Consider the following 49902-nt stretch of genomic DNA (forward strand, 5'->3'; position numbering starts at 1 on the left):
CGTCTAGGTTCAACAGCAATTTAGAATATTAACGAAAACTTAAACATAAACAAAACCCGGCAGTGAACCGGGTTTTGTTTATAGATCACATTAAGCAGCTTGAGTTACTTCAAGCTCGGTACGGCTAAAGGCGGTCAACATTGCTTGCAAGGTCGCGGCCGAGGTATCACCCGCCACGGCCACGGCATAATAGTCCGTGCCGTTAATCTGTACCTCAATCGAAGCCTGCGCCTTCGCATCAGTGCCGCCGCTGATAGCGTGCTGGTCAAAGTTAATGACCTCAATGTCGCAGTTGAAGCCTTGCTTCAGGGCGCAACACAGTGCTTCAAGTGCACCGGCACCTTGCCCATCAAAATGCACTTCGCCGATACGGAAGTGGGCACTCACATGGTGACCTTCGGTGTGCAGATCATAATCATCTAACTGCCACTGACTCGGCACCGCAATAAACTGCTCATCAAACAAACGCTTAATATTACTCGGCGATACTTCCACGCCACTTTGCTCTGCCGCCCCTTGAACCACGCGGCTCAGAGGAGAGTGCATCCATTTTGGCAGACTAATCGCATAGTCCCGCTCTAACACCAGTGCCACGCCGCCTTTACCACTCTGCGAGTTGATGCGTACAATCTCCTCATATTCGCGGCCAATATCACGGGGATCGATCGGCAGATAAGCCACATCCCAATGCTGCTTTTCATGCTCGGTGTGATAGTTAACCGACTTGCGAATCGCGTCCTGATGGCTACCGGAGAAAGCGGTATAGACCAGTTCCCCTGCCCATGGGTGACGCCCGCCGACTGGAATACCGGTGCAGCTTTCCACCACCACATTAATCTCCATAATATTAGAGAAATCCAGCTTTGGATCTATCCCCTGAGAATACAGGTTCATTCCCATGGTGATAACATCCATATTACCGGTACGCTCACCATTACCCATCAATGTGCCTTCGATACGGTCAGCCCCCGCCAGCAAGCCAAGCTCTGCTGCAGCCACCGCACAACCACGATCATTATGGGTATGCAGGCTAATACGCACGTACTGGCGATTGACTAAGTTGCGGCAGAAATATTCAACCTGATCGGCAAAGCGGTTCGGCGTGGACATTTCCACGGTTGCCGGCAAATTAATAATAATGTCGCGGCCGCTCTGTGGCTGCCACTGCTCAATGACGGCATCACAGACCTCAATGGCATAATCCATCTCAGTACCACTAAAGCTTTCCGGCGAGTACTGGAACGACCATTCAGTATTGGGGTGCTGCTGTGCATACTGCTGCACCCATTTGGCGCCCTGTACGGCAATGGCCTTGATCCCGTCTCGAGACTGACCAAACACCTGTTCTCGCTGCACCGTTGAGGTGGAGTTATACACATGGATAACCGCTTTTTTCACCCCGGCCATCGCTTCATAAGTACGTTCAATCAGCTCTTCCCGTGCCTGTGTCAGCACCTGAATGGTGACATCATCGGGAATCCGCTGTTCGTCCACCAATTTACGCACAAAATCAAAGTCGGGCTTCGAGGCCGATGGAAATCCCACCTCAATCTCTTTAAAACCCAGTTTCACCAGCAGGTCGAACAGGCGCGTTTTCTGCTCAACACTCATCGGATTTACGAGCGCCTGATTACCGTCCCGTAGATCAACACTACACCAATCAGGTGCCTGCGTGAGCGTATTGTCCGGCCAAGTACGGTCAGTCAAACGGATCGGTTCAAATGCTTTGTATTTACGATGATCGAACATAGTCTCGTCCTGCTAAATCTCTGCCTGCGGCAGAATAGGGTTTCTAAATGATTGTCGCCGGTTAAGCGCGGCTCTCTCTATTGAAATCCCGCGCAACAGGGCGCGGGATCAAATCACTCTCTGGCATACTTTTGGTACACATTGATCAGTCCGGTAGACTGGTGCTTAAACCTGATTAAACACTTTTGGTGTTGTCATCCACATCCGCTGATAACGGCTGCTTTGGAGGTTCTCGGCAAATATGATTCGCTGCAGCAATCAATAGAGCAAAGTTTAAAGGGATTGCTGCGCAATAACTGCGCTAAATACAAAAAATTTAACAATATTGCGCAATTAAAATAAATCAAATACACTCAACCATTAAATATTATTGCGCAAGGCAATCAAACTATGAAATCAAACCATGCTATCGACCGTTTTGACTTAAAGATATTGCGCGAATTACAACGGGATGGCGGGCTATCCAATCAAGATCTAGCGGAGAAAGTAGGCCTCACCGCAGCACCCTGCTCCCGCCGAGTCAAAGCGCTGGAAGACACGGGCGTTATTCGTGAACGAGTTGTACGGTTAGATGAACGAGCGGTGGATCTTAACTTAATGGCGATCCTGCATATTAGTATGGATAAACATATTCCCGAACGGTTTGAAGCGTTTGAAAACACGATCACCGGTTTCCCAGAAGTAATGGAGTGCTATCTAATTACCGGACACGATGCCGATTATCAACTCAAAGTTGCCGTGCCTGACATGGATCGCTACCACGACATCCTGCTGGGAAAAATCACCCGAATTCAAGGTGTAACCGGTGTAAAGTCATCATTTATTATGCGCAAAATCGTCGATACCACGGCAGTACCGTTGAACTATATCGAATAATTGCGGCAAACAATGATTGAAGCATTAGTAATCCCCGTTATAATCAGTTAATCAATAAAAAATTTTACCTTATCGATTTCAAGAAGGGACACACCATGAAATATCCGTTCATATTCTGCCTCGCTCTGCTGACGGGCTGCAGCAGCGTCGCTAACCAGCCGGAATATAAACTGCCGTATGATCTCTCAGATAAGGTGATTCAATCACTTTCCTGTAATCAATTCGACGTCTGCAGTGCGCTATACCTAAAAAACACCCGTCCAAGAACACTGAAAGTCGCCGTGAGCGGAGAATACCACTCCATCAAGAGCGCTACCGTGTGGATTGATAATCAGGCTTACGCTTTAACACCGACCATCAGCTACACCAGTAATGGTGTGACACATTCCGGTAACCGCGTGTCTATGCGCCCTTTCACGTCTGAACAGCCGCTGAAAGAAAAACTAAAAATGGCAAATAAAGTCTTTTTAGAAGTGCAGCAACAGAGCACCTCATTTAAAACGCTGATGAAAGATGAAGATTTTTCTCACCCCCTATGGCGCGCACTCTTAGCAGGGCTTGACTGAGTAAATCGCCTAAGCGCTGACAACTGCGCCTCATAAAAAAAGCAGCCCATTCTCGAATGCGCTGCTTTTTTTATGCCCGTTAAATATCTATATATCAGTGCTGATTCAAACTGACCCGCTTCCCATTTTTGAATCATCAACGCTCATCGAGATCCATTGGATGCCGTCCGCTAGCCCTGTCATACACCTTTTGCCATATCCTTTGGAGATACAAACATCAACGCTGATATCACCTCTTATAGCGTCTCTTATACCGCCTCTTATAAAACAGACGATACCATCACAAAAACAGCTGTATGGCTTAATTAAAGCCGGATTCGGTCGCCTCATGCTGCTTTTCCAACAGTAAGCTCATCTCATGCGCGGGTAGTGGCCGACTAAAATAGTAACCCTGTGCATAATCACACCCCATCTGTTTCAGCATCGCGGCCTGTTCCGGCTCCTCTATACCCTCGGCAATCACACTCAATCCAAGGTTAGTCGCCAAGGCGATAATCGATTTGGTAATCGCCTGATCATTCTGATCATTCACCAGCTCTTTAACAAAGGCACGGTCTATTTTTAAAGTGTCCGCAGGCAGATGCTTCAAATAACTCAAACTGGAATAACCGGTACCAAAGTCATCGATACTGATCGAAACGCCTAAGGTTCTCAGTTTGGCTAATACACTGATCGCCGCCTCAACATCCCCCATGATCATACTTTCAGTTATTTCAAAATCGATTTTCGAGCTATCGATTTTCTTATCAAACATAAAGAGTTCTATCTGTTGGCAAAAATCTTTCTGCTGGAACTGACGAACAGAGAGGTTGATGGCCATATTTTTTAACCAGGGGTAATATTCAGTCCAGGCTTTCATCTGTAGACAGGCTTCCTCGATAACCCACTCACCGATATCGATAATCAGCCCGGTCTCTTCCGCTAAGGGGATAAACTCCAGCGGTGAAACAATCCCCATCTCCGGATGCTGCCAGCGAATCAGCGCCTCCATGCCATAAACCTGCTGCGTATTCAGATTCACTTTTGGCTGGTAATAGAGGACAAATTGATTATCGTCGAGGGCTTTACGCAGCGCATCTTCTAGCTGTAATTTACGCAGCACCCGCTCTCGAATATCCTTGGTATGGAACTGGAAAGCATTCCGCCCAAGATCTTTCGATTGATACATTGCGGTATCAGCATTTTGGATTAAGATCTCGGCAACATCTGAATCTTCAGGACAAACACTAATCCCGATACTGCTGGTAATACTCAGATCATAACCATCGATGATATAGGGCTGTTTAATAATGAAGAGCAGCTTCTCGGCAATGTTTGACAGATCCAGCATATGCTCAAACTCGGAGACCACAACCACAAACTCGTCACCACCAAAGCGGGACACAACATCCTCCTCTCGCAGCTGAAAAGAGATGCGCTCACCGACCATTTTAAGCAGTTTATCGCCGACCGAGTGGCCCAAGGAATCATTAATAGTTTTAAACTGATCTAAATCGAGAAACAGCACCGCCGCTTTGCTGTTATTACGTTTAGCATCGGCAATAATCTGTTCTAAACGATCATTCAGTAAGCTACGATTGGGCAAGCCGGTTAAGTCATCGTGGGTGGCCATAAAGGCTAGACGATTGGTTTCCCGATCAAGGTCATCATTCATCATATCCAATGCTAGGGCTAATTCTGTTATTTCTGTACTGCCCCAATTTGAAACAGGTTCGGGCTTAAGCCCTATAGCAAACAACCGGGTGCGTAGCACCAACTGTTCAATCGGTTTAGAGATCACTTTACGCACAGCACCGTTAATCAGCACACTGATAGCAAGGGCCGTGAACACAAAGAAGAGCGCAGCGATATAAACCATTTTAACGAGGCTATCTAAAATAGTGCCGGTGGGGATTAAGTGGACATAGCTCCAGTTCATCGGCTGTAGAGAGACGCCGATGGCTTGATAGGATTTGCCCTGCACCATCACCTCACCCATCAACACCGCCTTATTTGGCAACGGTTTAGCTAAGATGGACAACAGTTCGGTTTCTTGAGAATCGATGGAAAACGTCTCAACACCATCCTCTAACTGTTTTTGCCAAGGTCCTGCCAAAATAAAACCGCCCTGGCTATCTCTTAAAATGTACTGCTCATCGTCATACATCTCACTCATGCCTTGAATAAGCTTGAATAAACGATTTAATTGTACATCTTGCCCGAGGGTGCCGACCCATTCCCCCTCGATATCTAAAGGATAAACGGCACTCACCATCCACGTACCTGGAACAGGGTCGAAGAGCGGAGGCGTCCAGCGAATTTCTCGCTCGGGGTTACGCTCCGGCGAGGCTAAGGTCATCCATTCGGTAGAGGTATAATCGGTGTCCGGGGACATCAGATAAACAAAGTCAGGAAATGCTTGATCATAAATTAGTTCACCACGTTCATGATCTAGAAACCAAATATTACTGAAGGCTTTATCACTACTGGTGGCAACCCCAAAGGTTTCAAAAATATCAAACATTCTGCCGTAAAACAGCTTGGTCTCTGCAGTAACATGGTAATCAGGCGGTAAAAACAAACCCGCTTCGATGTCGCCATCATAGCTATCTTTCTTATTACGCCAAGCACCATCTTCAGATATAGCCATACGGGTATCGAATCGATCCGTATCTTTTGCACCGGTGTCGTCCAGTTGCCGATTGACCAACTGATTTAACTTTTTCAGGCTGGTAGTATAGATAGCTAAATCAGATTGAAAGTTATCGGCCGTCATCTGCATATATTCTTGATGTTGCGATAGCTCTTTATCGAGCAGCTCTGCTCTTGCCGTATAGTAAAACACTAACAATGCGGGCAGTAACACTGCCAATGAGCTCAAAATCACAATCCAGCTCATCTTTCTAGAAACATTCATCATTAGCGGGTCTCGAATTCGGCTTAAACTACCATTCTAGTCTAGTTTCGATACATTTTTAGCCTAGTAATCACCAATCTGGTACCACAAAACCTACTACCACTGTTGCATCATGAGAAAACACCCGTTTGAATTGATTCAGCACAGCTGACGGCACCTCGCTAACATTTCATTTATTGCAACACTGTGATTTACATATATCAATATACGCAAGATTACTTTTTCTATAGAGTAGCCCTATTAAATTTCAGTCGGGCTGTCTGTATAATGTTTGCCTGCCTGATTTTGAGCCTTGCCGGAGATGTTGTACCTGCTAGGTAAATGAACAGAATTTTCAGTCATTGCCCCTAGGCTATGACTTAATTAACCGGAACTATCAGATATGTCTAATAACTACTTCAACACGCTGCCACTGCGTGAGCAACTGGAACAACTGGGCAAATGCCGCTTCATGTCTATGGACGAGTTCAGCGATGGCGTTGACGCTCTAAAAGGCAAAAAAATGGTTGTTATCGGTTGTGGTGCTCAAGGCCTGAACCAGGGTCTTAACCTGCGCGACAGTGGCCTCGATGTTTCTTACGCTCTGCGTGAAGCAGCCATCGCTGAAAAGCGTCAGTCTTGGAAAAATGCGACTGAGAATGGTTTTGTTGTAGGTACTTATGAAGAACTGATCCCTACCGCTGATGTTGTGCTTAACCTGACACCTGATAAGCAGCACACGCCGGTTGTTAACGCTATCATGCCACTGATGAAAGAAGGCGCTTGCCTGTCTTACTCTCACGGTTTCAACATCGTTGAAGAAGGTATGAAAGTCCGTGAAGACCTGACCGTTATCATGGTTGCACCTAAGTGCCCTGGTTCTGAAGTACGTGCTGAATATGTACGTGGCTTCGGTGTTCCAACACTGATCGCTGTTCACGAAGATAACGACCCTAAAGGCGAAGGCTTGGCACTGGCTAAGGCTTATGCCGTTGGTACGGGTGGTCATAAAGCGGGCGTATTGATGTCCTCTTTCATCGCTGAAGTTAAGTCTGACCTGATGGGTGAACAGACTATCCTGTGCGGTATGCTGCAAACCGGTTCTCTACTGTGCTTCGACAAAATGGTTGAAGAAGGTATTGATGCCGGTTATGCCTCTAAGCTGATTCAGTACGGTTGGGAAACCATCACTGAAGCGCTGAAATACGGCGGCGTGACTAACATGCTAGACCGTCTTTCTAACCCAGCTAAAATCAAAGCATTCGATCTAGCTGAAGAGATGAAGCAGATCATGCGTCCGCTGTACAACAAGCATCAGGATGACATCATCGATGGCACCTTCTCTCGCACTATGATGGAAGACTGGGCTAATGATGATAAGAACCTGCTGGGCTGGCGTGCAGAAACCGCTGAAACAGCGTTCGAAAAAACCCCTGCTGGCGATGTCGAGATATCCGAACAGGAATATTTCGATAACGGTATTCTGATGGTTGCTATGGTTAAAGCGGGTGTTGAACTGGCTTTTGAAACGATGACGGCTGCAGGCATCATCCCTGATTCTGCTTACTACGAATCACTGCACGAAACACCGTTGATCGCTAACACTATTGCCCGTAAGAAACTGTACGAGATGAACGCAACTATCTCTGATACAGCAGAATACGGCTGCTACCTGTACAACCACGCATGCTTGCCACTGCTGGCTGACTTCATGAAAGACATTAAAACCGATGTTATCGGTAAAGGTCTGGAACTGGACGACACTGGCGTCGACAACGCTCGCTTGATCGAAGTTAACGCTGCCCTGCGTTCACATCCTGTTGAAGCGATCGGTTCTGTTCTGCGTGGCCACATGGCTGACATGAAGAAGATCGTTTAATAACGACCTCACCTGTGATGAATAACAGGTAGATGAAGGCCAGGACTCACCTCCTGGCCTTTTTTTTAGCATTCAAAACAACCTAACACAGACTTCGGATCGCTATGAATATTCGCCTCGAAAACCTCACCGTCAACTTCGATGATCGCTTTCAGCTAGATGAGATCAACTGGCAACTGGATGATACCCAACACTGGGTGATTACCGGCACGAACGGCGCAGGTAAATCAGCATTAGCTGCTATTTTGGCGGGAGCTGGCGACATCGTTAGCGGTTCAATGAGCGGTGTTCCAGCGAAGGTAGGCTTAGTATCCTTTGAAGCACAGGCGGAACTGATTGAGCGGGAACGGAAAAAAGACGACGCTGATATTATGGATGTTATCGCCGAAGGTACTCCTGTGCATGAGATACTCCATGAGGGCGAGCGCAATTCAGCGCTGATTCAACAACTGGTCGCAATGTTCAAACTCGAATCCCTACTCGACCGTGCATTCCGTAAGTTATCCACCGGTGAATCCCGCAAAGTGATGCTGATTCGGGCGTTGGCCAGTGAGCCTGAGCTGTTGGTACTCGATGAGCCCTTCGACGGCCTCGACGCCCATACTCTAGAGATGCTGCAACAGTATCTGCTCGGTTTAGTCGAAACCGTACCGATGATCTTGGTGCTTAACCGCTTCGATGAGTTTCCCGATTTCATTACCCATATCGCCTATGTCGATCAGGGCCGCTTACAACACCAGATCAACCGCCATGATTCACAAGCCTATAACGAGCTATATCATCTGTTGCACCTGAAAACCACCGAACTTCAAGTGCCGCCCACTGACAGTGATACCGCCCTACCACCGCTTGACCCAACCCAGCCCCTAGTGCGACTGAATAAGATTAATGTAACTTACGATGGTCACCGTATTATCGATTCACTCGACTGGACCATCGAGCCCAATCAACATTGGCAACTCAGCGGCCCTAACGGCAGTGGTAAAACCTGCCTGCTGTCACTCATTACCGGGGATCATCCGCAGTGTTATGTAAATGATATTTTTGTCTTCGGTTTTCAGCGTGGTAACGGCGAAAGCATTTGGCAGATAAAACAATTTATCGGCTATGTTTCTACCGCTTTGCAATGGGAATATAAAGTCGGCACCGGCCTGCGAAATGTCATTATTTCGGGCTTCTATGACAGCATTGGCCTATACACTAAAGCCACTGATCGACAGAAGCAGATCGCCGATCAATGGCTGGCACTATTAGGCATGACCGACCGGGCCGACACCCCGTTCAACAAACTATCCTACGGTGATCAGCGCCTGTTACTCATCGCCCGTGCGATGGTCAAGCATCCCCCCCTCTTGATTCTCGACGAACCCTGCCTAGGCCTAGATGATATGAACCGCCAGCTGGTATTAGCACTGATCGAGAAGATCTGCGCCGGTAGCGAAACCGCCGTGCTCTATGTGAACCATCACGCTGAAGACAAAATCAAAGGCATCGATCACTATTTAGCATTGGAAAAACGCGAGCCTGAAAATAGCTAATAGCTTTGCACTATACTGATAAGTAGATAAAAAAAGCCCGGCATAACAGCCGGGCTTTTTTCTTTGTTGATGAACGGGACAGTAACGCGATCAAATGCCCGAAGGGGGAGGCAAATAATGCTCAGCCACAGTGACCGTAGTTTAGCTTCAAAAGGTGATACGCATTCCTACCAGATAACCCGGATCGGTATTATCGGCATCATTATCACCAACCTCACCGAAAAGACTGACGCCTTTCTGTTCAGGGAACTTATAAGTCGCATTGGCATACCAGCCAGTCACGTTATCTCCAGCATCTTCGTCACGGCTCTGAATACCTAACGCAACCGTCGTAGTCTTTGCAACCGGGAAGGCGGCGACCAAATTGTAAACCTCTGCGGTATCTTCCATAGACCCGTAGTCAGCACCAAACGTTGCAAAGCCGGCATCAAAAGTCACACCTACACCCCAGGTCGAAACTGAGTCAGAGCCGGTTTCTTGATAGTTCTGATACGCAGCCATCAACCCCAGATTACCCACCTCGGTAGAGACAAATAGATCAGCGGATTTAGTGCCATCACTATCCCCATTACCTTCTGCTTTAAGGTCAGTAGAAACTGACACAAAGACGCTATCAAACTGAGCATCAACACGGATAACATCATCACCGGCATCATCGTTCAGATCAAAAATGTCGTCTTCAACAACCGTTTCATACGCTTTTTCAACACTAAACTCATCCGAAGAGTAATTCTGCTTACCAACGCGCAGGGCAACATTGTCAAACTTAAGACCGAGATACGCCTCCTCCAGTTTACCGCCATCCTGAGAATCACTACTCTGATCATTAGCACGCTTATCGAAGCTGTAATCTAGTTGTGCAAACGCACTCATCCCTTCATTAAGGCTATAGGTCACCCGATTTTTCAGTTCCAGATCGTCAAACTCAAGATCTTGATCCTGGTTATCACCTATCTTCTGTCGCAGCTGAACCTGCAGGTCGCCTTTAAGAACATATGTCAGGCCATTGTCTTCATAGACTGTTGCCGCCTGAACGGAACCAACCAGAGTCGCCGCAGCGATAGCGGTAGCTAAAACAACTTTCTTCATCATCAATCTCCACTTTAGTGAATGTATTTCTTTTTATAGTTTTTCAGGGTTTCTCCTGCAGGACAGGATGGGCCCCTGTTATTCCCAGGTGCTCGATCTCAGGCACAGCAGTGCCCGCCCCTGACGAGAGGTCAGGGAATATCAATCCGGTAAAAATATGGTTTAGAGGTCTTGGCTGGTCAGCCTTTTCCTTCAGTTGCAGCGACGTCCGGCCCTTTGTCTTTCCGGCGGCCGAACAAGAATTCCAGTGCCGGAGGTAAACACAGTACGGTAATAGCCGTCAGAACGATGCCAAACGTCAATGGCCGTTCCCACAGAAAGGCAAAGCTTCCATCTGAGATAACGAGTGCACGGCTCAGGTTAGACTCCATCATTCCGCCGAGGATAAAACCAAGCAGCATTGGAGCCATAGGGAATTGCAGTAGTTTAAGAAAGATCGCAATGACCGTAATAATCACCATCATCTGAATATCAAAAGTATTGAAACTAACCAGATACACACCGGTTATTGAAAAGAACAAGATCATCGGAATCAGAATTGATCGCGGAATCAACAATAGCTTAGAGATATATGGAATCAGCGGTAGATTAAGAATCAGTAGTACCAAGTTGCCAAAATACATTGAGATAATTACCGACCAGAAAACATCCGGATTGTCGATAAACAAACGCGGCCCAGGCTGAATGCCTGCGGCAATCAAAGCACCCAGCATAATAGCGGTAGTACCAGAACCAGGTATACCCAGCGTTAGCAGTGGCACGAAAGAGCCAGTAGAAGCAGCATTATTGGCAGATTCCGGCGCAGCCAGACCACGCAGGGAGCCCTTGCCAAATTTCAGTTTCTCTTTAGCTGAGGCTATATTTCGCTCCAGACCATAGGCCAAAAAAGAAGCGATAGTCGCACCGGCCCCCGGTAGCACACCAATGAAAAAACCAAATATTGATGAACGAGCTATCGTAGGCGCAACTTCTTTCACCTCCTCCTTGCTCAGCTTCATGCTACCGAGCTTACTCATATCAACCTGTTTTTCGTCTTCCTTATGCTGGCCATTCAGAACCGTCATTATCACTTCAGTCAATGCAAAGGTGGCCATTGCCAGCAGCAGGAAACTGACACCGTCTATCAGATCAATATTGCCAAAGGTAAAGCGGGTCGCACCAGACGTTGTATCGGTACCAACAGTCGCAATCATCAGACCGAACACTGTCATCATCAGCGCTTTAATCACCTGCCCTTTACCCGAGAATGCAGCCACCGCTGTCAGACCCAGAATCATAAGAGCAAAATAATCGGTAGATTGAAAACTCAACGACACAGAAGCCAAAGCCGGAGCAGCAACGAGTAAAGCCAAAGCTCCGACAGTTCCCCCGGTAAACGAAGAATAAGCAGCCAATGCCAGTGCCTTACCGGCCTGATTTTTCTGCGCCAGTGGATAGCCATCAAAAGCGGTGACTACAGTGGCAGCACAGCCAGGAGCATTGATTAAAATGGATGAAGTGGAGGCACCAAAAACTGCGCCATAATAGACACCCGCCATCAGGATAATACTTGATGAAGGATCAAGACCATAGGTGATTGGTATCATCAGAGCTACGGCAGAAATTGGGCCAAGGCCCGGCAACATGCCGATAAAGGTTCCGGCAAAGCAGCCAACTACAACCATCATCAGGTTAAAGGGCATCACAGCAGTTGATAGGCCGATAATAATTCCGTCTAACATATGCTTATCCTCCGAACAGTTGAGTTAACAGCTTGCCGGGTGCCAGATAGATATCCAGCAACTGCGACAGGGCAAACCAGATACCCACAGCAAAAGGCACCGAAGCCAGAAGCAGCATCTTCGGTCGACGCTCTCCCAGTAACCAGAAACCCGACATCAGAAAGAATATGGTGGCCAGCATAAATCCAACCCACTCCAGCGCAAGGGCAAAGACCACCACCAGCAGCAGTAATTTGGCGACTAACAGAAAGTCATAACCTTGTAGACTGAGCTTATGCTCTACACCTTTGGCAGCGGTAAATAATAATCCAAGTGATAAAATTCCGCCGAGAGTCGCAAGCGCGTAAGGCAGTGTTTGCGCATGGAAGGGTTCAAACTCGTCGCCGGGTAACAACGCTATATCTCTGGCGTAATAACCGTAAACAACCGACAGGCAGAGAAACACCAACCCACCAATATGGTCTTTAGTAATAATCATAGGATGCTCCCGGACGGTGGAATATTCCGTCCTTTCAATCTAGAAAGCTCCGGGCCTGTAGCAAAGGCAAAGGACTGAGGCACAGGCCCGAAGAAAAGCTTTGAAACTTCAGTTAAATAACAGAGACTGACCGGATCACCATTTATAAATATCCGGGCAGAGATAAGATAAGTTATTTTAAAAAGCCTAATTCCCGCATCAAACCACCCACTTCCTGTTCCTGTTGTTCAAGGAAGGTGAGGAACTCTGTATCCGGCTTGAAAATTTCAACCCAGCCATTTCGCGCTCGAACATTTTCCCATTCGTCGGTCTGATACATTTCCCCCAATACTTTAACGAACTCAGCCTTCTGACTTTCGGAGGTACCTGGAGCCGCAAAGAATCCACGCCAGTTAACAAAAACTGAGTCATATCCCAGTTCTTTCAGAGTCGGCACTTCAGGCGCAGCAGCATTACGCTCATCACCAGTCATTACCAGGATCCTAACTTCACCGGCTTCGGCCAACGTCAGAGCTTCACTGAACCCCGTAGACAAAATAGAAGTTTCACCGGAAAGCAGACCTGCCATCGCTTCAGCACCACCATCATAGCCAACATAACGAACCTGGCGGACATCAGCCCCTGTCGCTTTAAAAGCCATTGCAGCAACCAAATGGTCCATGCTGCCCCGAACGGAGCCACCACCAACTTTTATACTTCGGGGGTTCTCTCTAAAGTTAGCAACCACCTCTTCGAAGTTTGTAAAAGGAGAATCTTTCTTTACGACAAAAGCACCGAAGTCACCGATAGTTGCTGCTATAGGTGTCAGATCACGGAAAGACTGTGGAAAGACTTTTGACAGGGAACGAATCACGATCGGCGTTGAGTTAACCATCAGCGTGTCCGTTTTCTGGCCTGCGGTTTCGATCAGATGAGCAATAGCTTTACCACCGCCACCACCGGACATATTCTGATATGAGACTGTATCAACCAGACCTGATTTACCCAAAGCTTCACCTGTCCCTCGGGCAGTGGAATCCCAGCCGCCACCAGCGCCACCGGGAATCAAAAAGTGTACCGACTCAAGAGCCGAAACATTAAAAGAGGCCCCCGCGGTGAGACAGGTTGTCAGTGCGGCAGATATCAGCGATTTTTTACTTATAGATTTACAGAACATCCGGTAATTCCTAGTTTTATTTTTGTGATGTCTGCAAGGTAGATGTTGAGCATTACGAAATGAAGCTTATGAATTTAAAGGCTTTTTAAAACATAAAATTCATTTAGTTCATATTGTTTACGGGCCTTATGCCGTTCTATTGCTTAATATCTAATCAGTAGCTAAATAAACTGCAACAGAGCATATGGGACTGTATATGAAGGAGCACCGAATGAAACTTAAACAACGGATGATCCTGATTCTGGGTGTCATGGCGCTGGTACAGACAGGTTTTATCGGTTTATTTGCCCTACAGTACCTGCAGCACTCCATGGATGAGCAGATTGGTCAGCGCGCTCTGCTTATAGCTAAAACGGTGGCGGCCATGCCGGAAATTGCCTCGGCAGTCGAACGTAGAGACAGCGTCTATCTACAACCAATGGGGAAATTTTTAGCCTTGAAAACGCAGGCTAATTTTGTCGTCTTTGGTGACTACAATGCGATACGATTGTCTCATCCCAATCCGAAGTGGATAGGCCTGTCACTCGCAGATGATGACAATGACGATAATTCCATTCCCCTGCGGGAGGGCCGCTCATATATTTCCAAAGCCCTGGGTCATACCGGCTGGTCTATGCGGGGCAAAGTACCTGTTTATTCACCCACTGATGAAAACAAAATTGTCGGGCTGGTTTCAGTCGGATATAGCCTGGATCGTGTCTCCTCCATCATTAATCGCTACCGCACAACGCTGATTGTGGTCATCATTCTTTCATTTGCGCTTAGCGCTACGATCGCTGTCTGGTTTGCTAACCATTTTAAGAAAGCGATCTTCGGTCTCGAGCCGGAACAGATCGCCCGACTGTTTGATGAGCAGCGCGCCACACTCGAATCTGTACGTGAAGGCATTATCGCCATCAACAGCAACTGCGAGATCACAACCATCAATCAGACAGCGATTGAAACCTTGGGCCTGCCAAAAGAGACCAATCTGATCGGCCGAAGAGTTGATGAAGTGCTATCTGACAGCTCAATGCTGGAAGTCCTGCAAAGCGGTGAACCACAGTATGACAGAGAGGTCTGGCGCGGTAGTTTATGTATTATTGCTAACCGCTTACCCCTGAAGCAAGGCGATAAAATTACCGGTGCGGTCTCCAGCTTTCGGCGCAAAGATGAACTGGATATGGTGAGCCAGAAGCTAACCCGAATCCAACAATATGCCGATACCCTGCGTAGCCAATCGCATGAATATTCCAATAAGCTACATACGATCTCTGGCCTGATACAGATCGGTGCGACTGATGAAGCACTCAATCTGATCGGTCAGGAATCTGCCAGTCATCAGGAGCTGATCCATCTGTTAATGCACGCAGCACCCGATCCTGTGCTGGCCGGTTGCCTGTTAGGAAAATATAACCGGGCTCGAGAATTGGGGCTGAAACTGGTGATTGATCCTGAAAGCCAAATGAAGCAGTTACCCGATCACCTGCCCCGGGAGCAGTTAGTTACGATATTGGGAAACCTGATCGATAACGCGCTGGAAGCTACGCTGCAGACATATGGTAGTGAGGGTAAAGTTCAGCTATCGATGACCGATCTGGGTAACGACCTGATCTTTGAAATAGAGGATCAGGGGCCCGGAATATCCGAGCAACAGCAGCAGTATATTTTTGAAAAAGGCTACAGCAGCAAGAACCGGGAAGGCCACGGTTACGGTCTGCACCTGGTACAGAGTCTGCTGCATAAGCTCGGTGGCACTATCACTATTGAAACGACAACTACCGGAAGCAGCCGCTTCATTGTTTACATTCCTAAAAATAAAAAAACACCAGGCTAGAGTCAGATGATTAAAGTTGTAATTGCAGAAGATGACCCACAAATAGCTGAGATCCAGCGCCGTTTTCTGAAACGAATCGACGGTTTTGAACTAATAGGTATCGCCCATGGTTTAGAGGAAGCTGAGGATCTTATTGAGATTTTGCAACCACAGTTACTACTACTGGACATCATGTTTCCCACTGGTACCGGACTCGAATTACTACGTAAAATACGTGCTGGTAACAGCAAAGTTGATGTCATAATGATCACTGCGGCCAAAGAGGTTGAAACCCTGCGCGAAGCCCTTTACGCTGGCGTTTTCGATTATATTCTCAAGCCACTGGTATTCGAACGACTGCAGGAAACCCTGACCAACTACCAACAACATCTGACTAAGTTTGAGACGCTCCAATCGCTTGATCAGAATGGAGTAGACGATGTTTTACCCCGAAGCAGCACATCAATTGAAACTATCTCGGAACCGGAAGCCCGTTTACCTAAAGGTATCGATGGCATTACCCTAGAAAAGATCAGAAACATATTCGCCCAGAGTGATAATTCACTGAACGCTGAAGAAACCGGTGAACTGATCGGTGCCAGCCGTACCACTGCCCGTCGCTATCTGGAATATATGGTCAGTTGTTCTGAACTCTCTACTGAAGTCAGCTACGGTTCTGTCGGCAGGCCTGAAAGACGGTATCAAAGAAAGTAGTTAGTGGTTAGAACGCCGCTGCGCGACTTGCTAGTAGCTTGAAAAAGAACGTAGGTTGAGGTGGGGTAAGAACCCCAACAAGACTTATCGTTGCCATGTAATCGCAATAATCAACGCCTAAAAAACCTCAGTCAGAAAAGCGCCCATAAAAGTTAATGTTAGTCGGGTATACTGAATCTCAAATCATTTTCAGGAAAAGTAGCGTTGATTGTACGGCTGTTTAGACGACTAGTTGGGCCCCTATTAGACAAACTCCTTTTCGGGGCCACACTACTGCTTGCGTTGCAAGTCCCGCAACTAGTGGATCACTACCAACAGTTTCTCGCCGGCCTCTATGAATCAACCCATTGGCAGATTGAAGGCTATAATCGTACCGCAAAAGATTTTGGTTATACTGATGCCAGCGCCATGATTCAGCATCACCGGCAAAACAGTGTCCCAAGTGTGCGTGCCGATGCAAAACAAAAACTCGCTACGCTAGCACAATTTGAACAGCTGCAGCAGGGTGTGGCCCTATTTGCCAATGGCAATTTGATCAGTAAAACGCTCTATATGATTGCCCCTTCACGCTATCACTACCTCGAAATAACCCTCAATAACTTTACCCCTGGGATTCCTCTGAGTACCGAAGGGATAGCCTTTGGGCTAATCGCCGGTCTATTATTGAATCTGCTCATCACCGCTCCCTTTAGCGTTGTCTACCGGCGAATATTACCGCGATACAAATCGCAGCTGGGCGTTAAGCCCATCGCTAAACCGCGTATCAAAGCTAACCTTAAAGCCGATACCGGTAGTAAAAAAACCAGCACTACCCATAAGCCCTGTTCCGATCATTGATCTATCTGGGAAAAATATTTAACATATTAACAATTCTAGGAGATTCTAATGAGTATAAAACTGTCCGTTGTTGATCAGTCACCCGTGCACGGCTCCCATGCCGCCATCGACGCTCCGCGTCTTACCATCGAATTAGCACAACTGTGCGATCAACTCGGCTATTACCGTTACTGGGTCGCCGAACACCATGACAGTATCCATTTTGCCAATCCTTGCCCGGAAATCATGGTTGCGGCGATCGCCAGTGTGACTAAAAACATCCGTGTCGGTAGCGGCGGTGTAATGCTTAGCCATTACAGCCCACTGAAAGTCGCTGAAAGCTTTAAAATGATGGCTACGCTGTTTCCCGAACGAATCGACCTAGGTATTGGCCGTGCCCCCGGTGGTACCGGCCTCACCTCACAAGCACTGGCTTACCCCCATCAGGCGCAACATGGCGATTTGTATGCCAATCAAGCACAACTGCTCAAAGGCTTTATCGAAGGAAACCTGCCAGACAATAACCCGTTCAGCGCAATAAAAGTATTGCCTGACAGCAGCCCACAACCGGAACTCTGGATGCTCGGTTCTAGCGGAGGCAGTGCAGGGTTGGCGGGACATTTAGGCTACAACATTGCGCTGGCGCGTTTTATCGACCCCGATAACTGTCACCCATCTATTTTCCAGGAATACCTGCAACAGTGGCAACAGGCCGGACATCCGCAAACACCGAATAAAATGCTAGCTATCGCCTGTATCTGTGCTGCCACAGAGGAGGAGGCTAAACTCCGAGCAGGTACCGCGGTGTACCGCAAACTCGCGGCACAACTAGGGCTACGTGAAGCCTTTCTAACCCCGTCAGAAGTTCAGGATCGCTACCGGACATTCTCTGCTAGCCACCAGGCGCAATATGATCATATTCTCAATGGTTATACTGTCGGTACCCCTGAACAATGTGGCGAGGAGATCACTCAGTTAGCCCAAGCCTTCGATTGTGATGAAATTGCAACGGTAGCTGTCACCCATAGCCAAGCCGACCGACTCGATAGCTATACACAGTTAATAACTGGCTTTTAAATCGGTTTAACAGACGATAGGTCGATGGATGCTTTATTTACATCCATCGACGCTAATACCGCACCCTAATCCAGCGCGTAGCGCTACCCCTCGCAAAAACGCCCCCATGCCGCTACAGCCCGCGCATCAAGCACGTCATCAGCCCGCCGCCTTTACCCAAAATGGGTAAACATTGCGTCAAATCAATTGTAAATATCACCTTCTTTTGACACTATGCTTCAGCAGGTTGGGTAACACAAAACAGTTAAGACTCCGATTCAGCTCCCCCGGCTATGACTTGGATATTTTTAGTTTCCCAGCCTGCAACATCACCTCTTAACACTTCCCTCCGTTAGCCGTCATAATCAAAAAATTGAATTAAAAACAGCATTGTCACACCCAATTTGCGGTTACTCTCAGCATTTATCTATTGCCACTCTCGCCCTTTTGCTAGACTTACCCGATGAAAAGACACTACCTGCCCATCTTTATATTTATCCCACTATTGGGACTATCCTATTATGCCGGTTACACGCCATTACTGCTGCCAGCACTGTTTATTAGTATCAGTCTGCTGACTCTGGCGATCTATTACAAAGACAAATCTGCCGCGGTAAAGGGTGCTTGGCGCACCCCGGAAAGCCGACTGCATCTGTTAGCACTTCTGGGCGGTTGGCCAGGTGCGATTATCGCCCAGCAAACCCTGCGGCATAAAACCCAAAAGAAAAGCTTTCGAGTCACCTTTTGGTTTACCCTGCTGCTGAATATCTCAGCCTTTAGCTGGCTTCACTCAGCCACTGGCACCGACTGGTTACATGCGAAAATATTCAAACTAGACAGTTATATTGCTTACTCTGATATGCCATATACGACGAGGCAATACATACGTTATTTCACCCACTTCCGTATAAAACGCCCGCTTCGCTATCGTTAGCTTAACACGCTCAACCCCGAGCGCTTGTGCAATGCCGATAAGATAGAGCAAAGTGGCCGCCTATGGGGCCCTTGTACCAATCATCTATTGACCGTAATACAGTCCGCCGAAATGTTTTTTACCGTCGGTGGTTTTAAACAGCACCATCAGTTGATGCTTGCCACTGGCTTTTAGGTCATAACCCGCCATCTGCCATTCACCCATCGTCATCAGCGGTTTAGTCTGCTGTGAGCCATCCGGAAAAATCACTTTAGAGTTAGCCTGTACACCGTTAACCAACCCACCATCCCGATCTATTCTGATCATCAGGTTATGTGACCCTCCGTGGTTCATACCTTCCTCAGCGGCCATCACATGAAAACTAACGGTATAGCCATCAATGTTTTTCTTCTCTAGAAACATGGGATGCTGTCCCATCTGACTATCCATCATCTCATGCGACATAGACCCCTTCGTCATGGTGTTATGAGACATCCCGCTCTCAGGCATTCCCTGCGGAACCATCGAGTCATCATGGCCATGACTAATCTCACCCGCCATGGCACCCGCACTTAAAACAATCGCACTCAGCGTGCCGACAAGCAGTATTTTATTTAGCTTCATATTCATCTCTCACTTATTGTCATTACATTGGGTTATTTAAAAGACTTACTTCAACGCCACGAAAGCCTATCGGTTTCGAATAACGTTTGAGAGAGACTCCTCTCTCTCAAACGAGTACGCCATTAGTGTTCGGTCACCAAACGGGTAAGGCTGCGTTTGCGCCACAAGAAATACACTGCGGGTAGCACCAGTAAGGTCAACAACACCGCGCTGACCATACCACCAACCATCGGCGCGGCAATACGGCTCATCACCTCTGAGCCGGTCCCCGTGCCGTAGAGAATCGGCAGTAAGCCAACAATGATCGCGACAGCCGTCATCATCACTGGACGGACACGTAACCCTGCGCCTTGCAATACCGCATGACGTAAAGCCTCTTCTTTGGGAGTAACCCTCTGCTTTTCACACCGCGTCAACATCTGCTGATAAGCCTGATTCAGATAGACCAGCATGATCACGCCGATCTCGACAGCCACCCCAGCCAAAGCAATGAAGCCAACGCCCACCGCTACCGAGAAATTAAAGCCCTCTAGATACATCAGCCAGACACTACCAACCATCGCCAGCGGCAGTGTTCCCATAATGATGCTCACTTCGACAACATTGCGAAAATTAAGAAACAACAGGAAAACGATAATCGACAAGGTCAGCGGCACCACATACGTCAGCTTTTCTTTGGCACGCTGCATATATTCATATTGCCCAGCCCAAGCAACCGAATAACCTGCCGGCAAGATCAGTTGATCAGCCACTACCTGCTGCGCGTTTGCCACGTAACGGCCAATATCCACGCCTTCGATATCGATAAAGGTCCAGCCGTTCAAACGGGCATTTTCACTCTTTATCCCAGGAGGGCCATCCTCGATATAGATATTGGCGACATCCCCCAACGGCACACGTTGCCCCATCGATGTAACAATAGGCAGTAACGCCAATTGCTCAGGAGAATCCCGATAGTCTTGTGGATAACGGACGTTGATTGGATAACGCTCTAACCCTTCGATGGTTTGTGAGACATTGACACCACCGATCGCAGACGCCACCACCTGCTGAACATCGGCGATATTAAGGCCGTAACGCGCGGCACGCTGACGCTGAATATCCACCTTAATATAGCGCCCGCCGGCAACCCGTTCGGAGTACACCGAAGCGGTACCCGGTACATCCTTAAGAATGCTTTCCAACTGCTGACCAATCTGCTGAATCTGTTGCAAGTCTGGTCCGGCAATCTTAATACCTACCGGCGTTTTGATACCCGTTGCCAGCATATCGATACGGGTTTTAATCGGCATTACCCAGGCATTCGTCACCCCCGGCAGCTTAACCAAGTTATCGAGTTCTCTGCGAAGATCTTCGCTCGTTAACCCTTCCCGCCACTGATCTTGTGGCTTTAGCTGAATAAAGGTTTCAATCATGGTGAGTGGCGCAGGATCGGTGGCACTATCAGCCCGCCCCACTTTGCCAAAGACCGTGGCAACTTCAGGCACTGTTTTTATCAGCTTATCGGTCTGTTGCAACAACTGACGCGCCTGCCCGATAGAGATACCCGGGTAGGTGGTCGGCATATACATCAGATCACCTTCATCCAGCGGTGGCATAAACTCACTGCCCAGCTTATCCAATGGCCATAAGCCCGCCAGTAGCACTAATAACGCGAATCCTAACGTCAGTTTGGGAAAGCTAAGCACTTTACGCAGCGTCGGCATATAGATCGCAGTCAGCAAACGGTTTACCGGATTTTTATGCTCAGGCAACACCTTACCGCGAATAAAATACCCCATCAGCACCGGCACTAAGGTGATCGCCAGCGCAGCCGACGCCGCCATCGCATAGGTTTTAGTAAAGGCCAACGGTGCAAACATCCGCCCTTCTTGGGCTTCCAAGGTAAATACTGGGACAAAACTCACGGTGATAATCAGCAGACTAAAAAACAGTGCCGGCCCCACCTCACTGGCGGATGCAGCAACCACCTGCCATCGGTTCTCTTTCGTCAGCGGCGTTCGCTCCATATGCTTGTGCATATTTTCGATCATCACTATCGCCCCATCAATCATCGCCCCAATGGCAATCGCGATACCACCCAATGACATGATATTGGCGTTAATACCTTGAGCATTCATAATGATAAACGCCGTCAAAACACCTACAGGAAGGGTAATAATAGCCACCAGAGATGAACGCACATGAAACAGAAAGACCACGCACACCAGCGCTACCACGATGAACTCTTCCAGCAACTTGTGCCAAAGATTCTCAACCGCTCGGTCGATCAGCCCAGAACGATCATAGACCGTCACCACTTCAACACCGTCCGGCAACCCTTGCTTTAAGGTCTCTAGTTTAGCCTTAACTCCGTCGATAGTTTGCTGTGCGTTCTCACCAAAACGCATCACCACCACGCCGCCGACCACTTCACCTTCACCATTGAGCTCCGTCACGCCTCGACGCATCTGAGGCCCCACACCAATATCCGCCACATGTTGTAACAATATCGGCGTGCCATTCTCATTAATGCCGAGAGGAATATTACGTAGATCTTCCTCGCCCTGAATATAGCCGGTCGCCCGCACCATATATTCAGCCTCGGCCATCTCCACCACCGAAGCACCGACCTCCTGATTACCCCGACGAATAGCATTTTGGATATGTGATAGCGGCATATTAAAAGCCCGCAATTTATCGGGATCCACCCGTACCTGATACTGCTTCACCATGCCGCCGATAGAGGCAACTTCTGACACGCCGGGAACCGTTTGCAACTCATACTTAAGGAACCAATCCTGCAAACTGCGTAACTCGCTGATATCCTGCTGCCCAGTTTTATCCACTAGCGCATAGAGATAAACCCAGCCAACACCGGTCGCATCCGGCCCCAACTGAGGTCGGGCATTCGCGGGTAATGAAGGGGCCACCTGACTCAGATATTCCAACACCCGACTGCGCGCCCAATACATATCGGTGTCTTCATCGAAGATCACATAGACATAAGAGTCACCAAAAAAAGAGTAACCACGCACCGTTTCGGCACCGGGTACTGACAGCATGGCGGTGGTTAACGGATAGGTCACCTGATCCTCAACCACCTGCGGTGCTTGCCCTGGGTAACTGGTTTTAATAATCACCTGAACATCCGACAGATCAGGAATGGCATCCACCGGGGTATTCTTCAACGAAAAGAACCCACCGCCCACCAAAACCACGGTAGCCAAGAGCACAAAGAAACGGTTGCCGACTGACCAGCGAATAATCGACTCGATCATAAAACCACCTTGGAGTGGAGAGCGTGCCGATGATTCGATATGGCTGTTACTAGCGCCTGTGCTTCACTGTCACTCTGAACCTGCCTTGCAATCCATAAGGTTTGAGTTTCTAAAGCCTCAATAGCGACAGGACTCGATAAGCTTGAATCAGCATGACCCGCATCTGACGAATCCTGCTGCGAATTTGGCGTAGCCTTGGGCATACTCATAGGCGTAGCGTTCATAGGCACGGGGATCATAGCGGGAGCCATAGAATCGATAGGCTTATCCTGCTGTTCGACCGCATCCATACTCATGCTGTCCATGCTCATGTCATCCATATTCATATCGTCCATCGTCATGCTATCGGCAGCCGCTGGCGGGATATGCATACGCTTAAAGTCAGACGTTTTACCTGACTCAGAATCCAACAAAAACTGTGCCGATGTTACAACCTGCTCCCCCTCCTGAACCCCAGACAAAATTTCAACCTGCTGACCATTGCTGCGACCGACCTTAACGTTAACCGACTTAAAACGGCCCTCTCCTAGTGCCAGCACTAACCGGTTACTATCAGCGCCACGGATTAACGCCTCTTTAGGAACCGTCAGTGATGCTTGCTCGGCTTGTTTATGAATCACCACTTCAGCAAACATATTCGGTTTAAGCTTACCGTCCTGATTGGCAAACCGCATACGTACTCTAAGCGTGCGTGTTTGAGCGTCCAGCGTGGGATAAATATAATCCACGACCCCTTCGCGCTGATCTCCTGGCAGAAAATCCAGCTGTATAGAGACCCCTTGGCCGACCGAGATCAAGTTTGCTTGGCGCTCAAACACTTCGGCCTCGAGCCAAACTTCATCCAGTGCCGCAATCGACAGCAACGTCAGTCCCGGTTTAATAAACCCTCCCTGTCGTAACGCCAGATTATCCACCACACCACTTTGCGGCGCGTAATAGGTCACCGTTTGACTGACTCGGCGGGTCTGTTTAAGGGTCGCCAATGCTTGCGGCGGTAATTGCAGTGTCGCTAATCGCTGCTCGGCGCCACGAATCAATGCTCGATTGCCCTGCGACAAGGCAAACAGATACTCTTCTTGAGCATTCACCAAGGTGGGCGAATAGAGGTCATACAGAGGTTGTCCCTGAATCACCGGATCACCTTCTGCCTTGATATAAACCTTCTCCACCCAACCTTCAACACGGGGGTGAACAAGACTAATGTCATCTTGGTTATAGCCCACATACCCTACGGTACGCACCTCAAACTGCATCAACTGTCGTGACGCCACGGCGGTTCTAACCCCAAGATTATTAACCACTTCCGGTGACACCGATATCGTGCCCGGCCCTGCATCGACGCCATTATTTTCAGAGGCGTAAACCGGTACAAGATCCATCCCCATCGGCGACAAGCCCGGCTTGTCCCGTCGGTAATTCGCATCCATCGGCGCCACCCAATATAGCGGTTCAGGATTCTCATCAACCTGCGCAGCGGAAACCGAAGACCCACTCAAAGCGGCCATATTATTATCACTAAGCCCTAAACCGGCGATTGCGACACCGACCGCGACGCCCAGCACGATTAATCCAACATTTTTAGCGGTGCCATTCATGGTGTCACTCCTGTGTGTTTGAGCTGCGGACTATCTAATGCGTAGCCAGATACGGTTTCTGATAACGTCGAGGTTGTTGTTAGTACATAGTTAAGCTGAGCAATCTGCTGCTGCCGTGCGACCTGAATCTCGAGGTAATCAATTTGCGTGTTAAGCGCACTGATGCGCGCACGGATCATTTCGGCAAAACTGCCATTATCCGATTCATAAGCTTTCAGTGCCGCCTGCGCCTGACGGTTAACCTGAGGTAGAAGTTGCTGACGATATAACTGCTGACGTTGATCCAGCTGGGTGAGCTGCGCTTGAACCGAACGGAAAGAAGCGATCATTTGTCGAATAATAAGACTTCGATCGGTACGTATCTTTTCCTGCTGGGCGGTCGCGGCAACCACCTCATGATCCTGCCCGACCGATGAAAACAACGGCAGACTCACCGTCACACCAGCACTAAATAGATCCGCTCGATCAATGCCATCCGCACTATCGGCACGATAACCATAACTCGCGCTGAGGCCCCATTCGGGCTTATATTGCTGCTTTGCCAGCTGTACCGCGGTGCCGGCCACACTAATGCTTTGCTCCAACGCTTGCACCAATGGATGATGCACAAGGTAGCTTGCTAACGCTTGATTCGACAACGGCTGTGACAGCAATGCCGCGTGCTCAACAGACAGTAGTTGAGGCAGTATTTCGCTATAACCAGACACAGGCAACGACGCCGAATCGAAGACGTCCAGCGGTAGTAACAAAGCCAACAATTGCTGTTCGCTCATATCCTGCTTTTGCCGTAGCTCAGTCACGCGATCAGAGACCCGAAGCTGCTCTAACTGAGCCTGTATCAAATCCTGTTGTCGAGTTTGCCCCAAAGCAGAGGTATAACTCGCCATCGATATATCCACTAATTGATCAAACAATCCCCGGTTCTGCTCAATCAGCCTAATACTCTCCCTCGCCCGATAAGCATCCAGCCATAACTGCGTTACCGTCAACGTTAGCTTGGCTTCACGTTCACGGCGCAATAAAGGCTGCCGAGCACTTTGCTGATAACCTTGTTGTCGTTTTAGGCGGCGGCTATCGCCTCGGGGATACATCTGCGAAACCCCAACAACCAACTGGGTCATCGCTTCCTGATCAATCGCAAAGCTATCGGTCGGTAAATTGGCCAATGCAAAGGAAAATTTAGGATCAGGTAATTGATAAGACGCTTCAGCCCGCGCCTCCGTCGCCTGCTGTGTCAGCTGGCTACCGGTTAACCAAGGGTCATGCTGCAACGCGACGCTTAGCGCCTTCGTTAAAGTTAACGGTTGCGCTTCCGCCGCTGCCACAGTCAATGAACTGGACAAGCCAAGCAAACATAGGATGAATAAACGCGGCTTAATTAAACAACCAACGCGCGTAAGAGCTGCAGTAAACGGCATCGACACCGCCCTCGCATCAGGCGATTTAAATACAAATAAAACTGGTGACATAGATACACCCACACAGATCAGTATCACATAACGTAATCACTGACAGGTTCAATACAGAGCGGGAGATTGATGAAGAGCTGATAGCCTGCTGAACAAGTAACAGTGCTAACTCATCATTGACGGAGATCTCCCGCTAACCAATTGCCGGATTAACGGCGTCTGTATTAGTGGGATATAGGAGGGCGGTATAAAGAACCACGATTCTGCGGCAGCATTAACTCAGCGGCAGCCACCACCGTTGTCGTCGCAGCATCGAGGGAAAAAAGATATTGATTAGCGGCAACGCCAATCGAGCTAAGGCAATGGGATTGTGCACAGTGACTTTGGCTGTCACAGCTAAGATCAGCACTATTACAACCGCTATCACTATTATTTGCCAACGGCTGACAGCAGTTCATCATTTCGTCAGGCTCGTCATATTGGGCATGGTTCATAACAGTATCAGAGGTTTGCGCAGACATCGTAGTATGCTGCATCGGCATTGCGAAGGCGGCATTGTACAGCTGTGCGGTAATTACCGCCAACATACAGATTACCCATAAAAGCCTTTTCGCCACTGTCTGCCTCTAACTAATGGTTAAACGATGATTATACTGCTTTCTGGCCAATCAGCCGAAACCCGCCATTAACAGAGCGGGAATCTAAGCCTAACCCCGTTAGCTGAAACAAAGCTGAATAGAGTCACCCGCTAAATATTAAATTAACGCACGGAAACAGATAATCGAAATGGAAATTTACGCAGACTCAACCTCAATAGCAAGGAAAAAAATGGAAACTCTAGGCTAGAGATGGCCTGAACACAATGCAAGCGATAGCGCTGGGGCTGCCATTAAGAGACTGAATATTCACAACCGGCATTAACTTTCACCCCATCAGTGAAGAGTTTCACCATGAAAAATGGTACCGATGAATGACCCTTAGCTGTTACTGACATAAAGCAAGGCTCACTATATTCCAGACAAAAAAAACGGGGCGTATAGCCCCGTTTTCGTGTTAGATGCACCTACATATTAGGATAATTCGGCCCACCGCCACCTTCCGGTGTCACCCAGGTGATGTTCTGGGCAGGGTCTTTGATATCACAGGTTTTACAGTGAACACAGTTCTGACTGTTAATCTGGAATACCTTTTCACCCGCAGCATCATCCAATATTTCATAGACCCCCGCAGGGCAATAACGCTGTGCCGGTTCATCGAACTTAGGCAGGTTTTGCATCAGCGGAATGCTACTATCTTTTAATTTGAGGTGGCAGGGCTGATTTTCCTCATGATTGGTATTCGACAAAAATACCGACGAAGGCTTATCAAAGCTCAACACACCATCCGGCTTAGGATAGTTGATGGTTGCACATTCTGAGGCCAGTTTCATCTGTGCATAATCTTCATGATTATCACGCAGTGTAAACGGCAAACCGAACAGGTTCTGGTCAATAAAGTTAACCGCACCACCGATAAAGGTGCCGTATTTATGCAGCGCAGGGCCGAAGTTACGGGTGCGATACAGTTCTTCGTAAACCCATGAGTTTTTGAAGTTATCGCCGTAGGCGGTTAGATCTTTACCGCCCTCATCGCCACTGGTTAACGCAGCAAAAATCGTTTCAGCCGCGATCATGCCGGTTTTCATAGCAGTATGCGTGCCTTTGATTTTGGCAAAATTCAGCGTGCCCGCATCACAGCCCAGCAACAACCCACCCGGCATGCTCATCTTAGGCAATGCATTAAAGCCGCCTTTGGTGATTGCACGGGCGCCGTAAGAGACCCGCTTACCCCCTTCCAAATATTGAGCAATCAATGGATGGTGTTTCGAGCGCTGGAACTCATCAAACGGGCTCAGATGTGGATTTGAATAGTTCAAATCGGTAATCAACCCCAGCATAACCTGACAATCTTCCGCATGATAAAGGAAGAATCCACCGCTAGCATTCGCTTCAGACAGTGGCCAACCCGCACCGTGCAACACCAGACCGGGCTGATGTTTATCGGCAGGGACATCCCACAACTCTTTGATACCGATACCGTAATGCTGAGCATCGGCGTCTTTATCGAGTTCGAACTTAGCTAACAGTTCTTTTCCTAGATGACCACGACAACCTTCGGAGAAAATCGTGTACTTGGCCAACAGATCCATACCCGGCATATAGGTATCTTTCTGTTCACCTTTTTCATCCAAGCCCATATCACCCGTACCGATACCAGCCACCTGACCATCATCGCCATAGATAATATGAGACGCGGCAAACCCTGGGAATATCTCAACCCCCAGCTGTTCTGCTTGCTCACCTAACCAACGGCTTAGATTAGCTACGCTGGCAATATAGTTGCCGTGGTTATGCATGGTTTTTGGCACGACGAGATTAGGCAGTTTAATCGCCTTTTCGCCACTGGTCATCAGATAGACCTGATCTTCGGTGACCTCGGTTTTCAGCGGCGCACCCTGCTCTTTCCAGTCAGGGAACAACTCATCCAAGGCGCGCGACTCAATCACCGCACCCGATAGAATATGTCCACCGACTTCAGCGCTTTTTTCAACCACGCAGACCATCAACTCTTGGCCGGCCTCATTCGCCTGTTGCATCAGGCGACAGGCGGTCGACAATCCGGCCGGTCCGGCACCGACGATGACGACGTCAAACTCCATCGATTCTCTTTGCATTATTCTTATCCTCGATTACCGGTATTAAAACAGCTCTTCATCCAGTGCCATAATACTCTCACCACCGGCAATAACAGAAGCGAGAAGGGACTGGGTGCGGGGCATCATGTGTTCACAGTAGAACCGCGCACTGATCAGTTTGGCTTGTAAGAACTTAGGATCACCTTCGCCAGCCGCTAGTTTAGCTTGTGCCTGTACTGCGCTCTTCGCCATCAACCAACCACCGCAAAGGAAACCAAACAACATCATAAAATTAACACAAGCACTCGCCGATGCGTTTCTATCCGCTTTAGTATCCAGTAACCACTGACGGGCCGCAATACCATTATCAAGTGAGGTGCGACATTGCTGCGCTGCCAGTGTAAAGTCACCGCCTAGGGCTTCAAAGGCACTGATATCAGCGGCCATTTCATCCAAGAGTGACTGCAGTGATTCACCACCATTCATCAGCGTTTTACGGCCAACCAAGTCAAGTGCTTGAACCCCTGTAGTACCTTCATAAATAGGCAGAATACGGGCATCGCGATAATACTGCGCGGCACCGGTTTCTTCGATAAAGCCCATGCCACCGTGGATCTGGATACCCAGCGAGGTTAATTCTTGAGCAAATTCGGTCACCCAACCTTTAACGATTGGGGTCAATAGTTCCTGACGAGCCGTATTTTTCCGATCGGCTTCAGCCGCAGCCACAAGACAGAGCGCGCGCATCGCTTCAGTACCGGATTTCATCTGCATCAGCATCCGACGAACATCGGCAAAACGGATAATCGGATAACGACTTCCATCTTTTTTAGTGCCCTGAATACGGTCTTTAGCGAATTGCACGGCTAGCTGATAAGCGGCTTCAGATACACCTAAACCCTGCAAACCAACCCCCTGACGGGCATGGTTCATCATGGTAAACATATAAGCGAGGCCGTTATGTTCTTCACCCACCAGATAACCCACTGCACCACCGTTATCGCCGAAGCTCATGACGCAGGTAGGGCTACCGTGGATACCCATTTTGTGTTCCAGCGACACCGCGTAAACATCGTTACGATCAGCCGGGTTACCGTTTTCATCCAACAGGAATTTAGGCACGATAAACAACGAGATACCCTTCACACCAGCCGGAGCACCCGGCAGACGAGCTAGCACCAGATGGATAACATTATCTGTCATCTGATGATCGCCCCAAGTGATAAAGATCTTCTGGCCGGTAATCAGATAATGGTCGCCATTAGGCACCGCTTTAGTGCTAACAGCGGCCAGATCAGTACCCGCACCCGCTTCGGTCAGGTTCATAGTGCCGGTCCATTCACCGCTCACCAGTTTTGGCAGAAAATTTTCTTTCAGTTCATCACTACCGTGATGACTTATGGATTCAATAGCCCCCTGACTTAACAGCGGGCAAAGGGCAAACGACAGGTTAGACGTTTGCCACACTTCATTGACGGCAGTGCCCAAAACATTGGGTAGATTTTGTCCACCAAACTCCTCGGCTGCTGTTAGTGTGGCCCACCCCCCCTCAACATACGCCTGATAGGCGTCGGCGAAACCCTTTGTCTCTTGGACGCCGTTATCAACAATCACCGGGTGAACTTCATCACCGGTGCGGTTGAGTGGCGCTAAGACGCCCGTGCCGAGTTTACCGGCTTCGGTCAAAATCACTGACGCTAATTCGGCATTAACATCTTCTAGTCCAGCAGCGGCACAAAGCTCATCAAACTTAACCAGTTCATTCAGTACAAATTCGACGTCGGTAAGGGGGTGCTTATAATCGTTCATGATCGTTACCTGTAGTTTTCCATTTTTCAGATCTGGGCAGACAGTTCCGGCAGCGCCTCAAACAGATCGGCGACCAGTCCATAATCAGCAACAGAGAAGATTGGCGCTTCTTCATCCTTGTTGATTGCCACTATTACTTTTGAATCTTTCATACCCGCCAAATGCTGAATAGCACCGGAGATACCGACCGCGATATACAGATCCGGCGCAACCACTTTACCAGTTTGACCCACTTGCAGATCGTTAGGCACAAAGCCCGCATCAACGGCTGCACGTGAAGCACCCACTGCACCACCCATCTTATCCGCCAGACCATACAGCATATCGAAGTTTTCAGCGTTACCCATACCTCGGCCACCGGCAACAATCACTGATGCAGCGGTCAACTCTGGGCGATCCGATTTTGCTAACTCTTCTTTAACAAAACGTACACTACCGTTATCACACACTTCGGCGACGGTTTCGACAGCCGCACTACCACCTTCAGCGGCAACCGCTTCAAACGCAGTGCCACGAATGGTCAGCAGCTTAACGCTATCATCGCTTTTAACGGTTGCAATCGCGTTACCGGCGTAAATTGGTCGTTGGAAAGTATCCGCGGATTCAACAGCAATCACATCGGACAGTTGATTAACATCCAGTAGTGCCGCAACCCGTGGCAGATAGTTTTTACCGTTAGTGGTCGCCGGTGCTAGGATATGGCTGTGTCCGCTAACCAATGCGACGATTAATTTGCTGATATTCTCAGCCAGTTCATGTTCATAGGCAGCATTATCGGCCAGCAATACTTTGCTAACCGATGGGATCGCGGCAGCAGCATCAGCTACAGCCTGACAATTAAAACCGGCTACCAGTAGCTCAATATCGCCACCGATCTCTTGTGCGGCAGCCAAAGTATTCAGCGTAACAGGCTTAAGTGCGTTGTTATCGTGTTCTGCAATTACCAGAATAGTCATCAGTCGTCTCCTTAAAGAACCTTCGCTTCGTTTTTCAGCTTATCTACCAACTCGGATACCGAGGCCACTTTAATACCCGCTTGACGCTCTGCTGGCGGATTCACAGCCACCAGGGTCACTTTGTTGTTCAGCTCAACGCCCAAGTCAGCTGGAGTTTTCACCGCCAGAGGCTTACGCTTAGCTTTCATGATGTTCGGCAATGAAGCGTAACGAGGATCGTTAAGACGTAGATCAACCGTTACAATCGCTGGCAAATCCAGTTCCAGGCTCTGCAAACCACCATCGATTTCTCGAGTAATCTGTACCTTGTCGCCTTCAACACTCATTTCAGACACAAAGGTGCCCTGTGGATAATCTAACAATGCCGCTAGCATCTGGCCGGTCTGGTTGTTATCCGTATCAATGGACTGTTTGCCCATAATGACCAGCTGTGGCTGCTCTTCCTGCACCAGTGCTTTAAGCAACTTAGCCGCTGACAGTGAGTCAGGTGAGGTATCCGTTTCGATCTGGATACCGCGGTCAGCACCCAGCGCCAATGCAGTACGAATCTGTTCCTGACAGCTCTTATCGCCCATAGAAACAACGATTACTTCACTCGCGACACCCGCCTCTTTTAGGCGAACGGCTTGTTCAACGGCGATTTCACAGAACGGGTTCATCGCCATTTTAACATTTGCCAGATCAACATCGCTGTTATCTGACTTAACACGTACTTTCACGTTGTAGTCGATTACACGTTTTACCGGGACAAGTATTTTCATAGCACTCACTGTTTATGTTGAGGTTTTATTGCGTTCTAGTTTGCCTCTGCAAGCAAAGAACAACAATAACAAAAAAAGCCTTAAAGTTGATATTTTCGGACACACATACCCGTTCAATTTCGGACAAGTCTGTTAATATCGGAAAAACAAAACCATTATAGGACAGTCATCACAATGATGCCGGACTCTTGAGATGAGCTACAGCCACCATTCAGTTTCTATCCATTTTGCCAATGCCATGCTCAAAGGCGCCCGTTTAAAAGGCCTTAATGAGCAACAGCTGATGCTCGAATCCGGCCTCAACCGCGAACTGTTGAGCAACCAGGAAGTCCGCATCACACCTATGCAGTTGAGCCGACTAGTACAGTCTATTCAACGGCACGGCGATGATGATTATCTCTGCCTCGGCAGTCAGCCGTCCCGTAATGGGGTATTCGGGGTGATGGCTAAACTGGTGATCCACAGCACCAATCTTAGAGAGGTGTATAAACATGCGGTTCACTTTTACAATTTAGTGGTGCCCGCTTCACACCTAAGCTTCAGCGAAGCCGGCGACACCGCCACCTTTACACTGACCCTGACAGATCCGAGCAAAGACCCCGATTTTGCACTGCTCGATTTTCTCTTGTTACTCTGGCACCGCTTCCCTAGCTGGATGATCGGTCAACGTATCCCACTTAAGCAGGTGTCCTTTCGTCATTCAAAACCGGCCCACTTTGAGGAATATCGGCTGATGTTTCCCTGCCCTGCGGTCTATGATCAGCCGAACAATAGCTTTTCATTTGACCGTTCGATCCTCAGCGCGCCGGTAGTGCAAACCCAACAAAACCTCAGTAGCTATCTTCGCCGGGCCCCCTTAGACTGGTTTAAGCGACAATCCTACTATCCAGTTTACACCCGTAAGGTGATCGATTATCTAGAAAGTTCCGATTCTATGGCTGATACCAGCATGGAAGATATCGCCGGCCAAATTCACACCACCACCCGCACCCTTCGCCGTAAGCTTGATGAAGAGGGCACCAGCTTTCAAGAACTAAAAGACAGTGTGCGCCGAGACGAGGCAATTCACCTACTCAGCCAACCCAATCTGCCGATCTCGCGTATTGCCAGAATGCTAGGCTTTGCAGAATCAGCCGCCTTCACGCGGGCATTTAAGCACTGGACCGGTATCTCCCCTAGCACCTATCGTAAATCAAAGGGTTGATATTAAGTTTACGCTTCTACCACGGTAGTCAACATTGATACTCGTCATGGATAAGCCTCTGTGCTGACTGTCCGATTAAAACAAAACACTGACTCCAAATGCTATCGTCAAATCAGCCGTGAGAAACCATAATCTATTGCACCCTTAGCTAGCCAAGATAGTTTTGGTTTGTTGTTAGCGAGTTGGTTCCTACCCTGCGAACCAATATTTCCGACCGGTTCTGCCTAGGCAGAACCGGTTTTTTTATAGCGCGCTTAACTTACAAGATCACGATAAATACTCCGACAATCACGCTCAGCCTTGTTTGGCGAGCGACGACAAGGGTATGAAAGCCGCGAACTAAGCGACACGCACCCTATGCATGCCACTGCCAATTTCACGAATTACCAGCGTCCGCTCATGATCGGAATACAGCGCTTCAGGTTGTCTTAGATGCAGTAACTCGGCCAATAAATTACCTAACGAACAGGGACTCCCCTCTTCTCGGCGGGCAATAAAAATCAGATCGGGGTGATCGACGCGAATAACGTCAATGAATAGCTCGACCAGCTCCATCGGTCCTAAATTAATATCAACCTCTCGTACCACTCGGCAATCTACGCTTTGACGCTGCAATATTCTCCCTTGAGACTCATCGAGAGACTGTCCTATTACGACAACTCTCACTTGATCGGCCTGACCACTCCGCCTTAATTTGAGCGCTTCATTGATACTCGCCCAAGCCTGTCGACTCAGCAAGCGAGATTCATCAACGGCGTCCGGCGTCAGTATGACGGTGATCTGCATTATTATTCTCCCGTCCAACCTAAAAAATCAAGGGTCAGCGTTGACCCTTGAACACGTAGACGGTTATTTCAGATCTTTAGCTTTGTTACGCAACAAAAACTTCTGGATTTTACCGGTAGAGGTTTTTGGCAGATCGCCCACAACCACCCGTTTAGGGGTTTTGAAATGAGCCATGTTTTCACGACAGAAATCAATAATCTCCTGCTCGGTCACGACTTCACCATCAGTGGCGGTAATAAACGCACAGGGCGTTTCACCCCATTTTTCATCTGGGCGGGCAACAACGGCAGCATCCTGAATTTTCGGATGACGGTACAACACATCTTCAATTTCAATACTGGAAATGTTTTCACCACCAGAAATAATGACATCTTTGGAACGGTCTTTAATTTCGATATAGCCATCCTCATGCCACACCGCCAGATCGCCTGAATGGAACCAGCCCCCTTTGAATGCTTCATCGGTGGTCGATGGGTTTTTCAGATAGCCTTTCATCACAAGATTACCCTGCATAAAGATCTCACCGATGGTTTCGCCATCCTGAGGGACTGGCTCAAGGGTATCTGGATCAGCTACCATCAAACCATCCAACATCGGTGCACGCACCCCCTGACGGGATTTCAGGCGCGCTTTTTTCGTTTCATCATACTGATCCCACTCTTCATGCCAGGCACACAGCACCGATGGACCATAGGTTTCCGTCAGACCATACACATGGGTAACTTTGAAACCTAACTCTTCCATCCCCTGAATCACAGACGCCGGTGGCGCAGCACCTGCCACCATGACTTTAACTTCATGATCGATGCCTGCTTTCATCTCGGCGGGAGAGGAATTCAGCATATTCAAGACAATTGGCGCACCACAGAAATGGTTAACCTGTTGCGTTTTTATTTGCTCAAAAATCTTATCCGCACGCACATGACGCAAGCTGACGCTAGTACCGGCTGCCGCGGCGATGGTCCAAGGGAAACACCAGCCATTGCAATGGAACATCGGTAACGTCCACAGATAAACCGGATGATGGCCCATATCCCACGAAACAATGTTACTGACGGCATTTAGATAGGCGCCACGATGATGATAAACCACACCTTTTGGATCACCAGTGGTGCCAGAGGTATAGTTCAATGTGATGGCATCCCACTCATCTTCGGGTTTCAGTCCAGTGAAATTAACATCACCTTCAGCCAAAAAGTCTTCATAGGTCAATTCACCGATCAGCTCACCTTCATCATAGGTGGGGTCATCGATATCGATCACGAGGATCTTTTTACCGATCATTTTCAGGGCTTTATTCACTACGGTGGAAAATTCACGCTCGGTAATCAACACTTTAGTTTCCGCGTGTTGCAGAACAAAAGCGATCGCTTCAGCATCAAGGCGGGTATTGATCGAATTCAATACCGCACCACTCATTGGCACACCGAAATGAGCTTCAAAATGCTCGGGTAGATTGGGTGCAATAATCGACACGGTATCACCACGGGTGATACCACGGCGAGTCAATGCGCTGGCCAATTGACAGCAACGTTGATAGGTTTCAACCCAGTTTCGACGCACGGCACCGTATACCGTTGCGGTGCGATGGGGGTAAATTTTAGCGGTGCGCTCAAGAAAACTCAGTGGACTCAGTGCAATAAAGTTCGCTTGGTTTTGCCCCAGTGACTGATTATAAACATTCGATTGTGCAGACATTGCTATTCCCTGTACTTATTATCGACTGGCTACCCTATGGCAAACCCGTCTGGCACGCGGTAGGCGCGGTCAAATAAGCCACATCAGCGGCCCATTCCGGTTAAATCTAGGTACGATAAAGCGAACCGATACCGTTATAACGGAAAGGATAAATAACACGAAACAGCAGGAGTATTACCCAGAAACAGAGGACGCCCGCCAAGCCAAAGTAACAAATTGGCATGACAATCGTGCTGCGGATATAAGGGAGGCATCTTTACTCTCATTCGACCTTAAGTTATCGGTCAGCTTTATTATTGTTATGTGCCACACTATTTTTTGTGTGTTTGTGGCATAGTTAAAGCCTTAAGTATTGCTACAATTTGTCTGAAATATAACAAAATGTAACAAGCTATCTGAGTCGCCCGTATTTCCTTTAGAATAGCCCAACACACTGCCTGATAAGACGACCTCTATGCTTTTCAGATCTAAACTGATGCAACGCTTTTTTATCACCTTGTTAATTATCATCTCGATGATTTTTACCACGGTGTATTTTTATTCAGTGCCCGTGATCAAGAAAAAAGTCTTTGAGATTGAGCGTAATGCCAGTGGTATCGCCCTGAACAGCGTCTTCTCGCTGGCGAATAAGATGTATGCCGATACCGAGAAATACCGAAGCCAGGCGCTGGAGTCCCACAAAAAACAGCTACAAACCGTGGTTGATCTGGCCGGTTCGTTCTATGAAAGCTCACTACAGCAGGCCATCGACAGAGGTATGAGCGCAGCACAAGCACGCCAACAGGTGCTCGGGCAGTTAAAGAACTTTAAATATGGCGAAAATGACTATATTTGGGTCGCCGACTATAATGGCATCCTGATATCTCATCCAGACCCCCGCTATCAGGGACAAGATACCGGCGACCTACGCCGTACTGACGGCCTTTCAGATGTCTATGAAGTCATCAATTTAGCCCTAAATCAAGGCGAAGGGTTTTACCAATACAAGTGGCACCGACTTGATTCACAGAAATCTCTCGATAAAGTCTCCTTTGTTAAACACTACCCCCAGTGGGGCTTTGTAATTGGCTCCGGCGTTTACCTCGATGATCTGGAGGCCGATATCGAACGCATCCGCCATGAAGCCTTAGAAGAATTACGGGCCGGTATCGAAGAGATTAAGATAGCCTCTACTGGCTACCTGTTTGTCTTTGATGCCAAAACCAATATGTTGATTCACCCCAACGCCAATATCGCCGGCAGCAATTTCCCCGAATTAACCAACCCAGTCACCGGCAACGCCATCGCAGAAGATCTAATACGGATGGCGGATACCGGTCAAGAGCTGTATTACAAATGGGATAGGCCAGACGACCCCGGCAACTATCAATACGAAAAACTCTCGCTGGTACGCTATCTGCCGGGCTTCGACTGGTATATCTGCTCGTCAGTCTATGTTGATGAACTACGCAGCAGTGCCGAACTGCTTGCCGAACGAATTATTACCATCGCCGTGATCGCCCTTTTTGTCGCCCTACTACTGATGCTGCTCTTCAGCCAATGGATCAGCCAACCGATTAAACGACTGGCGGACACGGCAGTGCGGGTATCAAACGGCGACTTATCCGCCACCAGCGGTATTCGTCGTGATGATGAAGTCGGCGTGTTAGCCCAGGCCTTCGACACCATGGTTGAACGCTTACGAGATTCTATTAATAACCTCGACAGCAAAGTGGCCCAGCGCACCCACGCGCTGGCCGAGAAAAACCAGCAGCTCATGCTCACCTCCGCCTCAATGACCCAAGCGAAAGAGGCTCTGAGCGAATCAGAACAGCGTCAACGACAGATTCTCGATGCCCTACCCGCGCAGATCGCCTACCTCGACCCGCAACTGAACATTTTATTTGTTAACCAATTATTTGCCGAAACCTATCAACAGGACAAAGCCGCCATGATTAATCGACGGTTAATCGAGGTGATTGGTAAGACCCGTTTCAGCGATATCCAGTGGCAGCTAAACGAAGCCCAACAGGGCCAACCTAGCGCCGGCGAATATAGCGAAATTTACGATCAGCAACCGATGATCTGCAAACGTACACTCATCCCCTGTTTTAATCAGGTTCATGAGGTCAACGGCATTCTTATTTTGACATTCGATATCACGACCGAGAAAGATGCCGAGCGGCAGTTAAACGAAGCGCAGCGTATGAATGCCGTCGGTCAGATGGCCGGCGGGCTAGCCCATGATTTCAATAACCTTCTCACCATCATCCTCGGTAACCTCCACTCCGTCGGTGACCGTTATGCCGAGGACGATCAACTACATCACTATCTCGAACCCGCTATTCGGGCCACCCGGCGGGGCGCCGATATTACTAGCCGACTATTATCCTTCTCCCGACGACAGCCGCTCTCGCCCATGCTGATCAACCTCGAACAACTGTTATCCGATACCATTGAACTACTGACCAGCTCGCTGCCGGCGAAGATCCACATTCAACTGCATAACCATACTCATGAGTGGTGGCCTTTTGCCGATCCAAGTCGGCTCGAAGATGCACTGGTTAATCTGGCATTTAATGCTCGGGATGCGATGCCGGAGGGTGGTGATCTGAATGTCATCACACAAAGTATCGAGGTCACTGAGCCACTGGTCATGGACGAAGCCGTGACCCCTGGACACTATTGTGAAATCCGCATGCAAGATAGTGGATCAGGCTTTAGCGGTCAGGCACTAGCACAATGCTTTGAGCCCTTCTTCACCAGTAAAACTAATGGCACCGGGTCAGGCCTTGGATTAAGCATGGTATACGGCTTTGTAAAGCAGTCGAACGGTTATATCAGTATTCAGAATAATCTGGATCAGGGCGCCAGCGTGACGCTATTACTGCCGGCGCAAAAGGCAACGCCTGCGATACCCGATAACACCGTTAACCCGCACAGCGAGACGCCATCGAGCGATGATCATCGCAAGCTGGTCTGCCTAGTGGAAGACGACCCGGATGTCCGTGCGATCGTCCGCCAGCAGTTGCTTGACCTCAACTTCGATGTGATCGATACCCATAGCGGCGAAGAAGCCCAGCGTCTCATCCCGCTCCTACCGACCCTATATGGTTTGGTGTCCGATGTGATGTTGCCAGGTGTGCTAAACGGTATTGAGCTGGCTAACTGGCTGCATCAACAAAATAGTCATTGCAGGATCATTCTGATCAGTGGATATTCCTACCTGCAGAGTCAAGAGAAGCCGATAAACCCGGCCTTCTCCTTATTAAGTAAACCTTTTGATTTAGCCGCCTTGAAAAAGGAATTTCAGGATAGCAACAAGAGATCACCGCACGTATAGCAGTCCAGCGGCCTCTTTGTGAATACGGAGACATATGTGAGTAACCCGAAAACCATCTACGTCATCGATGATGAGCAGGATATCTGCCAATTAGTCAGCCACGAGCTGGAACAGTTTGGCTACGATGTACGCAGCTTTAGTACCGGGGCACAGGCCAGCCATGCGATACGCCTTCGCCCACCAGTACTTTGTATAATCGATCTCGGCCTGCCCGATATGGACGGCATGGAGTTGGTTAAACAGCTCTGCGAGCTTCATAGTATCGGCATCATGATTCTCTCTGGCCGCAATAGTGTACCCGACAAAGTGCTGGGGCTAGAGCTTGGAGCCGATGACTATATTGTGAAACCCTTTATCCCCCGCGAACTGGTGGCACGGGTTAATAGTTTAGTGCGTCGCATCACCACAGAAGCCCAACCCCACAGCGAAACCCGGGTTGCCCAGTTTGCCAATTGGCATTACGACCCGAAAACCCTCAGCCTCAGTGGCACCGATGGACAGCAAGCCGAATTAAGCTCGGCGGAACACGAACTACTAATCAAGTTGCTCAAAGCACCAAAAACCATCCTCTCACGAGATCAACTTATGGGGGACAGTGCCGGCCCTTTTGATCGTAGTATTGATGTACGAATGTCACGCGTGCGAAAGAAAATTGAGCGGGACCCCAAAAACCCCGAGATCATCAAGACCATCTATGGCGTAGGTTATATCCTCACCACCGATGTCAGTTGGCATAGCTAATCTATTGATCAGCAAATCGACTTCAAGCCGTTGAGGTCGATCAATAAAGTGATAAGGCTACACGCACTCAAGTCATTCGTTACCACAGCCCCAATTCAGTGCGAAAAAAAACAAAATCATCCACTGATTTATCTGTCCACTGAAAAATATAACTTAGCCTAAAAAACAAACAACTTTCTCTACATCCCCCCTATAGCTAGCGATAACAAGTTTCAAGCGAATCAAAGACTTCCATAATAGATTAGAAAAACTAATCATTTAGATGAAAAACAATACTTTGTCTCACCAGCCTATTCTGGATAATCTGCGCGCGTAGATTAATAACGCCCTAACAGGATGCAAATTAGAATTGACTGCATCCGAGAAGCACTAAAACAGTGCATATATTGGAATAGACCCATGTTAACCACTTACTACTATATCGACCTTTACAACAAACAGACTCAAAACCGTCCTGAATCTGAGCGCGAATACTTTATGCGTATGGCCCGCGAAATGGAACAGATGCGTATTGCTGAAAAACGTGCTGCTAGAAAGCAACAACTGGTTTCTCTGTTTGCCGCTATCGCAAAACGTTTCAACGTAAAACGCACGCCAAACCTTGAATCACTATACGGACATTAAACAATGCCTGTTATTATGCAGCAAAGCCTGATCACCGCATCAGGCCTCGCTGCATTAATACCGACTCATCACCGTCACTGATCCTTCCTGTTTTCACTCTGCTTTTGCAACATTACCTTTTGCGACTCTACTCTACATCGCATTCCAGCTTTTCCACCCCCTTGCAACGTCAGCCCAATAGGCCCAAAGCATCACCAAGGCTTATGGCTTAACCCTCGACCAACGCAACCGATAGAACTAAACCAGCCAATATGCGCCGATAAATAGCCCCAAAATACCGCAGCGGCCTCGCTCAACGTCTCTTCAGTGCCATAAGCATTAACCTGTCACACATGGCATTTCATCCTCAAACTGAGCAACTCGTGCCGGTGCTTTAGCCCTATGGCTAGATTTTACCCCGCGCTTCTGTCAATATTTTAACCAGATCTCATGGATCTCGATCCATTAGCGTTACAGACAATGTCCATTGACGGCAAAACTATCAAATAGCTCCGCTGCATCCCTGCTGGTGACTTGCATCGAGTTTTATGGCTTAGAGCTGGGCGTTCACTCACACCCTGACAATCGAAGTAGGCCTCGACCATGAACATATTCTGGATACTGTTTGGCGCCATGTTGGTGTTTGTGATGCAGGCTGGCTTTTTATGTCTCGAAAGCGGCTTGGTTCGCAGCAAAAACAGCATCAACGTAGCCGCGAAAAATATCACTGATTTTATTATATCCAGCACCCTTTTCTGGGCCTTTGGCTTTGCCTTGATGTTTGGTGACAGCTATAACGGCTTAATCGGTACCGGCAGTTTTTTCTTTGGCGGCAGCGCCTCCCCGTTACAACTCAGTATTTTTCTCTTCCAGATGATGTTTTGTGGCACCGCAGCCACGCTCGTTTCCGGTGCAGTCGCAGAACGTATGAGCTACCCCGGCTATATCATTACCACGGTGATTATCAGCCTGCTTATTTATCCTGTTGTTGGCCACTGGGCTTGGGGAGGCCTGATCAATGGCGCAGCTGCTGGTTGGTTAGCCGTCTCAGGCTTTGTCGACTTTGCCGGTTCAACCGTCGTGCACTCGGTAGGCGGCTGGGTAGCACTGGCAGCGATCATTGTCATCGGTCCGCGTATTGGACGCTTCAATCAGGATAAACGACATATTCCCGGCAGTAATATCCCCATCGCGATGCTCGGCGCATTATTGATCTGGTTTGGCTGGTTTGGCTTTAATGGTGGCAGCACTCTAGCGTGGACCGATGCCGTGCCAGGCATTCTATTAAACACCTGCTTAGCCGCCTTTTGGGGCGGTATTGCCGCCATCGTTATCAAATATATGAGCGATGGCTATATTGATATTTCACAGATTATCAACGGCGTACTCGGTGGACTGGTGGCGATAACCGCAAACTGCCATGTCGTATCGGTAGTCGATGCCGCGATGATTGGCGGCATTGCCGGTATTATTGTCGTCTATAGCAGCAACCTGTTGGAATATTTCAAATTGGATGATGCCATCGGCGTTATTCCGGTTCACCTGTTTGCCGGTATCTGGGGCACTATCGCGGTCGCCCTATTTGGCGATCCCGTCCTGCTCGATACAGGCTTAACTAAGCCAGAACAGTTAACCACGCAATTTATCGGCATCATTGTGATCGGCCTATATAGCTTTTTAACCGCCTTCATTGCGCTAAGTTTAGCTAACAAGGTCTACCGCTTAAGAGTCTCTTCAGAGGCCGAAATAAATGGGCTGAATGTCTCTGAACACCGAGTCACCACCGAAGTGTTTGACCTGTTAACCGCCATGAATCAACAACAGATCCAATCTGATTACTCCTCTCCAGTACCAGTGGAGCCCTTTACCGAAGTCGGCCAGATCGCACAGGAATATAATCGCGTGATCGACAAGGTACAGCAGGAGATCCAAGAGCGCGACCGAGCCTTTAATGCCTTCAAAGAAAGCGAATATCGTAATGGCGCGATCCTTGAAGCGGCGATGGATTGCATTATTACCATCAACGAACAGGCTCACATAGTTACCTTTAATCCAGCCGCCGAGCAATGCTTTGGCATCACCGCCGGGATGGTTCTCGGCGAACATTTCTTCCAGCTCTTTATGGAAGACGAGCCCCGAGCTAAAGCGCTCAAAAGCCTGTCTCAGGGCTTTACCATGGGCGAAGGGTTAGTGCTTAAACGGCATAACATTTGTAACTTAACCCGCTATGACAAAGAAACCTTTCCAGCAGAGATTGTGGTCACTCAAACCACCGACCTGAACGCCCATCGAAAACAATATACCCTGCATATCCGCGATATAACCAAACAGGTGAAGTTGCAAAACCGACTTAAATTACTCGCCTATAACGACCCTCTGACAGGGCTGTATAACCGCACCTACCTGATGCGAACCCTTGAACGGCTGATCGCTAAACATAAAGAGCATACCGGCAGTGTGGTGTTAATGTTTTTGGATCTCGACCAGTTTAAACGCATCAACGATACATTAGGTCACAATGCTGGGGATATCTTACTGCGTGAAGTCGCGGCCCGTTTAAAAACCATTATCCGCGACTCAGATTTGGTAGCGCGCTGGGGCGGCGATGAATTTGTCGTCGTCTTATCCGGTCAACTCGACGAACAAGCGGCCAGCAAAAAAGCTAATGAAATACTCAAGGTTATGCGCGACCCAATCACCCTGCTCGATAATGCTCTGACCGTTCTCACCAGTATCGGCATTGCTATCTCGGTTGACGGCGAGGTAAATGCCGACCGCTTATTGCAACATGCCGACCTAGCGATGTATCAGGCCAAAAGCAATGGCCGCAACACCTATAGCCTCTTTCTTCCGCAGATGGAACAGGAAGCCCAACTGCACTCGTGGATAGAAAACGAACTACCCAATGCGATGCTCAATCACCAACTGTATCTACAGTACCAACCGAAAGTCTGCTGTGTCAGTAACAAGATTGTCGGCTTTGAAGCCCTGCTAAGGTGGCAACATCCCGAACATGGTTTTGTCTCCCCGGCCGAATTTATCCCCGTTATTGAAAACACCGGGCTGATTATCACGGTCGGCGAATGGGTTATCTCACAGGTCACGCAACAACTGGCTCACTGGCGCCAAGCGGGCATCAACCTACCGGTTGCCGTGAATATCTCGGGCTACCACTTACATTCACCAACCCTCGTGCCCTTTCTTGAAGGCTGCCTTACCGAACATAACCTTGACCCTGAGCTGATCGAAGTCGAAATCACCGAGGGGGCGTTAACGGGCAATAGTGAAGAAAGCATCAATGCCATGCAGGCGTTAAAGAAGATTCACATCAAACTGGCGATTGATGATTTTGGTACCGGTTATTCATCCCTTAGCTATTTGAAAAAGTTTCCGGTGGATATCTTAAAAATTGACCGCGCCTTTGTCCGCGAGTGCTATTCAAACCGGGATGATGCCGCAATCTGTAAGGCTATTATCAGTTTGGCCAAGAGCCTCGAGCTAGAAATTGTCGCCGAGGGCGTCGAAAATCAAGCCCAGTTATCCTTTCTGGGCTTTCAGGGTTGCGATGTTTATCAAGGCTTCTACTTCAGCAAAGCGATCAGCGCTGACGAAGTGGCCGCACTGGTCATGATGCCTGCCGCAAACAGTCCTGCCTGAGCAGGCCGGAAAACATTCAGTTAAGTTCGGATACGATAACCGGTACGAAAGATCCACCAAACCGTGGTCAGACAGATCAACAAAAATACCAACGTCATTCCCAAGCTAACCGCAACATTCACATCCGCCACACCATAGAAAGCCCAACGAAAACCGCTGATAAGATAAACCACAGGGTTAAACAGCGTCAGGGTTTGCCAAGGCTGTGGCAACATACTGATCGAGTAGAACGCGCCACCTAGAAAGGTCAGCGGCGTAACCACCATCAAGGGGATCACCTGCAGTTTCTGAAAGTCATCGGCCCAAATACCAATAATAAAACCGAACAAGCTAAAGGTGATGGCCGTCAGGATCAAAAAAGCCAACATCCAAAAGGGGTGCTGGATATGATAATCAACAAAAATCTGAGCCGTCAAAAGAATCAATAAACCGAGGGTGACCGATTTAGTCGCCGCCGCACCGACATAGCCGATAACAATTTCCATCGACGATACCGGAGCAGACAACACCTCATAAATGGTGCCAGAAAACTTAGGGAAGAAAATACCAAAGGAGGCATTGGAGATACTCTCACTCAACAGCGATAACATCACCAGCCCGGGAATAATAAAGGCACCGTAGCTGATGCCATCGATATTTCCCATCCGCGAGCCAATCGCGGTGCCAAAAACAATAAAATAGAGGGATGTGGATAACACCGGCGAAGCGATACTCTGCATTAAAGTACGAAAGGTGCGCGCCATCTCAAACTTATAGATCGCCCGAATTGCATACAGATTCATCTTACTGCTCCTTCTCATGAACCAAGCTAACAAAGATATCCTCTAGCGAGCTTTCACTGGAATTAAGATCACGGATTTCCAACCCCTGAGCCGCCAGCTTACGTAACAATCGAGCGATACTGTCGCCGTCCTGACGGCTGTCATAGCAGTAGGATAGATTACTGCCATCCTGATCCAGCTGCAGATTAAACTCCGCTAATTCCACCGGGATCTCACTGATCGGCTGTTGCAGACGAATACTCAACTGCTTACTGCCGAGCTTATCCATCAGCGCCTGCTTCTCTTCAACCAACAGAATCTTACCTTTACGGATCACCCCGATCCGATCGGCCATCTCTTCTGCTTCTTCGATATAGTGGGTAGTAAGAATAATCGTCACGCCCTGCTCCCGCAGTTCACGCACCATCTGCCACATATCTTTACGCAACTCGACATCGACTCCAGCGGTGGGCTCATCGAGAAACAGAATATCGGGTTCATGAGACAACGCTTTGGCGATCATCACCCGACGTTTCATGCCTCCCGATAGCTCACGCATCTGGGCATCTTTTTTATCCCAAAGGGACAACTGGCGCAGCAGTTTTTCGATATATTGAGGGTTGGCAGGTTTACCGAACAGACCGCGACTAAAATTCACCGCCGACCAAACATTTTCAAAAGCGTCACTACAGAGTTCTTGCGGTACTAAGCCGATCTTGCTGCGGGCGGCGCGATAATCCTTGACGATATCAAAGCCATCGGCCAAGACCGAACCTTCAGATGGGCTACTAATACCACAGATAATACTGATCAGGGTTGTTTTACCCGCTCCATTAGGCCCCAACAAGGCAAAGATCTCTCCTTGGTGAATATCCAATTCGATCCCCTGCAGCGCAGTAAAACCGGACGCATAGGTTTTGGTCAGCCCGCTCACGCGGATAATGGATGGCATGATAAACCCTCTGAATCAGATAAGAGCCACATAATAACTGCTGAGCGGTTAAGACTATAGTGATTAAGGGGAAGATTTAACAACAAAACGATACGGGTTCGACAATAAGAACGGCCTGAATACAATCAGCTAGGACTCCGCCGTCATACTTATACCAACGTCAACAAACTCAACATCAAGGTCACGCTGAAAAACGCCAACCCCGTGGTAATCAGTAACACCCCTGAACAGAATACCTGGTGGCCATATTTACTACCGAAAATCGGGTAGACACTCAGCATCGGTGAGGCCGAAAAGATCACCACCGCTTGCTTTAAGTTATGGTCCATATCCGGCACCACAAAAATCACCAACAATAAGGCAATAATCGGCTGTAACAACAACTTACAGAACGCAATCAGGCTAACCTCTTTTAAGCTGGCGGTCACCTTCGCACCGGCCAAAGAAGCCCCGATAATAATCAACGCCATTGGTGCCGCAGAACCATTCAAGATTTGCATCGCCCGATCAAGAAACTGTGGTAATTGAAAGCCAATCAAAGACACTAAAATACCGCTGATCACGGCAATAATGATCGGGTTTTTAATCAACCGTAGCGCGACTGTCACTAGCAGTTTTTTCAGGTCTGCCCCCTGGTCTTCACGGGCTTCCATAAACGCTAATGCTAACGGGAATAAGACGATATTTTCCACCAACAGACACATCACCAATGCCTGAGTTGGGGGCTGATCAAAATACTGTAACGCCACTGGAAAACCGATAAATACACTGTTGGGCATCGCGCCGCCCATGCCCTTCAATCCGGCGAAACTAAGACTGTCCCCACGGACCATTCGGCTAATAAAAAATACCGCTAAAAATGATCCAACACCGGCGACGGCATAGACCATTAAATACTGACTATCGACGATCTGCCCCATATCCATCTGTGTCAGTTTATGGAAGATCAGCACTGGCAACGCGAGATACAATACAAAGCTGCTCATGCCCGGTAAAGATTCCCTCGGAATGATCCCAGTGCGCACGGCAATATTGCCAACCAAGATCAACAAGAAAATAGGGGCGGTAATACCGATCATCGTTAACATAGTGATTTAGATACCAAAAAAGGGCTATACACGGAACATGTCAAATATTTCAAGGCAGCTAACATACTGCTATACCCCTCTAGTATGCAAGCCTCACACCGCTAAACCCCGCAATAAAAACAACATAAATCGCGCCGAGAGCGACCCTATACCGTCATCTTTTAAATTGACAGATTGTGCACTCAGTGCACGAAAAAGCTATTTTTTACTGCATCAATACTACCTCCCTCACTACACGGCGCCCATCCTGAAACAGCGTCATTACCCTCTACAGCGTGCTGGCTCGGTTTAAAGCTGATTCGAGGCTTCCCCAATACGCAGCTGCATGCGTTCAACAAAGGTGGTCATTGGGCCCAATGAGAAGATGCAGCTAGATTCAAGCGAATCATATTAGACTTTTGGCAACATTAATGGCCGATGAGGTTATTGATCAACTGAACAACCTCATTGCTATCAAACCATTATCAAATTTTAATAGTGATTAAAAACTACGATTGGTCTAGGGGTTTTATAGCTGTTCTTCAATTTCCTGAATAACATCATTCATTTTAGTCAGATATTTTTTGGCCGCTTTTTCAGTGCTCATCGCTTTTGCGATATAAACCAGATTAAGACAGCCAAGCACCTCATCCCCTCGCATAATCGGCCGGGCAATCGCTGCAATGTTGCCTTCATCTCCCCAATCCTGATTATTCGCACCATAGCCCTGCTCTCGAGTTTGACGCAGCACTCGACGAACATAATCTTCATCATTAGCATAACGGCCCTGACGATCTTCCTGTTGCTGTAAGCGCGTCAGAATCTCATGCCGCTCATCTTCCGGGCAATAACTAATATAAGCGCGTCCCGTGGCCGTCATTAATAAGGGTAAACGTCTGCCAACCATATCCCGATGGAACGATAACTTACTAAAGCGGTGGGTGGTTTCCCTGATGACCATGGCATCTCCGTCTAGCGTGCAAATATCGGTCGGCCAGATAACTTTCTGCAACAGCCGCCCTAGCAACGGTGCCGCCAGTTGGGATATCCATTGCGCATCCTGAAAGCCATCACTGAGTTGCCTCACATTAATGGTCAGTTGATAACTGTCATCAGAGGGGCTACGCCGTACATAGCCTTCCGCCACTAAGGTTTCCAAGATACGCCGCACGGTGGTTCGATGAATCCCACTCCATTGTGCTAAATCACGAATTTTAGCGCCGCCATGGGCCCGATTTAATAGCTGTAACAGCGCTAAGCCCCGGCTAAGACCCCGCACTTGTTTATATTGACCAGACTCTTCAGTTTGCATCTTTTTTTATCCTTAGCACAACCAAAGCAGTGCACTTAGTGCACGCAACAACAGTTTTTAATTGTAGCCTGCTAGGTCATTTTTTTATACTGACGCCACATAATAAGTCATAAAAAATAATACCTATTAATAATAGGGGCTCGAAAAATGGATCTTATCATCGCTGTCTACTTTTTCTTGCTGGCCCTCTTTGTTGTTACTTTTTTAACGTCACCCGTGCAAAAGCAAATCCATTTAAATAGCGCTGATCGCATACCAAGCCATTTTGTAACGCCGACTCACTGTGTCAAAAATGAAAGTCTGTCTAACTACCTGACTGAATATCATTCAGTCATACGACTCTGAGGATTAAATTAATGTCGATTGACCTGGATCTCATCGCAAAAAACTTACGCCAAGCGGAACGCGATAACAAATCGATTGCCCCAATCCGGGAGTTGATTGGTGAAGACGATGCCCATGCAGCCTATCAAATTCAGAAAATGAATACTGATCACGCCTGCCTCTCAGGACGCCGCATTGTCGGGCGTAAAATAGGTCTCACAAACATCAAGGTGCAACAGCAGCTAGGGGTGGACCAACCCGACTTCGGTACGCTATTCGCTGATATGTGCTATGGCGACCATCAAACCATTCCCTTTGCCAGTGTTATGCAAGCCAAAGTCGAGGCCGAACTCGCCTTAATCTTGACCAAGGACTTACCCGAACCGGATACCACCTTTGCGGATTTAATCGATGCCACAGGCTGGTTACTGCCCGCGATTGAAGTGGTTGGTAGCCGAATCAGCGATTGGAACATCCGTTTTGTCGATACTGTTGCTGATAATGCCTCCAGTGGCGCCTTTGTCCTCGGGGATGCAACCCGCTGGCAGGGCGGCATTGATCTGGCACAGATCCGTATGACGATGACCCGTAATGGAACTGAGGTCTCAGCGGGTAGCGGTAATGAATGCCTAGGCCACCCCTTCAATGCCGCCGTTTGGCTGGCACGCACCCTGAGCAAGCTTGGCCAACCACTTAAAGCCGGCGATATCGTGCTGACCGGCGCACTCGGACCGATGGTCACCGTTGAACCCGGTGATCAATTTGAAGTGCGTATCAGCGATATTGGCCGTGTCAGCACTCAATTCAGCTAGCGGCCTTAGCGCCAAAGCGCTGTATCCAGAAATTTACACATTAATGAGTTAAAGATATTCCCTATGAAAAAACTAAAAGCAGTCATTATTGGGCCGGGTAATATCGGCACCGATTTGCTCATGAAAATGAAACGCTCCGACTGGATCGAACCGGTTTGGATGGTCGGTATCGACCCTGAATCCGACGGTCTAAAACGGGCCAAAGAGATGGGCATCAAAACCACCGCTGAAGGCGTTGATGGTTTGCTGGCCCACATTATTGAAGATGATATTCGGGTTGCCTTTGATGCCACCTCGGCTTATGTCCATGCAGAGAACAGCCGCAAGCTGAACGAGCTGGGGGTGATCATGATC

Annotated in this window: 36 protein-coding genes and 1 pseudogene; 16 read left to right on the forward strand and 21 right to left on the reverse strand. The window is 48.5% G+C overall.

Features of this window, described 5'->3' with window-relative positions; genetic code table 11:
• Positions 1-90: 90 nt before the first annotated feature.
• A complete protein-coding gene (gene leuA / locus ACN0T0_RS11365; protein WP_417226131.1) occupies positions 91-1749 on the reverse strand; it encodes a 2-isopropylmalate synthase in 1659 nt (552 codons plus the stop codon).
• Positions 1750-2139: 390 nt separating this feature from the next.
• Between leuA and ACN0T0_RS11370 the strand changes: the two genes are divergently transcribed.
• A complete protein-coding gene (locus tag ACN0T0_RS11370; RefSeq protein ID WP_417226133.1) occupies positions 2140-2625 on the forward strand; it encodes an Lrp/AsnC family transcriptional regulator in 486 nt (161 codons plus the stop codon).
• A 95-nt stretch (positions 2626-2720) separates the two neighbouring features.
• Entirely contained in the window at positions 2721-3191 is a 471-nt protein-coding gene (locus ACN0T0_RS11375) for a hypothetical protein (protein ID WP_417226135.1), read from the forward strand.
• A 301-nt stretch (positions 3192-3492) separates the two neighbouring features.
• On the opposite strand, the gene ACN0T0_RS11380 is transcribed toward ACN0T0_RS11375, so the two are convergent.
• Entirely contained in the window at positions 3493-6051 is a 2559-nt protein-coding gene (locus ACN0T0_RS11380) for an EAL domain-containing protein (protein WP_417226137.1), read from the reverse strand.
• Between the two features lie 418 nt (positions 6052-6469).
• On the opposite strand from ACN0T0_RS11380, the gene ilvC reads away from it, so the two are divergent.
• Together ilvC and modF are read left to right on the forward strand one after the other, a co-directional pair.
• Entirely contained in the window at positions 6470-7945 is a 1476-nt protein-coding gene (gene ilvC, locus ACN0T0_RS11385; protein ID WP_417226138.1) for a ketol-acid reductoisomerase, read from the forward strand.
• Positions 7946-8049: 104 nt separating this feature from the next.
• The gene (gene modF, locus ACN0T0_RS11390) at positions 8050-9483 is read left to right on the forward strand and encodes a molybdate ABC transporter ATP-binding protein ModF (protein ID WP_417226140.1); all 1434 of its coding nucleotides are present in this window, start codon (positions 8050-8052) and stop codon (positions 9481-9483) included.
• A 147-nt stretch (positions 9484-9630) separates the two neighbouring features.
• On the opposite strand, the gene ACN0T0_RS11395 is transcribed toward modF, so the two are convergent.
• The 4 genes from ACN0T0_RS11395 to ACN0T0_RS11410 all read right to left on the reverse strand — a co-directional run bounded on the left by ACN0T0_RS11395 (position 9631) and on the right by ACN0T0_RS11410 (position 13927).
• A complete protein-coding gene (locus tag ACN0T0_RS11395) occupies positions 9631-10572 on the reverse strand; it encodes a porin (protein WP_417226142.1) in 942 nt (313 codons plus the stop codon).
• 179 nt (positions 10573-10751) lie between these two features.
• Positions 10752-12293: a tripartite tricarboxylate transporter permease gene (locus tag ACN0T0_RS11400; protein ID WP_417226144.1), complete on the reverse strand. Its 1542-nt coding sequence runs from the start codon at positions 12291-12293 to the stop codon at positions 10752-10754.
• A gap of 4 nt (positions 12294-12297) precedes the next feature.
• Positions 12298-12771 carry a tripartite tricarboxylate transporter TctB family protein gene (locus ACN0T0_RS11405; protein WP_417226146.1) on the reverse strand — a complete coding sequence of 158 codons (474 nt, stop codon included), beginning with the start codon at positions 12769-12771 and terminating at the stop codon, positions 12298-12300.
• Between the two features lie 172 nt (positions 12772-12943).
• Entirely contained in the window at positions 12944-13927 is a 984-nt protein-coding gene (locus ACN0T0_RS11410) for a tripartite tricarboxylate transporter substrate binding protein (RefSeq protein WP_417226148.1), read from the reverse strand.
• Between the two features lie 211 nt (positions 13928-14138).
• On the opposite strand from ACN0T0_RS11410, the gene ACN0T0_RS11415 reads away from it, so the two are divergent.
• From ACN0T0_RS11415 to ACN0T0_RS11435, 5 genes are all read left to right on the forward strand, one after another.
• Positions 14139-15743, forward strand: a complete 1605-nt coding sequence (locus tag ACN0T0_RS11415; protein WP_417226150.1) for an ATP-binding protein — start codon at positions 14139-14141, stop codon at positions 15741-15743.
• Positions 15744-15749: 6 nt separating this feature from the next.
• A complete protein-coding gene (locus tag ACN0T0_RS11420; RefSeq protein WP_417226152.1) occupies positions 15750-16436 on the forward strand; it encodes a response regulator in 687 nt (228 codons plus the stop codon).
• A 204-nt stretch (positions 16437-16640) separates the two neighbouring features.
• The gene (locus ACN0T0_RS11425; RefSeq protein ID WP_417226154.1) at positions 16641-17273 is read left to right on the forward strand and encodes a DUF2937 family protein; all 633 of its coding nucleotides are present in this window, start codon (positions 16641-16643) and stop codon (positions 17271-17273) included.
• A 48-nt stretch (positions 17274-17321) separates the two neighbouring features.
• A complete protein-coding gene (locus ACN0T0_RS11430; RefSeq protein ID WP_417226156.1) occupies positions 17322-18329 on the forward strand; it encodes an MsnO8 family LLM class oxidoreductase in 1008 nt (335 codons plus the stop codon).
• Positions 18330-18771: 442 nt separating this feature from the next.
• Positions 18772-19242, forward strand: coding sequence for a DUF1294 domain-containing protein (locus ACN0T0_RS11435; protein WP_417226158.1), 471 nt, complete (start codon positions 18772-18774; stop codon positions 19240-19242).
• A gap of 84 nt (positions 19243-19326) precedes the next feature.
• Here the strand turns inward: ACN0T0_RS11435 and ACN0T0_RS11440 are convergent, their stop codons facing one another.
• The 9 genes from ACN0T0_RS11440 to ACN0T0_RS11480 form a co-directional block, all read right to left on the reverse strand.
• A complete protein-coding gene (locus ACN0T0_RS11440; RefSeq protein ID WP_417226160.1) occupies positions 19327-19845 on the reverse strand; it encodes a hypothetical protein in 519 nt (172 codons plus the stop codon).
• A 122-nt stretch (positions 19846-19967) separates the two neighbouring features.
• Positions 19968-23105: an efflux RND transporter permease subunit gene (locus tag ACN0T0_RS11445; RefSeq protein WP_417226162.1), complete on the reverse strand. Its 3138-nt coding sequence runs from the start codon at positions 23103-23105 to the stop codon at positions 19968-19970.
• Positions 23102-24700, reverse strand: a complete 1599-nt coding sequence (locus tag ACN0T0_RS11450) for an efflux RND transporter periplasmic adaptor subunit (RefSeq protein WP_417226164.1) — start codon at positions 24698-24700, stop codon at positions 23102-23104. The genes ACN0T0_RS11445 and ACN0T0_RS11450 overlap by 4 nt, the downstream gene beginning before the upstream one ends.
• The gene (locus tag ACN0T0_RS11455; protein WP_417226166.1) at positions 24697-26043 is read right to left on the reverse strand and encodes a TolC family protein; all 1347 of its coding nucleotides are present in this window, start codon (positions 26041-26043) and stop codon (positions 24697-24699) included. The genes ACN0T0_RS11450 and ACN0T0_RS11455 overlap by 4 nt, the downstream gene beginning before the upstream one ends.
• A gap of 290 nt (positions 26044-26333) precedes the next feature.
• Positions 26334-26696: a hypothetical protein gene (locus ACN0T0_RS11460; protein ID WP_417226168.1), complete on the reverse strand. Its 363-nt coding sequence runs from the start codon at positions 26694-26696 to the stop codon at positions 26334-26336.
• A 476-nt stretch (positions 26697-27172) separates the two neighbouring features.
• The gene (locus tag ACN0T0_RS11465; protein ID WP_417226170.1) at positions 27173-28822 is read right to left on the reverse strand and encodes an electron transfer flavoprotein-ubiquinone oxidoreductase; all 1650 of its coding nucleotides are present in this window, start codon (positions 28820-28822) and stop codon (positions 27173-27175) included.
• A gap of 24 nt (positions 28823-28846) precedes the next feature.
• Positions 28847-30592: an acyl-CoA dehydrogenase gene (locus ACN0T0_RS11470; protein ID WP_417226172.1), complete on the reverse strand. Its 1746-nt coding sequence runs from the start codon at positions 30590-30592 to the stop codon at positions 28847-28849.
• A 26-nt stretch (positions 30593-30618) separates the two neighbouring features.
• Positions 30619-31548 carry an electron transfer flavoprotein subunit alpha/FixB family protein gene (locus ACN0T0_RS11475; RefSeq protein ID WP_417226174.1) on the reverse strand — a complete coding sequence of 310 codons (930 nt, stop codon included), beginning with the start codon at positions 31546-31548 and terminating at the stop codon, positions 30619-30621.
• A gap of 11 nt (positions 31549-31559) precedes the next feature.
• Positions 31560-32309, reverse strand: coding sequence for an electron transfer flavoprotein subunit beta/FixA family protein (locus ACN0T0_RS11480; protein ID WP_417226176.1), 750 nt, complete (start codon positions 32307-32309; stop codon positions 31560-31562).
• A gap of 193 nt (positions 32310-32502) precedes the next feature.
• Here ACN0T0_RS11480 and ACN0T0_RS11485 point away from each other — a divergent pair, with 193 nt between their 5' ends.
• A complete protein-coding gene (locus tag ACN0T0_RS11485) occupies positions 32503-33513 on the forward strand; it encodes an AraC family transcriptional regulator ligand-binding domain-containing protein (protein ID WP_417226178.1) in 1011 nt (336 codons plus the stop codon).
• A 339-nt stretch (positions 33514-33852) separates the two neighbouring features.
• Here the strand turns inward: ACN0T0_RS11485 and ACN0T0_RS11490 are convergent, their stop codons facing one another.
• Positions 33853-34299 (reverse strand): hypothetical protein, encoded by a 447-nt coding sequence (locus ACN0T0_RS11490; protein WP_417226180.1) that lies wholly within the window; start codon positions 34297-34299, stop codon positions 33853-33855.
• Between the two features lie 63 nt (positions 34300-34362).
• The gene (locus ACN0T0_RS11495) at positions 34363-35997 is read right to left on the reverse strand and encodes an acyl-CoA synthetase (RefSeq protein WP_417226182.1); all 1635 of its coding nucleotides are present in this window, start codon (positions 35995-35997) and stop codon (positions 34363-34365) included.
• Between the two features lie 454 nt (positions 35998-36451).
• On the opposite strand from ACN0T0_RS11495, the gene ACN0T0_RS11500 reads away from it, so the two are divergent.
• From ACN0T0_RS11500 to amt, 4 genes are all read left to right on the forward strand, one after another.
• Positions 36452-39319 (forward strand): cache domain-containing protein, encoded by a 2868-nt coding sequence (locus ACN0T0_RS11500; RefSeq protein ID WP_417226184.1) that lies wholly within the window; start codon positions 36452-36454, stop codon positions 39317-39319.
• Positions 39320-39355: 36 nt separating this feature from the next.
• Complete coding sequence (locus ACN0T0_RS11505) at positions 39356-40060, forward strand: response regulator transcription factor (RefSeq protein WP_417226186.1); 705 nt, start codon at positions 39356-39358, stop codon at positions 40058-40060.
• Positions 40061-40459: 399 nt separating this feature from the next.
• The gene (locus ACN0T0_RS11510) at positions 40460-40684 is read left to right on the forward strand and encodes a hypothetical protein (RefSeq protein ID WP_417226188.1); all 225 of its coding nucleotides are present in this window, start codon (positions 40460-40462) and stop codon (positions 40682-40684) included.
• A gap of 582 nt (positions 40685-41266) precedes the next feature.
• On the forward strand, positions 41267-44320 hold the full coding sequence (gene amt, locus ACN0T0_RS11515) for an ammonium transporter (RefSeq protein ID WP_417226190.1): 3054 nt from the start codon (positions 41267-41269) through the stop codon (positions 44318-44320).
• Positions 44321-44340: 20 nt separating this feature from the next.
• Here the strand turns inward: amt and ACN0T0_RS11520 are convergent, their stop codons facing one another.
• The 4 genes from ACN0T0_RS11520 to ACN0T0_RS11535 all read right to left on the reverse strand — a co-directional run bounded on the left by ACN0T0_RS11520 (position 44341) and on the right by ACN0T0_RS11535 (position 48412).
• Positions 44341-45102, reverse strand: coding sequence for an ABC transporter permease (locus tag ACN0T0_RS11520; protein WP_417226192.1), 762 nt, complete (start codon positions 45100-45102; stop codon positions 44341-44343).
• Between the two features lies 1 nt (position 45103).
• On the reverse strand, positions 45104-46033 hold the full coding sequence (locus ACN0T0_RS11525; protein WP_417226194.1) for an ATP-binding cassette domain-containing protein: 930 nt from the start codon (positions 46031-46033) through the stop codon (positions 45104-45106).
• 149 nt (positions 46034-46182) lie between these two features.
• Entirely contained in the window at positions 46183-47121 is a 939-nt protein-coding gene (locus ACN0T0_RS11530) for an AEC family transporter (RefSeq protein WP_417226196.1), read from the reverse strand.
• A gap of 508 nt (positions 47122-47629) precedes the next feature.
• Positions 47630-48412 carry a DNA-binding transcriptional regulator gene (locus ACN0T0_RS11535; protein WP_417226198.1) on the reverse strand — a complete coding sequence of 261 codons (783 nt, stop codon included), beginning with the start codon at positions 48410-48412 and terminating at the stop codon, positions 47630-47632.
• Positions 48413-48768: 356 nt separating this feature from the next.
• Here ACN0T0_RS11535 and mhpD point away from each other — a divergent pair, with 356 nt between their 5' ends.
• A complete protein-coding gene (gene mhpD, locus ACN0T0_RS11540) occupies positions 48769-49548 on the forward strand; it encodes a 2-keto-4-pentenoate hydratase (RefSeq protein ID WP_417226200.1) in 780 nt (259 codons plus the stop codon).
• A gap of 63 nt (positions 49549-49611) precedes the next feature.
• Positions 49612-49902 (forward strand): annotated as a pseudogene (locus ACN0T0_RS11545) (acetaldehyde dehydrogenase (acetylating)); the annotation flags it as partial.

Origin of the sequence: Amphritea sp. (assembly GCF_048266285.1) — a bacterium.
Taxonomy (GTDB): Bacteria; Pseudomonadota; Gammaproteobacteria; order Pseudomonadales; family Balneatricaceae; genus Amphritea.

Bases quoted from the DNA above. Each gene is read 5' to 3' on its own strand.
- leuA (WP_417226131.1), bottom strand. From the start codon at position 1,749: ATGTTCGATCATCGTAAATACAAAGCATTTGAACCGATCCGTTTGACT.
- ACN0T0_RS11370 (WP_417226133.1), top strand. From the start codon at position 2,140: ATGAAATCAAACCATGCTATCGACCGTTTTGACTTAAAGATATTGCGC.
- ACN0T0_RS11375 (WP_417226135.1), top strand. From the start codon at position 2,721: ATGAAATATCCGTTCATATTCTGCCTCGCTCTGCTGACGGGCTGCAGC.
- ilvC (WP_417226138.1), top strand. From the start codon at position 6,470: ATGTCTAATAACTACTTCAACACGCTGCCACTGCGTGAGCAACTGGAA.
- modF (WP_417226140.1), top strand. From the start codon at position 8,050: ATGAATATTCGCCTCGAAAACCTCACCGTCAACTTCGATGATCGCTTT.
- ACN0T0_RS11395 (WP_417226142.1), bottom strand. From the start codon at position 10,572: ATGAAGAAAGTTGTTTTAGCTACCGCTATCGCTGCGGCGACTCTGGTT.
- ACN0T0_RS11400 (WP_417226144.1), bottom strand. From the start codon at position 12,293: ATGTTAGACGGAATTATTATCGGCCTATCAACTGCTGTGATGCCCTTT.
- ACN0T0_RS11405 (WP_417226146.1), bottom strand. From the start codon at position 12,771: ATGATTATTACTAAAGACCATATTGGTGGGTTGGTGTTTCTCTGCCTG.
- ACN0T0_RS11410 (WP_417226148.1), bottom strand. From the start codon at position 13,927: ATGTTCTGTAAATCTATAAGTAAAAAATCGCTGATATCTGCCGCACTG.
- ACN0T0_RS11415 (WP_417226150.1), top strand. From the start codon at position 14,139: ATGAAACTTAAACAACGGATGATCCTGATTCTGGGTGTCATGGCGCTG.
- ACN0T0_RS11420 (WP_417226152.1), top strand. From the start codon at position 15,750: ATGATTAAAGTTGTAATTGCAGAAGATGACCCACAAATAGCTGAGATC.
- ACN0T0_RS11430 (WP_417226156.1), top strand. From the start codon at position 17,322: ATGAGTATAAAACTGTCCGTTGTTGATCAGTCACCCGTGCACGGCTCC.
- ACN0T0_RS11435 (WP_417226158.1), top strand. From the start codon at position 18,772: ATGAAAAGACACTACCTGCCCATCTTTATATTTATCCCACTATTGGGA.
- ACN0T0_RS11440 (WP_417226160.1), bottom strand. From the start codon at position 19,845: ATGAAGCTAAATAAAATACTGCTTGTCGGCACGCTGAGTGCGATTGTT.
- ACN0T0_RS11445 (WP_417226162.1), bottom strand. From the start codon at position 23,105: ATGATCGAGTCGATTATTCGCTGGTCAGTCGGCAACCGTTTCTTTGTG.
- ACN0T0_RS11450 (WP_417226164.1), bottom strand. From the start codon at position 24,700: ATGAATGGCACCGCTAAAAATGTTGGATTAATCGTGCTGGGCGTCGCG.
- ACN0T0_RS11460 (WP_417226168.1), bottom strand. From the start codon at position 26,696: ATGTTGGCGGTAATTACCGCACAGCTGTACAATGCCGCCTTCGCAATG.
- ACN0T0_RS11465 (WP_417226170.1), bottom strand. From the start codon at position 28,822: ATGCAAAGAGAATCGATGGAGTTTGACGTCGTCATCGTCGGTGCCGGA.
- ACN0T0_RS11470 (WP_417226172.1), bottom strand. From the start codon at position 30,592: ATGAACGATTATAAGCACCCCCTTACCGACGTCGAATTTGTACTGAAT.
- ACN0T0_RS11475 (WP_417226174.1), bottom strand. From the start codon at position 31,548: ATGACTATTCTGGTAATTGCAGAACACGATAACAACGCACTTAAGCCT.
- ACN0T0_RS11480 (WP_417226176.1), bottom strand. From the start codon at position 32,309: ATGAAAATACTTGTCCCGGTAAAACGTGTAATCGACTACAACGTGAAA.
- ACN0T0_RS11485 (WP_417226178.1), top strand. From the start codon at position 32,503: ATGAGCTACAGCCACCATTCAGTTTCTATCCATTTTGCCAATGCCATG.
- ACN0T0_RS11490 (WP_417226180.1), bottom strand. From the start codon at position 34,299: ATGCAGATCACCGTCATACTGACGCCGGACGCCGTTGATGAATCTCGC.
- ACN0T0_RS11495 (WP_417226182.1), bottom strand. From the start codon at position 35,997: ATGTCTGCACAATCGAATGTTTATAATCAGTCACTGGGGCAAAACCAA.
- ACN0T0_RS11500 (WP_417226184.1), top strand. From the start codon at position 36,452: ATGCTTTTCAGATCTAAACTGATGCAACGCTTTTTTATCACCTTGTTA.
- ACN0T0_RS11510 (WP_417226188.1), top strand. From the start codon at position 40,460: ATGTTAACCACTTACTACTATATCGACCTTTACAACAAACAGACTCAA.
- amt (WP_417226190.1), top strand. From the start codon at position 41,267: ATGAACATATTCTGGATACTGTTTGGCGCCATGTTGGTGTTTGTGATG.
- ACN0T0_RS11520 (WP_417226192.1), bottom strand. From the start codon at position 45,102: ATGAATCTGTATGCAATTCGGGCGATCTATAAGTTTGAGATGGCGCGC.
- ACN0T0_RS11525 (WP_417226194.1), bottom strand. From the start codon at position 46,033: ATGCCATCCATTATCCGCGTGAGCGGGCTGACCAAAACCTATGCGTCC.
- ACN0T0_RS11530 (WP_417226196.1), bottom strand. From the start codon at position 47,121: ATGTTAACGATGATCGGTATTACCGCCCCTATTTTCTTGTTGATCTTG.
- ACN0T0_RS11535 (WP_417226198.1), bottom strand. From the start codon at position 48,412: ATGCAAACTGAAGAGTCTGGTCAATATAAACAAGTGCGGGGTCTTAGC.
- mhpD (WP_417226200.1), top strand. From the start codon at position 48,769: ATGTCGATTGACCTGGATCTCATCGCAAAAAACTTACGCCAAGCGGAA.